Genomic DNA, 56,885 nt, shown 5'->3' with positions numbered 1-56,885 from the left:
AGTGCGTTGATCCCGGCCTTGGTGACGGCGTACGCGGGTCGTCGGGGCTCCCCGGTGAATGATGCGATCGACGAGGTGTAGACGATTGAGCCACCGCCGCGCGCCAGTAGGACTGGAATGCTGTGGCGGGTGACCAGCATGTGCCCGCGGAGGTTGACGGCGATGGTGCGGTCCCAGATCGCAAGATCGATGTCGACCACGTTGGTGTCCTTTCGCAGCGAGCCCATGTCTCCCGCGTTGACGTGGACCGCATCCATTCCGCCGTAGGTGTCGACGGTGACAGCGATCAGCGCACGGACCGAAGTGTCGTCTGAGATGTCGAATTGTGCGCCCACGGCTCGGCCCCCGGCGGCGACGATGGCAGCGGCGGTGCGCTGCGCACCTTCCCCGTCCAGATCGCCGACCACGACTGCGGCTCCCTCGCGCGCAAGCCTGTGTGCGGAGTTGGCACCGAGGCCGGTTGCACCTCCTGCGATCAGAACCACTTTGTCCGCTAAACCGTCCATCTCGGTGTCCTCGTTCTCAGGTGGTTGATGGGTTGCCGGCGCAACCTCAGAATGTCGATCTCAAGTGTCAGAATAGCATTCTGGCCGGGGATCGATGGAGACCCTGTAGAGACGACGTGGCTCGTACTGCTGGGTCGTCAGTCGGGGTGAGAATCGAACTGCGCAAGTGCAGAGTTGGGCGCGTAGTTGGCCCACCCGTGGTCGGGCCAGTTGAACCAGCCAGAGGAGGCCAGCGTGCCGCCATCCGGGTGCAGGGTGGTCCCGGTGATGTAGGTCGACAGTCCGGACGCGAGAAACACCACCGCGTTCGACACGTCGGAAACGTGCCCGACCCGCCCCATGGGAATGGCGATGCGCGCACCGGCCGGTGTCGCCATCGCAGGGGTGTCCCCGGCCCCGAACTTGGTGAGGTTGGGCGTCGGTACGAAATCGGGTGCGACATTGTTGATCCGGATGCCGTCGGGGGCGATCTCTACGGCCAGTGTCCGGGAGAACTGCTCGACGGCTGCTTTTGCGGCGCTGTACACGGCGAAACCCGGTGCCGCACGGTGGGCCTCGATGGTGGTGATGTTGATGATGCTGCCGCCTCGGTCACCGGCCCGCATTCGCGGTATCGCCAGTGCACAGGTCTGTAGGACATGGCTGAAGTTGGTGCGCAGAAGTGCGTCCCAGCCCTTGGGTGTGGTGTCGACGAAGTCGGAGCGGAAGGTGCCGCCGACGATGTTGACGAGGATGTCCAGTCGTCCCCAACGATCGTCAGCCGCGGTGAAGAGCTCCTGCAACACGTCGGGGTCGCGCGCGTCGCCATGGTGGACGATCGCATCATGCCCACGTTCGGTGAGCGTCCGGCGCAGTGTCTCCACAGCCTCGACATCGGCGTCGACCACTGCGGACCGGACGCCGTTGGCGGCCAGGTCCAAGACGATTGCTTCGCCGAGTCCGCCTGCGCCACCGGTGATCACTGCGACGGCCTCGCCCAGGCCACTACGTTCTTCGAACCATCCCACTGATCAGCCTCTGTTGTGTTGTCATACCAGGTAGGTCGAACCGAAGGCGTCGATGAAATCGGTCGTTGCCGAGTACTCGTTTGTTCCGCTGGACACCACAACCCAGGTGACGCCGGCCTTTTCGAGGTGGTCGAACGCCTCACGATGCCTGTCGGCGTCGGCGGCGGGAGTCGAAAGTCCATCTGCCTGGTACGAGTACAGCACGTCGATCGGTTCGGTTCGTCCGGCGGACGTGGCCGCTTCGCGCAGCCTGGCGATTTTGTCGCCCAGCTCTGAACTCGAACCGAGCGCGGGCGTACGCGCGGTGGAACTCAGTTGGGCTCCACCGGACATCGGCATCCAACCCTGCGCTCGCCGAGCCACGCGTCGACGGGTGAGCTTCGAATTGCCGCCGATCCAGATCGGGATCGGCGTTTGTGGCGGGCGTGGTCGCGCCATCACGTCCCGGGCGCTGAAGTGTTTGCCCTGGTAGCTGAAGGCCTCGCCGCTCCAGTGCAGCGGTAGGACATCGAGGGCTTCGTCGAACAAGACGTTGCGTTCCTCGATGTCGATACCGAGAGCGAAGAACTCGCTTTTCTGGTAGCCGGTTCCCAGTCCCAGGATCAAGCGGCCGCCGGAAAGTGTGTCGAGGGTGGAGGCGGCCTTGGCGAGGAGCAGGGGGTTTCGGTAGGGCGCAACAGCCAGGTAGGTCAACAGCTTGAGTCGCTCGGTGGCAGCTGCCACGAAACTCAGTGCCACAAAGGGATCCATCGTCTGATGTCCACCGGTGGCAAGCCACTTCGATCCTGGGGCCGGGTGTTCACTGAGGGAGAACGCGTCGAAACCCGCACGCTCGACACTGATCGCCACGTCCTTGAGGGGTCCCGCGGCAAACAGGTCGCCGTCGGGTCCGGTGGTCTCCGGGTAGTGATAGATGTAGCGCATGGTCACCTCATTCTCGGGACTGTATGCTGACGCCCGCTCGCGGCCCGATCATGTCGTCGATGAGACCGAGTTCCCCGCCGAGTTCGGTTGCGACGGCGCGTACGACAGCCACGTCTTTGTCGACGAACTCTCCGACCGCGGCGCTGAACTCTGTCACCGATCCGCGGGCCGCAACACCGGTGAGGACCCGGCTGTTGGAGCTGGCATAGGGCAGGGCGCCGAGCAGGGTGGTCTCGTCGATGCCGAGTTCGGCGCCGAGACGTACTCCTTCGCGCAGCAGACCGATCTGGGCGGCGAACAGGGCGTTGTTGACGAGTTTCACCCGCTGCCCGTTGCCGAGCGCTCCGACAGGCAGGATGCGGTCGCCATAGCACTGCAGCGCGGGTCGGACCTGCTCGATGGCCGCGGGATCACCACCGGCGAACAGCGTGAGCTCGCCCACCGCGATGTTGTGTGGGCCGCCGCTGACCGGCGCATCGACAACCCGAACTCCGAATGGCTTTGCGCGGCAAGCGATCTGTCCAGCTGTGGCCGGACTTCCGGTGGTATGGATGACAAGTGCTGCACCAGGGCGCATTGCGGCTATGAGCGGACCCTTGAGGCAGACCTCGAGTACCTGTTCGTCGGTGAAGACGCAGACGATGACGACGTCGGAATCCAGACCGACCTCGCTGATGTCGGTGACGGCTTCGGCGCCTTCCGAGGTGAGTCGGTCCCGACTCTCGGCGGAGCGCGCCAGTGCTCGAACCCGGTGCCCCCCGGAGATCAACCGGCGCACCATCGGTAGGCCCATCCGACCGGTGCCGACGAATCCGACCTGCATCATGATTCCAGTTCTTGTGCGGTGCGAAGTGCGTTCATCGCGCGTGGTCCATCATGGCCAACGTCGCGTCAGCCGCGTCGAGGACGATGCCGGCCTCAGTGCCGACTGCTTCGGCCAGGTCGGCCACCAGGCCGACGTCTTTGCGTAACAGTCCGCCGGCATGGGCGGCAATGCGATCCAGTGTGCCGCCCGCAGACACCACTCGGCCGAGCGCGAAGCTGTTCGAGGTCCCATGTGTGATGACCTCGCCGAGCCTGGCCGGATCGACGCCGAGTGATTCACCGAGTCGTAAGGTACTCGCCGCGGTCGCCAAGTTCGCGGTGAACAGCAGATTGTTCAGCAACTTTGCCACCTCTCCCGAACCGAGCCCACCAAGGTGGACAACGGGATCGGCATAGGTGGCGAAAACGGGTCGGCAGCGCTCGACCACCTTCGCGTCACCACCCACCATCACGAGAAGGGTGCCGGCGGCCGCGCCGGGGCCACCGCCGCTGACGGGTGCGTCGACGATCGAGACCCCGCGGCGTGCGGCTTCGGTGGAGAGATCGCGACAGGTGTCCGGGTGCACGGTGCTGTGGATCGCGATCACACCGCCTTCACGCATACCCTGCAGCACGCCGTCTTCGCCCGTGATCACTTCGCGGACACCTGCGTCGTCGACCACGCATATGCACACCAGGTCGCTGGCTGCACCCAGCTCGGCGAGTGTTCCGACGACCTTTGCCGGCGTCTTCACGTAGGGCAACAGTGAACTGTGTCTGCGCGCCCACAGTGTCGTCTCGTATCCGGCATCGATGATCCGGCGTGCCATGGGCCCGCCCTGACTACCGAGACCGATGAATCCGATTCGCATCAGCGTGCTCCCAACTGGGTTTGTCATATGAAATCTCCGGGACTGCGCGCATCGATGCATTCCTCGATGAACGACAACACATTGAGGTGGTACGCCATCGCGGTGTTTCCGAGGCTGAGATTGTGCCCGCTGTCGAACTGCTCCTCCACGACGACGCGTGGCGACGTGGTGAACAGCGCCCCGAGGTCGAATCTGGCGTCGGGGTCGTTGCGCCACACCCGTTCGAACTCGCCAAGGGTGAAATGGACAGGCACTGCGACCTGCACGGCCAGATCCGGGAAATTCTTCAAAGGCCAGTCTCGGACCACGTTGTACTCGTAGCCGGGTCCTCGAGCTGCGATGTCCCGGCCGCCGTGGATGTCCGGCGGATAGAGCCGGCTGGGATTCCACAAGAGCTCGCGAACTGTGGCGCCATCGGGCCTGGCACCAGGATCGTCGACGGGAAACGCCTTCGAGGCATCGGGATGATGGTCAGTTCCTGTGCCGGACAGTTCGATTCCGATCAGATTGCGTCCGCGTTCGGTGGCCGCCATGCGAACGGCGAGCTCGCAGCCCACCGAATGCGCGAACAGAAACGTTCCAGCGCCGGCCGAACGCGTCTCGAGCAGCTTGTCGACCGCACCGTAGGCGAGCTCGACCCGATGATCGTCGGAGCGGATCTCATCGGCATGCGGATGTGAGCTCCCGTATCCGGGTCGATCAAGAGCGATGACCGTGTAGCCGAGTGCAGACGCGACCCGGATCAGCGAGTGTCGGGGATGCCCGGGGCAGTCGAAGTAGGCCGAACTGGTCGCGCCGCCGTGCAGGGCCACGATCACCCCGCGGGGGACAGGTGCCGCGGCGAGCAGAGCCGACATCGGAATGCCGTCGACATCAACCACCCGCCGGACCGGTTCCCCTCCGAACGGCACCCCGGATGCCTTGCGGATGGTGCGCGTAGGCGACTTGGTGGCTGTCATGACTCCGACCTGAGAAGTAGTACGCCGCTGGGTGTCAGGCCACCGCTGCTCACTACGGACACCCGGGCGCCCGGTACCTGTCGCGGCCCGGCCTCTCCTCGTAGCTGGGTGATCGCCTCGTGCAGTAGACCCATCCCGTGAGTGCGACCGTGCGAGAGCTGACCGCCGTGGGTGTTGAGTGGGAGTACTCCGTCCCGCGCGATGTTCTTGCCCCCGTCGAGAAAGTCCTTCGACTCCCCGATGCCACAGAAGCCCAGTGCCTCGATCCACGACAGGCAATTGAAGGTGAACCCGTCGTACAACTCGGCGACGTCAACGTCGCTGGGACGCAGTGATGTCCGAGACCACATGTGCGCCGCTTGGCCGAGAACCTGAGGCTCATGCGTGAGGGTGCTCTGATCCCATTCCATGCGCTCGATGATCTGCGTACCCACCGCGTCGACGAGTACGGGCGGCTTGGCCAGGTCGACTGCCGCGTCTCTCGCCGACACGATCACGGCCACCGCACCGTCGCAGGGCACGTCGCAGTCGTAGAGTCCGAAGGGCGTCGTGATGGTCCGGGCCGACAGGTAGTCGTCCATCGTCATCGGGTCGCGGTAGATGGCGGTGGGGTTGAGTGCGGCGTTGGCGCGCTGGTTCAACGCTATCGACCCGAGCGTCTCGCGTGTGGTGCCATACCTGTTGAAGTGTCGCTGGGCATTCTGCGCGAGTGTGTGCGCGGCTGAGACGCCACCGAATGGCATCATCCAACTGGTGGTTCGACCGCCACCTCCAGGCGGAGCGAGCTTGCCCTGCTTCATCAATTCGCCATGCGTCGATTCCCACAGGGTGCGGAAGCAGAGGACGTGCCTGGCGAGTCCGCCGGCGACCGCAAGCATCGCGGCAATCACCGAACCGCCGGGCCCGAACGTTTCGATCCCGCCGTTGTACCAGGTCGGACGGATTCCGAGCGCTGACTCCAGCGCTGTGACGCCGCCCTCGCCGAAACCTCCCACGTTGCCTGCGCCGGGGTAGCTGGACAGCCCGTCGATGTCGTCGAAGCTCAATCCGGCGTCTGCTACTGCGCGTTCGCAGGCCGAGACGGTCAGTGCCAGAGGGGACACCATCAGTCGCCGACCGATGTCCGACATCCCGGTACCGGTCAGGGCGACCCTGTCCTCGAACTTGTCCGTAGTGGTCATCGGTCGTACGTGGTGTGCGAAGGCATCCGGGTCGATCTCGTCCGACGGGGCCGCTGCCGGCTGCGTGCTCGTATCGGGCGCCGGGTGAAAGAGTGGAAACCAGACGTCGTCTTGGTGCTCGAAGACGACCTCCATCCGCATCCCCAGTTCGAGTTCGGAGAACTCTGCCTCGATCACGTTGGTGGTCAGCCGAATTCGTGAGTCCTCTTCGAGCGCCACCTGTGCTACCACGTAGGGTGCCGGCATCCCGGGCAAGCTGAAGCGCTCGTTCCGGGTGAAGCCGATGAGGGTGGCGAACCCGGTCACGGCGCGGTTGCCCATCTCGTGCCCGCGACAGTATCTGCACACCGGTTGCGGCGGATGGATCAGCGCCTGGCAAGCCTGACATTCCTGGATCCGGAGGAGCCCATCTGCCCCGGATGTCCAGAAGAACTCATTGTCGCCCGTGAGCAACGGCAGAGGTCGAGACGTCTTCTCGATCACGGGAATTCTCCTGTTCATGCATCGACCGCCGCCACGGTCCTTCGCGGCGGCGGTCGAGACGAGCGGTCCGTTAGTTGCCGGCCGCGTTGCGCTTGGCGATGACGAGTGGTTCGGCGAGACGTTCCTCGTCGACCATCCTCTGCAACTTCACCAGGGTCTCGTCGAGTCCGGCGTGCGTGCGCGGTCCGGGGGTGAAGGTCGCAGGTAGATGACGCATGCCCTGGATGACGCCGATGGTGTCGTAGTGCACGGTGGTCTCGGGATCGCATCGGTAGTCCGGCATCCGATCGAGCACGGCCAGGAGCATTCGCTTGAAGACGGTCCGAGCGACATTCGAGCCGACGCAGCGATGCACCCCGAGTCCGAAGCTGTAGTGACGGTTGCCCGTTCGATCGAGAATGATCTCGTTGGGGTCGTCGAACACCTCCGGGTCGCGGTTGGCCATCGCCCAGGACAGCCAGAGTCGCTCGCCCTCTCTGAACTGGACACCCTCCACTTCGACGTCTTCGTTGATGGTGCGGCCGTCGCCCGGTGCCGGGGTGAAATAGCGCAAGAACTCTTCTGTGGCCGCGTCGAGCATCTCGTCGCGGTTCTCACTGAGGTGTCGGCGCTGCTCCGGATTCTCCGAGAGCCACTCGAGGGAGTGCGCGGTCAGTGCGGTCGTGGTGTCGAAGCCGCCTCCGATGAGAAGACCGAGGTTGCCGAAGATCTCCATGTCGGGGAGGGGCTCGCCGTCGATCCTGGCCTGGAGCAATTCGTTGATCAAACCTGGTCGCGGATTCTCCCTGATCTCCATGAGGGACGTGAAGAGGTCGAGTCCCATCTTTTTGTGGAGTTCGCCGACGCGTTCGATGTCGGGAGAATCCGGGGGCGTGTAGACGGCGGCGTGGACCGGTTCGTTGTAGATCGTCCACTTCTCCAACGGGATCCCGAGCATACCCAGGGTCAGCACCGCGGGGACGATGTTGGCGAGCTCGTCGACGAAGTCGATACGACCGGATTCGATCTTCTCGTCGAGGCAGGCGCCCACGACTTCGTCGATGAAGGGGATCCAGCGCTTGACCGCCGCCGGCGACAAGTAGGGGTTCAGGAATGAGCGATAGTTCTTGTGGTCCGGTTCGTCCATCTCCAGGATGCCGCCCCGGATACCATTGGCGCGCTTGGCCGTCGGAATCGATATTCCCTTGTAGCCACTGCCTTCTCCGGTCACGTCGTGGTCGTTCGAGACGTGAGGGCACCGGGCCAGTTCGAATACTTCTTTGTTACCGGCTGCCACCCAGTGACCGTCGTAGGTGTCGCTCCACGCGATCGGGCACTCGGACTGCATCTTCTGCGTCACCGCCTCGAATTGGTCGCGGTAATGCGGCGCATGGCGTTCGAATTGGAAGCGATGCTTCTTTCGGTCGTCTTTGGTGACGTCGTCAACGCTCACAGCGTTGTCCTCTCTTGGTGTGTGACTGGTCGCCACCCGAGGGCGCGGGCAACTACTCGGTGATGGAGATGGCTTTTTCAGGGCACGACGCAACGGCTTCCCGGACGCTCTTGTGTAAGTCGGCGGGGACCTCGCCCGTGATGGCCGTGGCGTGGCCGTCGATGTCGCTGAGCTCGAATATGTCGGGCGCGATCATCGCGCAGAGCGTGTGCCCCTGGCACCGATCCTGATCGACCTGCACTTTCACGATGTTCTCCTGATTCTGAAGGGAATTGAGGGATGAAGGCGGGGCAGAGGGCGATCAGAACTTGACGTCGTACCACTTCAGGTAGCCGCCGCCATCGACACGCATCTGCATCCCGGTGACATAGCGGGCTTCCTCCGAGGCGAGGAACAACACCATGTTGCTGATGTCCGAGGGTTCGATGAAGGGGATCTTCATGGCTTGCTGAACGCCGAATGCGGGTTCGGCATCCGCGCGGGTGGGGTGCTCCAGGTCCGGCCGGAAGGAGCGATACATCGGCTCGCTCTGCAGCATGGGGGTGTTGCAGTTGGTTGGATGGATCACGTTGGCACGAATGCCTTCCGGGGCGATGTGCAGCGCGAGGTGGTGGATGTACTCGGTGAGCGCGCGCTTGGAGTAGACATAGCCGACGCCGCCCGGATCCTTTCCGGGAACGTCGACCTTGCTGACATCCATCAGGGCTGCCGTCGATCCGGTGGCGATGATGGACGCACCTTCGGTGAGGTGGGGCAGCGCGACAGATACTGCGTTGATGACACCGACCAGGTTGACGTTCACCACGTCGGTGAACGACTGCCAGCGCGGTTCGCCCTTCATCCCGGCGATGCCGGCCTGTGCCACCACGATGTCGACCTTGCCCAACTCCGCCAGACCGGTGTCCAGAGCGGCCTTCATCTGTTCTGCATTCCGCACGTCTGCCTGAACCGTGACGACGCGGCGGTCGAATTTCTCGACGAGTTTGGCTGTCTCGGCGAGATCTTCCGGCGTCGACATCGGATACCCGATGGTCTCGAAGTCGGTACAGAAGTCGACTGCGATGATGTCGGCGCCCTCTTCGGCGAGACGGACCGCATGGCTGCGTCCCTGCCCGCGCGCGGCACCCGTGATGAACGCGACTTTGCCCTCTACACGACCCATGGTGAATACCCTTCAGTTCTGCTCAGCTGGTTGCGAAAATGAAAACACCGACGACGGGCATCGGTGGGCGTTTACGTATTACGGCCACCGTTGACCCCGAGGATCTGACCGGTGATGTAACTGGCGTCCTCTGAGATCAGGAACGAACAGGCCGCTGCGATGTCCTCGGGACGACCGACTCGTCTCACCGGCGTCTTGAGGATGTGCTCTTCGACGGTGCCACCGAGGCGTTTGAGTCCCTCGGCATTACGTAGGAGCGGAGTGTCGACGAAGCCCGGCGGGACGGCGTTGACGGTGATTCCGACAGGGCCCAGTTCGAGCGCGAGTGACTTGGTCAGGCCGTTCACAGCAGACTTGGCGGAGACATACGCCGACATGTACGGCTGGCCCGAATGCGCGCTCGAGGAAGAGATGTTGACGATCCGGCCCCACTTACCGGCGAGCATGTCCGGCAGGGCGGCCTGAATGCAGTGGTAGGTGCCGTGGAGGTTGACGTTGATGATCTTCTGCCACTCGTCGAAATCGAGATCGACGAAACGGCCGAAGCTGTCGATGCCTGCGGCATTGACCAGAACGGTGACCGGACCAAAGGTTTCACGAACCTCGGTCAGGGCGGCGTCGATCTGCTCGCGGCTGGTGACGTCGACGGTGTAGCTGTTCTTCTCTTCGCTCGGAGTGCGGTCGAAGCTGGCGACGTTGTAGCCATCGGCGATCAGCCGTTCGACCACTGCGTGGCCGATACCGGACCCACCACCGGTGACGACCGCTGTTCTCGCGCTCATGCCCACGGCTCATTTCCGGCCATCGTCGTCCGGTGCATGGTCCGCTCGGACTTCGGATCGTACGGCAGCGCGCGATGCAGCATGCCGGTGTTGTCCCAGATGACCACGTCGTTGACTTCCCAGTCATGGGTGTAGCAGAACCGCTCCTGGGTCGACCAGGCAAGCAACTCGTCGAGCAATTCGCGGCTCTCCTCGGGGCGCATTCCGACGATGTGGTCGGCTGTCGCGCCAATTGCCAGAGAACGCCTACCGTCTTTGCGGTCCCAGACCAGTGAGGTCTCGTGGGTGGGGTTACGGCGCCATATTTCGACGAGCTCATCACTGGGCTCGGGATGGACGAGCCTCTGTGCGGCTTCGAAGCTGTGGACGACGCGCAGACCCTCGTACCGCTTCTTCTCTTGATCGGGCAGATTCTCGTATGCGGCGTAGGTGCTGGCGAACTCGGTGCCACCGCCCACCATCGCCACGTGGCGGGCTGTCAGCATCGTCGCCTTGGCCGGCACGTCGTTGGTGGTGTCATCGATGTGCCAGAACAGCGTTCCGCGCAGGTAGGGAGCCGACTTGTTCTTTTCCGGGTCCAGAGAGACCACGAAGACCTCTTTCCCGCCGGGAGCCAGGACGTCGCCGAGTTTGCGGCTGAATGCCACCTGCTGGTCGTCATCGAGGTTCAGGCCCCGAATCAGAAGAACACCGCGCCACTTCAGCGCTTCCAGGCACTGTGCGGCCACCGCATCGTCGAGAAGATCCTCGACGCCGGAGACCTGAACACCCAGGGCCGGGGTGATGGCTGTTGTCTCAATCACAAGAACATCCCTTTCGTTTTGCGAGAACGCTACTCTCCGAACGTAGCAGTCGGCAAGTGTTCGGTTCGCCTGTTCTGCACCTTTTCCGACGACGCGGGGGATGCATGCCCGCCTGAAAGACAGGTAGGCGAACGTGGGTTTTGTTGCTACAGTGCGAAGAAAGCGGATGTGGCGTTGGTCATATTTGAGAATGTAGTTTTCACAGATTCGAGGAGGCGCTATGTCAGCCCAGGAAACGTTGGCGACCGATGGATATATCGACGCGGCAAGCGGCGGCGTTCGGAAGCGTCTGCTCATCGACGGCCAATTGCTCGCCCTGGACAAGACTTTTCCTTCGCTGAACCCGGCGACCGGTGAGATCTACGGATATGCGCCGGACGCCGGCGTCGCCGAGGCAAGGGCCGCCGTCGAAGCGGCCCGGAGGGCCTTCGACACCACGGACTGGTCCACCAACGTCGAATTCCGCATCAAGTGCCTCGATCAGCTGCACCAGGCGATGCTGGACAACCTCGAGGAACTCCGGGAACTGACAATTGCCGAGGTGGGTGCAACCCGCATCCTCACGCACGGCAACCAACTCGAAGCGCCGATCGGCATCATCAAGTACTACGCGGACCTGCTGCGTACGTACCCTCTGACCGAAGACCTGGGAGAGGTCGAACTCAGTGGCAAGCTCCACCGTCGCTGGGTGGAGAAGGAAGCTGCCGGGGTGGTGTCGGCCATCGCCGCGTACAACTACCCGACCCAGCTCGCACTCGCGAAACTCGCTCCGTCGCTCGCGGCCGGCTGCACCGTCATCCTCAAAGGCGCGCCGGATACTCCGCTGCTGACCCTGGCGCTGGGCGAGCTGATCGCCGAGCACACCGACATCCCCGCCGGCGTCGTGAACGTCCTCTCGTCGACCGAGATCGCGGTCGGCGAGGTGATGACGACCCATCCCGACGTGGACGTGGTCTCGTTCACCGGATCCACGCCCGTGGGAAAGAAGATCATGGCTGCCGCGGCGGAGACGCTCAAGCGGGTGTTCCTGGAACTCGGTGGCAAGTCCGCTCTGCTGGTGCTCGACGACGCAGATTTCAAGACCACTGCGCAGTTCGCGGCGTTCAGCATCTGTTCTCACGCGGGTCAGGGCTGCGCGTTGACGACGCGCCTGCTGGTGCCGCGCGACAAGCACGACGAGATCGTCGCGATGGTCGGGGCCATGATGGAGCACGTCCCGTACGGCGACCCGACGAACCCCAAGATGTACATGGGACCGCTGATCAGCGAACGTCAGCGGGACAAGGTCGACGGAATGGTCCAACGAGCGGTCGAGGCCGGCGCCACCCTGGTGACCGGCGGCGAGCGGGTCAGCCCGGGGTACTTCTACAAGCCCACCCTGCTGGCGAATGTGGACCCCTCGAGCGAGATCGCCCAGGATGAGGTCTTCGGGCCCGTACTCGCCGTGATCCCGTATGACGGCGATGAGGACGCGGTCCGAATCGCCAACGACTCCCAGTTCGGACTGTCCGGTGGCGTCCTGAGCGCAGACGAAGATCGTGCAATCGCGATCGGGCGCCGCATTCGTACCGGTACCTTCAGCATCAACGGCGGAAACTACTTCACCCCGGATGTGCCTTTCGGCGGCTACAAGCAGTCGGGCCTGGGTCGCGAGATGAGCGCCTCCGGCCTCGAAGAGTTCCTCGAGCAGAAGGCTTTCGCTGCACCGGTGGTGGCCGCCTCGTGAAGCCGCTGGAAGGGATTCGCGTCCTCGAGGTCGCGATGTACGGGTTCGTCCCGTCCGCGGGCGGAGTGCTCTCCGACTGGGGTGCTGAAGTGATAAAGATCGAGCACGCCGTCACCGGTGACCCGCAGCGTGGCCTCCGTCAGACGGGTCAGATGAAAGTGGTCGGCGACCCGAACCCGAACGTCGAACACGCCAATCGTGGTAAGCGGAGTTTTGGACTCGACATGTCCAAACCCGAAGGTAAAGAGGTACTTCACGACCTGGTGCGCCGCGCCGACGTGTTCCTCACGAGCTTCCTCCCGCAGCATCGGGCGAAGTTCGGGATCGACCTCGACGAGATCCGCGCGGTGAATCCGAAGATCATCTACGCCAGGGGTAGCGCGCTCGGGCCCCGCGGCGACGAATCCGACCGCGGCGGCTACGACATGACCGCCTTCTGGTGTCGTGCGGGCACTGCGGCAACGGTCACCCCGCCGGGAACCGAAGGCATGATCGCGCCTCCGGGACCGGCCTACGGCGACACCATCTCCGGGACAAACCTCGCGGGAGGGGTGGCAGCGGCATTGCTGAAACGCGAGCGCACCGGTGAACCGTCGGTGGTCGACGTGTCGCTGCTGGGTAGCGGCTTGTGGTCGATGGGACACGGAATCGCGTTGTCGGTACACCTCGATCAGGCGATGGAGGCTCCCGTTCCGGGGGTGCACGGGTCGCCCATCAACCCGTTGACGGGGATCTACGCCACATCGGACGGTCGCTATCTGTCTTTCATCATGATGCAGCCCGCAAAGTTCTGGGCTGACGTGTGCCGGCACATCGAACGACCCGAATTGATCGACGACCCTCGCTTCGCGACCGGTAAGGACATCGCAGAGAACTGCGACAAGGCGGTGGCGATCCTACGAGAGGTCATCGCCACGCGCACCCTGGAGGACTGGACCGAAAGGCTACGGACCTTGGCCGGGCCGTGGGCTCCGGTCCAGGATTCGCTGCAGGTGTCGTCGGATGCCCAGATCCGGGCGAACGACTACTTCGTCCAGGCCGGAGAGATCGAATTGGTCTCCAGCCCAGTCCAATTCGACGTACGCGCCACCGAGACCTCGGCGGCCCCCGAGTTCGCCGCCAACACCGACGAGATCCTGTTGGAACTGGGGCTCGAGTGGGATCGCATCATCGAGCTCAAGACCGCGGGCGCGGTCACCTAGTAACGGAGAGACCCCCATGCCATACATCGCCTCCATCGGCACCTACCTACCACCCTGGGGCACCGCCGAACACAGGCTTGTCGGTGATGACGAGGACGCCATCACCATGGCCGTGGAGGCCGGACGCGCCGCGCTCGCCAAGGGCAACCCGGTGGACTCGGTCGTTCTGGTCACCCGCGACCTGCCCCTGCTGGAAAGCAGCAATGCCGCAGTACTTCTCGCAGGGCTCGATCTGGATCCCGAGCTCGAGGTGACCGAGCGGCTCGGTGGTGCCCCCGCCACCCTCGACGCGCTCAGTTCGGCCCGGCAGCGGACGTTGGTGATCGGGGTCGACCTCGAACCTGCCGGGGCCGCGGCTGCCGTGACGGCCGATTGTGGCCTGCACGTGCGCACCTCGGCGCGGGTGGCCCGCAGCCTGCCGGTTCGTACCCGCAATTCGACCGGGGCAGTACACGACTACGGCGACGCTCGGCTACTGCACGATCGAGGGTTGGTGGCTTCGCTCGCAGCAGCGTGGCTCGAACATCCCGCGGCCGTCGCCGGTGTAGATGCGAAGCACGCCGCCGAGCTCAGTGACGGGACGTCTATGGCACTTCCGACGATCGGGGCGAGTTCGGGCCTGTTCGCGCTTGCCTCGATGGCGGAATCGGAGACCACGGGCCCGCTGGTGGCGGTGGAGCAGGCCAGTCTCTCCGGAATCACTGTCGCCCCGGGGTCGGTGACGATCAACCGTCGGGAATCGGCGCCCCGCGACAAGCCGGGGACGGTCTACGTTCCCGGAAACGAGATTCCGATCTCGCTGGCCGCCTACGAACGGGCCTTCGAGGCGAAGGTTCGTTGGGAGGCAGGCAAACACGTCGGCAGTGAGGTCTTGGAGTTCCCGCCCCGCTATCAGGTCTCTGACGACGGAACGTTGCAGACGAAGTATGAGTTGGTGCCCCTGCCGCGCGTAGGCACCGTGTACACCGCTGTCACGGTGTACGTCCCGGTTCCGGGTTTGAAGACGCCGTACTCGCTGGTCATCGTCGAACTCGAGGGCGTGAACGTTCGCGCGCTGGTCAAGGTCACCGGCGCGGACGCGGGCTCCGTCGACATCGGTGACCGTGGACGACTGGCGTTGCGCAGAGTTGCCATGAGATCGGGAGTTCCTGATTACGGCTATGCATTCGAGCCGGAGGCCGCCGTCGAGTCGGCGCAGGCTCTCGACGCAGAAGGAGTGGCGGTATGAGGAAAGTCGCTGTGGTCGGAGCGGGCATGACGCCGTTCGCCGAGCACTTCGCCCTGGGAATCAAGGACCTCTTGCCGATGGCCTATGCCGACGCCGTGCGCAGCGTCGACAAGGGTATCGACAAGCATGACCTGCAGGCTGCCTGGTTCGGGGCGATGGGGACCACCGACGGATTCCCTTCAGGGATCCTCGCCGACTCGCTGGGGCTGCCCGACATCCCGGTTACGCGCATCGAGAACTCCTGCGCCACAGGCAATGATGCGATACGCAATGCTCTCTACGGAATCGCCTCCGGCGCATTCGACGTCGCGTTGGTCATGGGCGCCGACAAGCTTCGCGAGACGGCGTCGAAGGACATGCTGTGGGAGTGGGAGGCAACATCGCGCGACATGGCGTGGGACTACCCTCTGGGTGTGGTGGCGCCTGCAGGATTCGCGTTGCACGTGAGCCGCTACCTTCATGAGTCGCCCGCCACCCGAGAGCACATGGCCATGGTGGCGGTGAAGAACCACCACCAGGGTGTCAACAATCCCAAGGCCCGCTTGCGATTCGAGATCACGATGGAGCAAGCCCTGGAGGCGCCGACGGTCGTGACCCCGTTCGGGCTCTACGACTGTGCACCTCAGAGCGACGGCGCCGCGGCGCTGATCCTGGCCGCTGAAGACGTCGTCGATCGCTACACCGATCGACCGGTGTGGGTACGCGGAGTGGGGCTGGGCTTGGATTCGGTCATGCACCATCACAAGACGGACATGACCACGTTCCCGGCGACGGTGCGTGCGGCCAAACAAGCGTTCACAATGGCCGGTATGACGCCTGCCGACGTCGACGTAGCCGAGGTCCACGACTTCTTCACCGGTGTCGAACTCATCAGCTACGAGGATCTCGGATTCGCGAACCGGTTCGAAGGATACAAATTGCTCGAGGCCGGGGACACCGCGGTCGGCGGCGCGTTGCCGGTGAATCCCAGCGGTGGCCTGAAATCGAAGGGTCATCCACCGGGCGCAACCGGGGTGGCACAATGCGTCGAGCTGTTCGATCAGCTCCGCGGTACGGCGATCAATCAGGTTGACGGTGCGCGGGTCGGGTTGGCACACAATATCGGTGGTCCCACGGCAGTCGCTGCGGTGACGATCCTCGAAGGCCCCTGACCGGCATCTTCGGCACGGTCGACGACCGATCAGCGGAGTAGGTCCTTGACGACCTTGCCCGAGGCGTTGGTCGGGAGTGCGGTGAGGAACTCGATCTGCCGGGGTGCCTTGAATCCGGCCATCCGCTGACGGCTCCATTCGATCAATTCGGATTCCGACACCTCCGCTTCGGTGACCACGAACGCTTTGCAGACCTCGCCGAGGCGATCATCTGGCACCCCGATCACGGCGACCTGGGCCACGGCCGGGTGTTCGAGCAAAAATCCCTCGATCTCGGCCGGATAGGCATTGAAACCGCCGACGATGAACATGTCTTTCTTGCGGCCGATGATCTTGAGACGACCTCCGTCGTCGAGAGACCCGAGATCGCCGGTGTGCAACCAGCCGTCGGCGTCGATCGCCTCCGCAGTGGCCACCGGGTCGTCGAGGTAGCCCTGCATGACGTTGTAACCCCGGATGAGCACTTCACTGTCGTCTGCGATACGCACTTCGACACCCTCGCAGGGGGTTCCGACCGTGGTGGCGATCTGTTCGAACGTGTCGCCGGGGCGAGACGCGGTCGCGGTGCCGCCTTCGCTGAGACCGTAGCCGGTCATGATCGTTTCGAACGGTAGGTCGTTCTTGATCCGGCGGATCAGCTCGACGGGGATGTCTGCGGAGCCGGTGACTGCGGCCCGCAACGAGGAGAGGTCGCGGTCGCTGGTGTCCGCGGCCAGGAGCGATTGGTAGAGCGTCGGGGGGCCAGGAAGCATCGTGATCTGCTCGCGTTCAACGAGGTCGAGCACCTCGCCGACATCGAGAACTCGCACGGGGTAGATGGCCGCCCCGCGGATCATCGACGCGATCATGCCGGCCTTGTAGCCGAACATGTGGAAGAACGGGTTGACGGCCAGGTAGCGGTCGCCTTCACGGAGATCGGCGAGATCGCACCACTCGGTGAACAATCGCAGCGTCTGTCTGTGATTCATCATGACGCCCTTGGGGCGGCCGGTGGTACCAGACGTGTACATGATGTCTGCGATATCGTCGCCGCTCACCTCGCGTTCGAATGGCTCACCGCCGGAAAGGAAATCCGACTTCAGGTCGACCACGGGAACCACTGTGGAGTCAAAATCCAGTCGCAGAAACCCTTTTTCGACCAGGACCAACTTAGCGCCGCTGCGGCGGATGATGTCGTTCGCCTCGTCTGCCTTGTAGCGGGTGTTGACCGGCACCAAGATTGCGCCGGCGGCCAGCAGGCCGAACGCGGAGATGATCCACTCCGCGGAGTTGGGTGCCCAGATCGCGACCCTGTCGCCCTTGTCGATGCCCGCTGATGCAAAAGCTCCGGCTGCCCTTCGAACCCGCTGTGCGAGTTCAGTGAAGGACAGCCGGAGTTCACCGTCGACGACCGCTTCGGCATCACCGAAGCGGTCGCCTGCGGAGAGGACCATCTGCGGGATGGTCTCCCACGTCATACCTTGAGCAACCTCGCCATGTTTCCACCCATGACCAGCTTCTGGTCTTCCAGCGGCAGGTGCTGGATGTGACTGATGTAGGTGGTCGGCTCCGCGAGTCCTTCGGGGTGCGGGTAGTCCGAACCGAACAGCACGCGCTCGGCACCGATGAGAGCGGTGAGCTTGCTGAAATCTTCTTCCCAGAACGGGCTCACGTGAATGCTCTTCTTGATGGCCGCAACGGGGTCCTGCATGCCGAATCCCTCAGGGGCCTTCTTGAAGACATCGCCCAGGGTCTGCAGCACGTGCGGCAGCCAGCTGGCACCGTTCTCGATGACGGCGATCCGCAACTCAGGGTGGCGGAACAGAGCGCCGTGGCACACCCACGACGCGACGGAGTCCTGAATCGGGCGCCATTCGCTGACCATACGGAATGCGTTGGTGACGAAGGGGAGCATCTCGTCGCCGCTGCCCTCCCAGTCCTGGTTGTAGCGTGCGTAGCCGCTGTCCGAGGAATGCTGGGTGACAAGCACATCCAGTTCGACGACGCGCTTCCAGAACGGATCGAACTCGGGCAGGGCAAACGACCGCGGGCCCTTGAAACCGGGCACCGGCGCCGGCCGGACCAGGATCGCCTTAGCGCCCCGCTCGACCACCCACTCGAGTTCTTCGATCGCCTTGTCCACGATGGGCAGGCTGATCACCGGGACGGTGAAGATCCGGTCTTTGTAGTTGAACGACCACTTCTCGTACAACCACTGGTTGAGCGAGTGGACCACGGCATGGATGAGCTCCGGATTGTCACGCATGCGCTCTTCGATGAGGCTTGCAAGCGTCGGGAACATCAGTGTCCGGTCGATCTGCAGCTCGTCCATCAGCTCCAGCCGGGGGCCGGGCTCGCGGAATGCGGCGGGCGACTTGATCGGCTTGCCGAAGATCTCGCGCTTGCTCTTACCTTCGGGATTGCCGTTCTTGAAGTAATCCTCCATGGCACCTGGGCGCGCGACCACGTCGAACGTTGGGTTGGGGATGTATTCGCTGATCTGGTTACGGATGGCGATCTTCGTGCGGCCCTCGACCTGGACGTATTTGATGGCGCCCTTGTACTTGTCCGGAAGGAACTTGGTCAGCGCCTCCTGGGTCTCGTAGAGGTGGTTGTCCGCGTCGAACAACGGATACGGCAATGCATCTGGCATGAGATCCTCCTTTTCCTTTAGTGAGAACACTATTCTCTTTTGTTGGCTGTGGCAATGTGCTGGCGGACGACGAACTTCTGAACTTTGCCGCTCGCGGTGCGAGGGAAGTCGTCGACCTGGTGGAGCTCTTCGGGCCACTTCTGTTTGGCGATTCCGACCCGGCCGAAGTGCGCACGCAGGTCCTCCATCGACGGCATCGGCCGCCCCGGGAGGAGCCGCAGTACGGCGGCGGCGTGTTCACCGAGCCGTGCATCGGGGGCTGCGACGACGACGGCTTCCGCGACATCGGCCATACCGAGAAGCACCTCTTCGACCTCGAGCGCGCTGATGTTCTCGCCGCCGCGGATGATGATGTCGGACTTGCGGTCGGTGATCGTGAGATAGCCGTCCTCGTCCAGTTCACCGACATCGCCTGTGCGATACCAACCTTCCTCGTCGAAGTGCTTCGCGGTGAGTTCGGCATCGGTGTACCCCAGGCAGAGATCAGGGCCGCGACTGAAGATCTCGCCGTCGTCCGCCAGGCGTATCTCCACTCCGGGCAACACATTTCCGTCGGTGAACAATCGCTTCTCTTCGGGCGCGTCGTACATCGACCCCACGATCGACGGATGCTCGGTACTGCCGTAGGAGCGGAAGACCGTGATCCCGAGCTCGGCCAGGCGGGTGGTGACCACGGCTGGGACCGACGACCCACCCAGTCCGGCATACTTCATGTATCTCAAGTGTTCTCGGGTGAAATCAGGGTGGTCGAGCAGGCTGATCACGAAGTAGGTGGCACCACCACCCACGGTCAGTCCGTCGGTCTGCATGAGCGACAACGCCTGAGCGGGATCCCAGGCGTCGGTGAGGTTGATCGGTGACCCGTCGAGCACAGGGATGAGGAATGCGTTCACCATGCCGATGAAGTGCCCGACCGGAGCGGCGGTGAGCTGGCGGCCGCGGTCCGGGGGATAGAGACCACCCAGCTGGCGGGTTTCGTGTCCTAGTGACCGGTGGCTGTGGATGACACCCTTGGGTGAGCTGGTCGTACCGGAGGTGAACGCGATCAGGGCAGGCAGCGACGACTCGGTGCGGACGATTCCAGACAGCGGTTCGTCGGCGAGGAGGTCGTCGAAATCTCGTCCCACCACGCCGACGATCGGGACGTGTGAGCTGAGCTCGGGATCAAACTGCGTGCGGCCGAAGCTCTCCGCCGTGATGAACACTTTCGGGGTGACCGCGCCGAGGATGTACCCGACCTCTTTGGGGCCGTAGAAGTGCACGATCGGCACGACCGTGGCCCCGAGAAAGGACGATGCCCAGAATGTCGCAGCGGCCTCCATCCAATTCGGCAACTGGAATGCGACGACGTCGCCCGGCACCACCCCGCGCTCGCGGAGTCCGGCCGCGAGCCTGCGAGCGACGAGCTCGACATCGGCGAACGTTCCCGTCCACGGTCGAATTACGGAATGAATCCGGAATTCGACGTCTTGGGCCGCGGCCAGACCGGTTGCGAGCAAGTCGCCGATCGTCTCGTCGGTCCACCACCCCTCGTCCTCGTACCTCTGGACCAGGTGGGCGGGAATGGTTCGCATCTCGAGGGGCTCCAATGCACTTAGGGGACTCGACCGCAACGTGAATCGCCTGCGCCGGGTGTCTCTACAGCGAGAGAATCGAGGCTGCTGCAGTGCCGGGCGCGCCGTACACCTGTGCGTATCCGACCTTGGGCTTACCGGGAACCTGTCGGTCACCGGCCTGACCGCGCAGCTGTAGGACGAGTTCATGGACCTGGCGGATCCCGGACGCACCGATGGGCTCTCCGTTGGCGATCAGGCCGCCGTCGGTGTTGACCGGCATCGAACCGCCGATCTCGGTCGCACCTTCGGCGATGAGCTTCTCCTGGTCTCCGTCGGCACAGAATCCGTTCTCTGCCATGTGGATGACCTCTGCACCGGCGTCGGTGTCTTGGAGCTGCATGACGTTGACGTCTTCGGGACCGATTCCGGCCTGCTCGTAAGCAGCACGGGACGCGTATACGGTTGGGGAGACGTCTTCGTCGATGGCGGCCCACGTGGCGTGGACCTCGTAGGCACCGTAGGTCCGCGTGCGAATCGCAGTCGACCGCAGGTAGACCGGGTTTGAGGTGAAGCGCTTGGCGATGTCGCCACGGCACATGATCACCGCGGCCGCGCCTTCGTCCGGCGCGCAGAACATGTAGTGCGTCAGCGGGTAGTTCAGCATCTGAGCGCCGAGGATCTCTTCTTCGCTGATCGGCTTGCGGCGGAAAGCCTTCTCGTTGAGACCGCCGTTGCGGTAGTTCTTCGCAGCAACTTTCGCGAGAGTCTCCACCGAGATGTTGTGGTCGCGGATGTACCGGCTGATCTTCATGCCGAAGAACTGCGTGGTCACGAACTGACCGTTCTCGGCGTACCAGGCGGGTAGACCCAGCATCGCGGGGTCGGCGGTGAACGCGCCGCGCGGGTGCTTGTCGGTGCCCACGGCGATACCGATGTCGTACTTACCCGAGCGGATTCCGTCGGCGGTCTGCTCGATGGCGCTGGCGGAGGTGGCGCACGCGTTGAACACGTTCGTGAACGGGATTCCGGTGAGGCCGACCAGGCGGGTGACGGCGTCGGTGTTGTCCACCTCGTAGCTGCCGCCGATGCCGAACTGGATGTCTTTCCACTGGGCGCCGGAGTCGGCCAGTGCGAGTTGGATTGCGTCAGCGGCCATTTCGATGGCCGACTTGGCGCCGAACCGCCCGAATGGGTGCAGGCCGACACCGATGATGGCAACGTCGTTCATGTGAGAAGCTCCTCGCTCAGCTCTGTGTAACCGGCGCGAACGCCCAGGTGATGATTTCGGTGCCATCGGCATCGGTGTAGAACGGGATGAAGGTGAGCTCGACATCTTTGATGTCGGCCAGCTTCTCGGGGTCCGCCTCGGTCAGCCGGGCTTCCACCCGCACCACGTCGCCGAGCTGGATCAGGCCCATTCCGAACGTCTCGAACGTCGCAGCGGTCTCACCGCCCGCGTAGGGAAGCTTCGGTACGAAGCCCTGGGTGGTGAATGCGATCAGTTCCCCGCGGCGGGGAAGCAGCAGTTCGGTCATGTCCGGTCCACTGCACCGAGGGCAGCGGTCCTGCTTGGGCCATGTGGTGGCACCGCAGGCATCGCACCTGCTGCCGATGAGCTGCGCGTTCTCCGCAGGCCACGTTGAAACGCCGGGCGCGAGCGCCTTCGCCATGAGTTGTCCTCCGTAGTCGGGTGCCGCTTTTGGCGCATACGTCCACGTCCACATCGGACAGCGGGCACCCACTCACACTAAACGGAAATTGCATTCTCGTCTACGAATATCCCCATACTCTTTTTCCAGAGTGCTAATTTCCGGTCGCGATCATGGTGTGGGATGGATGCTGGCGCGGAAGGCGAAGGACACGAGTTGAGCGCGGTCTCGGGCGCCGACTTTGGTCATCGCCCTGTTGGCATGGGTTTTGACCGTGAACGGCGACAGGAACATCTGCTCCGCGATCGCCTTGTTGTCGAGTCCGCCCGTTATGGCTGCGACCACCTCACGACACGAGAAACGTCGAGGTGTTCAACGCTGCACTCAGGATTCACTTCAACTCGTGCTGTGTGATCGGCCCGACGCAGTCATCAGGACTACTGCAGATGCAGTAGTCCTTCCAGGTCCAATGACGGACGAATCGCTGGACGACGTGATTGCCGAGTTCGACAGCGCTCAGACCGCCAACGCACTATCGGTCGCGCGTGATGCGATCGACGAGTAATTCGATGATCTCTCGTCGCTCGGTGTCGTCGCCGGGATGAGTGAGTAGGCCTTCGACGACAAACGCGATGATGTGGCTCGCCGGCCCCGCATCGTCGGGTGGGAGATCGGCGCGGGTGAGTGTGTCGGCCATTGTGTGGAAAGTGTTGTGCCACTGATCGATCACCGACGAGTTGGCGCGTCGCGAATGGACGGTGTCGACGAGGTTGCGCATCGCCGACAACTCTTCGACCGCGAACATGATCTTGTCCGCCAGGGGACGCTGCGCCATGGGTTCGTACCGCGCCATCGCCTCGGCCAGTAGCTCTTCCAGGACAGCCACCAACACGTGGTCTTTGTCGGGGAAATACCAGTAGACGGTGTTCGCGGTGACGCCGGCATCGGCGGCGATCCTACTCAGCGCGGTGTCGTCGTAGCCGTTGTCGACAAAGAGTCGACGAGCGGCGGCGACGATTTCGTCCCGCTTTTCCGCCCGTGCTCGTGGACGACGATTGGCGGGCATGCGAACACCCTACTTGATCGACGTTCAAGAAGACGGTACCGTCTTGAACACCAATCAAGAAAGTGGGGGACACCGTGTCGAGTGGGAACGAGTACACCCAGGCCGAAGAGTTCTTCTCCAGCCACGGAGTCAGGTGCGCCGCGACTGTGTACCGACCCAGTGCACCTGTGGGCCCGGTGCCCGTGGTCGTCATGGCCCATGGTTTCGCCGCGACGAGGGGGATCCGGTTACCTGCCTACGCGGAACGTTTTGCGACCGCCGGGTACGCCGTGGTCTTGTTCGACTATCGCTACTTCGGAGACAGTGAGGGTGAGCCCCGCCAGTTGCTCGACGTCCGATCGCAACTCGACGACTGGCGCGCAGCGATCACGTTCGCCCGGTCGCTGCAGATTGTCGATGCCGACCGGGTGATTGCCTGGGGCACATCGTTTGCCGGAGGCCATGTGCTGACGTTGGCCGGCCGCGGTGAGCGATTGGCGGCGGTCATCGCCCAGGTTCCCCACGTCAGCGGCCCGGCGGCGGTGCGTGCCACGGGTCTACGGCAAGGATTGCGACTGGCACCGGTGGGTCTGGCCGATCTGATCGGATCCTGCTTTCGGCGACCGCCTCGATACGTCGCGGCGGTCGGGCCCGAAAACGCGGTGGCGGCCCTTGCTGCCCCGGGCGCGATGGCTGCGTTCGAGCGACTGATCGCCGGATCGAGAGTTCGGCGTGGGGATTATCCCGAGACCGTGGCCGCGCGAATCCTGGTGAAGATCGGGCTCTACTCTCCTGCGCGAACTGCCCGGAAGATCAGTTGTCCAGTGTTGATCCAGGTGGCGACGTCCGACAACATCGCGCCGGCTGCCGCTGCTGTGAAAGCCGCCCGGGCCATCCCGAATTCGACGCTGCGACATTACGAATGCGGTCACTTCGACCCCTACGTCGATCCTCTTTTCCCCGGCGTCGTCGCCGACCAACTCGAGTTTCTGAACGAGATGGTTCCGGTCAACTCCGGACGGGGATGAGGTCTGACGGCAGCCCGCAGGATGTCAACTCGCCTGCGTACTCCACGATCGTTGGGATAGCAGTCGCATGCCGTTGAGGGCGACGATGACGGTCGAGGTTTCGTGACCGGCGACGCCCAGGGGTAGTGGAAGAGTTGCGGTGAGGTCCCAGATCACCAGAGTCACGATGAAGGTTGCCGCGATGGCGAGGTTTGCGATGACGATGCGGTGCGCCCGCCGAGACAGCTTCAGGACGCCGACGAGGCCGCGGAGGTCGTCGTGGATGAGCACGGCGTCGGCTGTGTCGAGGGTGAGGTCGGAACCTCGTCGGCCCATGGCTACACCGGTGTGGGCGGTGGCCAGTGCTGGGGCGTCGTTGACGCCGTCGCCCACGACGAGGACTGCGTATCCGTGATCGCGAAGCTCCTGCACGGCGGCGGCTTTGGCGTCGGGGAGAAGGCCGGCGCGGGCGTCTGTGATGCCGACGCCTGCGGCGGTCGCGGTGGCGACCTGCTGGTTGTCGCCGCTCAGCAGAATGGGCCTTTGTCCGGTGAGTTGCGTGATCTGGGCGACCGCCTGTGAGCTTTCGGTGCGGATGGTGTCGCGCAGGCCCAGCAGGCCGACCGCTGTGTTGTCGATGCCAACGAGGACGACGGTGTGCCCGGACTGTTCGAGTTCATCGACGAGAGCGCGCGCTGCGGGTGTGAGGGGACACATGTGGGGACGGCTGAGGTCGATTCTTCGTCCGGCGACGAAGCCGTGGACTCCGATACCTGGGGTGGATGCGAAATCCGTTGCCGTCTCCAGCTTGTCATCGGATCGCCACGCGGCGTCGGTGATGGCGGTGGCGAGGGGGTGTTCACTGTGACGTTCGACGGCGCCGGCCAGTGCCAGGATGTCGGCCGGTTCGATGTCGGCTCCGGGGAGTGCACACACGGTGTGGACGCGGGGCATTCCCTCGGTCAGGGTGCCGGTTTTGTCGAACACCACCAGGTCGATCTCGCGCAATCGCTCCATCACCACTGCCGATTTGACCAGAACACCATTGCGGGCCGCGGTGGCCATAGCGGCGAGCAGTGGCGGCATGGTCGCCAGCACCACCGCGCACGGTGAGGCAACGATCATGAATGTCATCGCTCGCAACAGCGCGGACTCGAGGTGGGCGCCGAACAGCAACGGCAACACAAAGATCGCCACGGTCGACGCCACGACGATACTCGAGTAGTACTGCTCGACACGCTCGATGAACAGCTGGGTCTTTGCCTTGGTGGACGAGGCGTCGTGCACCATGGCGACGATGCGAGCGATGATCGTGTCGGCGGGGTCGCGGATGACCTCGACAGTCAGCATGCCGGTTCCGTTCATGGTGCCCGCGTAGACGGCATCTCCGGCCCGCTTCTGCGCAGATACCGATTCGCCGGTGATGGTCGACTGGTCCACCTCGCTTGCACCGGAGACAACCCTCCCGTCTCCGCCGATGCGTTCGCCGGGGCGAACGATGATGGTGTCTCCGATCGCGAGATCGGACGCGTCGACGGTCGTCTGCACCCCCTCCGCGTCGACGCGCAGTGCCTGCTCGGGGCTGAGGGACAGGAGACCGCGTATAGAGTCGGCTGTTCGTTGAGTCAGTACTGCTTCCAGTGCGCCGGAGGTGGCGAAGATGACGATCAACAACGCGCCGTCGAAGACCTGTCCGATCCCGGCCGCTCCGATGGCGGCAACGATCATCAACAGGTCGACGTCGAGGGTCTTGTGCCGGAGCGCCCGCAGGCCTTCGAGTGCCGGTTCCCAGCCACCCGCGAGATAACAGGCCAGATATGCGGCCCAGTAGGTCCATTCGGGCATCGAGGACACGTGCAGCGCCAGGCCGATTGTGAACAGCAGCAGAGCGACCGAGGCCCAACGCACCTCCGCGATCGAGAAGGTTCGAGTCTTGTGAGAGGGCCGGCCGTCCTCGAGTGGAGGGGAGGGCGGCAACGTAGCCGTGATGGTCATCTCGGGCTTTCCGGTCGAGGGTGACGTCCTGCAGCGACAATACACGCATAAATGAAGAGGTGTACATATGATCATTTGGTTACCATCTACTCATGGGTCACGGAGTCGAGGGCAGAGCTACACCGCCGGCGCACCTTGATGCGGAGTCCGCTGCCACAGTTGCAGCCACGCTGCAGGCGCTGGCGACCCCGAGCCGGCTGAGAATCCTCACCGAGTTACGACACGGCCCGCTGGGCGTCACCGCTCTGGCCGAGGCGGTCGAGATGGAGCAGTCCGCCGTGTCGCATCAGTTGCGACTACTCCGGGCGTTGGGGTTGGTGACCGGTGCCCGGGCGGGTCGCGCGGTGACCTACCGCCTTTATGACAATCATGTGGCGATGCTTCTCGACGAGGCGATTTTCCACATCGAACACCTCGGACTCGCCGCGCAGGATCAGGCGACCGACACCGCTTGAAGGGCCGTGAGCCCCACCCGAGTCGAGCAGTGCGTGGTGGCCTTCATTCCGCTGTGAACATCGGGCGACCGGACACCGGGTCGCGGCTGATCCGCGCACGGACGTCGAACACGGTGTGCAGCAGGTCGGTGGTCACGACCTCGTCGGGGTGACCATCCGCGACGATGGCTCCCTCGCGCATCGCGATGATGCGGTCGCAGTAGCGAGCTGCCTGGTTGATGTCGTGCAGGACCATGACGACGGTTTTGTCGTGTGTGCCAACGAGTTCGACGACCAGTTCCATGAGGTCGATCTGATGGCGGATGTCGAGATAGGTGGTTGGTTCGTCGAGTAGCAGGATGTCGGTGTCTTGAGCCAGTGCCATCGCGATCCATGCCCGTTGTCGCTCGCCTCCCGACAATGTGTCGAGTCGGCGGTCGGCCAGGGGCGCGACTCCTGCCATCGTCATCGCCCGCGCCATCACATCGTCATCGTGTCGGCTGAGCATGGCGAGCGGCCCCAGGCGTGGGTATCGGCCTTGTTCGACAAGTTCACGGACCCTCAAACCGGCCGGTACGACCGATGCCTGCGGAAGGATGGCCAGTTCTCGGGCCACCTCGATCGACTTGCGGGTCGAGAGGGGGATTCCGTTCAGTCGTACCCGGCCGCGGCGGGGGGTGAGCACTCGCGCGAGCGCCATCAACAGGGTCGACTTGCCCGAACCGTTCGGCCCCACCAGTGCGGTGGCGGTGCCCGGGGCGATCTGCACCTCGAGACCGTCGATGACTGGCCGACGCCGACCGGTGTAACCCAGCTCGAGATCGAGTCCTTCCAACAGGGGCGGATTCTCGGTCATCGTCGGTCCTTTCGTACGAGCCAGATCAGATACGGGGCTCCGAGTAACGCAGTCACCGCGCCGACCGGCACACCTGTGACGGAGGGGCCGCTCCCTGGCAGGTCGAGCGTGATGCTGAACGCGAGAAGGTCTGCCGCCGATAATCCGATGGCGCCGAGGAGCATGCTGACGGGTATCAACTCGCGGTAGTCGCCGCCGGCCAGGACGCGCGCGAGATGTGGTGCCATCAAACCGATGAATGCCACCGCGCCTGTCGCGGTGACGGCGGCTGCCGCCGCGAGTACCGCGATCATCAGCAGCACGAACCGTGCGCGGGTGGCCGGAAGCCCCAGGCCAGTTGCGGTGGTCTCGCCGAGCGCAAGGACATTGACGCGCGAGGTTGCGAGCAGCGCAGCGAACCCCAGCATCAGCAACCAGGGCCACAGCGCATTCCAGTCCGACGGGGTGCGTGCGTTGAGTGATCCGACGAGCCAGCGCAGTACCACGCCCATGGGCTGCGAATCGACCACCAGCAGCAACGACGTGACGGCGCCCAGAACGGCGCCCAGCAGGATTCCGGCCACCGCCAGCGAACGCCGGCCGATCAGATAGAGAAGTCCTCCAGCGACGACCGCACCGATGAGTGAGGCCGCCGCGGCGACCTCGCGGCCGGGAAAGGCGATGAGAGACAACACGACTGCCAACGCTGCGCCCGCTCCGACGCCAGTGGTACCGGGCTCGGCGAGCGGGTTGCCGATGACGGCTTGCAGCAGAGCGCCGGAGAGTGCGAGCAGTGCGCCTGCGCCGATGCCGACGAGGACGCGGGGCAACCGGTACTTGAGCACAATGACTTGATGTGCCCGTACGTCGCTGGAGCCGGTCAGGACCCGCAGGGTGTCGGCGGCACCGAGTTCGGACCGGCCGATGAGCAGGTGCGCCACGATCAGCCCGCAGAGAACAGCGACGCCTCCGATCAGCAGGGCGCACGAGCGTCTCACGTCGCCGAGTCCTGACGATGTAGCGAAAGCAACAACGCCGGAACGCCGATCAGCGTGGTGGTGATGCCAACGGGTATCTCGATGGGGTACAGAGCGATTCGAGAGATCAGGTCAGCCCCCGCCAAGAGCGCCGCGCCCGCCACCGGGGTGAGCCAGAAGACCCTGCGCGCGCTGGTGGTGCGCAGCGCCCACCGGCACAGGTGGGGTGCGAGCAGAGCGACATAGGCGACCGGGCCGCACACCGAGGCCACGACCGCCGCAAGGACACCGGCGCACACCAGAGCGCACAGTCGTGTCCAACGGACGCTGACGCCCAGTCCCGCTGCGACATCGTCGCCGAGTGACAGCGCTGCCACCCGATGTCGCAGCAGCAGTGCCACAGGAATCGCGACGGCGAGCCACGGCGCCACGACGCGCACGTGGGGCCATCCGCGCTCGCTGAGACTGCCGAGTAGGTAGCGGAACAACAGCGGCAGATTGCCCTCGGTGCCCAAGCTCACCAACGTGATGACCAGTCCAGAGGCCAGCGCAGTCACAGCCGCGCCGATCAACAGCATGCGGGTGGGATCGTGCGTGGTGCCCACCGCGGTCACGACAATTGCGCCCGCCGTGCCGGCACCGACGAGTGCCACGTACGGGAGTTGGTGCAGCGCAATCGGAACCGCGAGCACGGTAACCGCTGTCAGCACAACGGCCGCACCCGAGGACACGCCCAGCAGTTCGGGCCCGGCTATGCGGTTTTGCATCGCGTCCTGCATCAAAATGCCGGCCAGGGCGAGCGCCGCGCCACACAGTGCACCGAGCACTGCTCGGGGCAGGCGAGAATCGGCGACATTGCGGTGCAGCGGATCGGCGGCGTCAAACAGTGCCGACATCGCCTGCGCGGGTGTCAGTGCGGGGTCACCCGCGCACAGGGCGGTGACGACAACACCGGCCACCATTGCCGAACCGAGAAGCAGGAGGCCCATGAGCCGCCGATCGGGTGGCCTACTCCGCAAGTTAGTGGCAATGGTTATCATTTCGCATAACATCATCTGTAAGGGAGATCGAATGCGCAAGTTCACCCGTCTATCTGGCCTGCCAACGAGGACTCGTCGGCTTGCCGTGACCGCGTCGGCGCTGGCGCTGCTTGCCTCCGCTGTGGCCTGCAGTGGCGAGGACGAGGCGTCGCCCGCCGACGCGATCACCGTCACCGACTCGACGGGCACCACGGTGACGCTCGACGCCCCGGCCGAGCGCATCGCGTGCCTGACGATGATGTGCGTCGACGCACTGAAAGAAGTCGGGATCGTTCCGGTGGCATACCGCGAGGACCTGGCAGTCGACGACCGGTTCTTCGGTCCCGACACGCAGATGCGCCAGATCACGGGCGGTTTTGGCGAAGAGAATGTCGAAGACATCGCCTTGGCGCAACCCGACCTGGTCATCGGGCTCGGTGGTGTCCAGGACGGGTTGCGTGGAGCGGTCACCGAATCCGCGCCGCTGTACCTGGTGAACCCGACCTCGTGGCGGGACTCGGTCGAGTTCTTGCGCACGGTGGGCCAGTTGACAGGTAGGCAGGCCCAAGCCGACGTCGCCGCACAACGGTTCATCGACCGCGTCGAGAACGCACAGCAAAACCGAAGTGACGTGACCACCCTGTCGATGTATGGGGAGCCCGGCAGCCTCGGAGTCGACTCCGTCCAGACTCCGGTCGGGTCATTGCTCGCCGAGGTCAGCAATTACCCATGGCAGGCCGGCACCGACGCTTTCGCGACAGTGTCGGTGGAGCAGATTGCGGCAGTGAACCCCGATGTCATCTTCGCCCAGGCATTTTCATCAGGGGAAGACACCGAACCGCTGTCGGCGCGACTTGCCGCCAACCCGGTCTGGCCCTCCATTTCGGCGGCGCAGAACGATCGTGTCGTGGAGGTCGAGGCCAGTGTGTGGGCAACGGGGCGTGGAACCATCTCCCTGGGCATCGTGCTCGATGCGGTGACCGCCGAACTCAACACGGCATGAGGGCGATAAGGGTGCGCCGCAGGTCCACCTATTGAAAACGATTGTCATTTAGCCTACGGTGGTGATGCCCGCTCAATCGGGCATTCAGTTCGCCTCTCCAGGGCGAATACATCTCGAATAAAAGGAGATTCATGAACGACAATGAGTTCTTCCGTTCGATCCAGGCGCCGGTCGGTTTGGCGACCCACTCCGCGGGCCACAGCAACGCGCTGGTGGAGAACCCGTTCGACGACGCCCAGGACACCGAGGACTGATAGGTCTCCGGATCATTTGAGGCATCACTGACCCGCGTGCCACCCGGGCAACACTTCCGGGTGGCACGCAGGCCCGAACAAGAAGCGAGATCGTGCAGCTTTCCCCCAATACGTCGATCTACCAAGCGCGCCAGGGTTACGTGCTGCGCACCGCCGACGATGAACACTTCGAGCTGACGCTGCCCCCGGCCGACATCGAGCAGCTCTTCGAGGTACTTGCCGGGGGTGCTGTACCCGCATCGCCCACTGCGTCTGCAGCGTTGAGCGCATTGATCGACGCCGGTCATGTCACCGCGGTACCCGCCGTACCTCTCGTCGACGTCCGGGGCCAGGGAAAGGTCGCGGCCGCAACCTCGATGTTGCTGGGACGCAGAAGCGTTAGTGCTGACCGAGGAGAGTTCGTGTGTCATCTCAGTGATGACGAAGCGGTTCCCCGCGACATCGGCGAGGTCGACCTCGCCAGCTACCGAGACGGCATCACGCAGGTGATCACCCCACGCGCCGTCGATGTCGTCGACGTACTGCGGCGACGGCGAGCATGCACCGCACACCGCGACCGCATGCAACCGCGCTTTCGGCCCGTCGACGCAGGACGCCGTATCGACTCGTCGCTGCACCCGGTGTCGGATCGGGCGGCAGAGGCGATCGCTGAGGCGATCGTGGCCGAGATCGCCGATCGAACCAGCTCGCCCCCGCGGCGCTCGCACTATTTGTTGACCGCGGTGGATTTGCGATCCCTGACAGTGTCGCGTCACCCTGTACTTCCGATACCTGTTGCGCCGCAGTGACGCCGCTGATCACAGAGGTCGTTTCCATCTACGGACTGCACACCGTGGTCGTGCTCCCGGATACGGCGCCGCGGGCGGTGCTGATTGTCCGCACGCCCTACGATGTGCACGCCCACATGCCTGAAGCCCTTCAGTGGGCTCGCCGCGGTATGGCTGTGGTGACCCAAGATGTCCGCGGTCGCTACCAATCCTCAGGCGCATTTCGTCCCTACGAGAACGAGGGCGCCGACGGTCTGGCGACGCTGGAATGGGTTGCGCATCAATCCTGGTGCAGTGCGCCGGTGATCATGTACGGCACATCCTATGGCGCTCACTGCGCCGTGGAGTCGACGATCGCTGCGTCCGACGCCGGTATGGACGCCGTCGGCGGTGTGTCGGTCGCCGTCCCGGCTTTGGGTCTTGGCGAGACCGCACGCAATGTCGATGGCGCCTTTTACCTCGAGTCTCGTGTGGGGTGGTGGCTCGAACACGGGGACCGAACCCGATCGCCGGGTGGCGCCATCCCCGATGGTGCACTCAGTACCCTGCCGGTAGCCCGGATAGGACACAGAGTTCATCCACCTATCGCGTACTGGGACCACGTCATCAGGGCAGTACGCACCGATACAGAACGCGCCGACAATGTTTCGGCATTGTCGTGCCCGCTGCTGGCCATCGGCGGCACCTACGACTGGTTCGCACAGGACACCATCGACCTCTGGACCTCGTGGGGTGGACCTGCCGCTCTCGTCATGGGCCCGTGGGACCACCGCCTGTACCGATCGGCCCGCGCCCAGCACATGACGCAATGGATTGACGGAGTGCTCGCAGGCAGGCCCGGGACAGGTGGGCAGATGTACGGTCAGCGAGGTGATCTGGTGGAACTGAATCGGTGGCCCAGTGCAACCCAGCGAGTCGACCTGCCCGGCGGCCGTTTTGTCAGCGACCCCGCCGACCCCTTCCCCTCGATTCCACCGGGCGACGACCTGCGAGCGGTCGCGGCGAGGCCCGACCTCCTTGTCCTGGACTTCGCGGCTCCGGCCACCTCGATGATCGGGACGCCCACGGTGCACATCAATTCCGCAGTCGAGGACGCTGATTGGGCCGCGCTGCTGGCTATCCGACGCCGCGATGGTCGGCTCGAACAGGTTGCGCACGGGCTGTCCCCACATCGAGCGGTTCGCTTGACCCCACTATCGGTCCACCTCGACCCAGGAGAATCCATGGCAGTGATCATCTCGGCGCACTCGTTTCCACGTCACGCACGCGACTTGCAGAGCGGTGAAGACCAACTCACCGGAACGGCCATGCAGATCGCCGAGCGCGACATCACCGGCGTGCGTGTGGAACTCCCCGCATGAACGCGTCCGGCTTGCTGTCCGCAGACGATCTCGTCGATCCGTATGCCGGCATCATCCGCGCCGTGCATCCGGTGCAAAGGCTCGATGCTCTGCCGGAGCGGTACATCGGATTGACGGCGGAGATCGCCGACACCAGAACGCACGGTAACTGGCCCAGCGACCTGGTCTCGCTGGGAACAACATTCGGCGATGGCGCCGGTGCCCGGATCGCGGCGATCGGGGAGGCTGTCGAACGCTACTGTGGCAACTACGTGCCCGGACACCTTCTACGCGCGACACCCCGGACGTTGGGCGCCGAAGGCATCCGGCACGTCGGACCGCAGGAGTTGAACTTCTTTGCGTCCTGGCAGTACGACACGCCCGGATTCCCGTTCGAACAATTCACTCACGACACCTCGATCGCCTGGTGCGAGGGGATCGGCGATGACGGACGACCGACGCTGGTTCCGGCGTCGTTGGTCTACCTCAACTGGCGGACCGGCCGCCGCAGGCGTGAACCGTGGTTGCACCACCTCAACTACGCCGGCATCGCGACCGGCGCCGGTCTCGTCGATGCGGCGTCGCGCGGGTTGCTGGAGCTGATCGAACGCGACGCGCTCTCGCTGTGGTGGCACCTGAACCTGCCCGCTCGCGGCATCGACCTCCGTAGTGTTCCGGGTTTGCTCGACGATCTCGGTGACACCCGGTTGCAGTGTCACTTGTTGGAACTGCCCTCCTACTTCGGGGTGCCGGTGGTGGCTGCGGTGGTCCATGACCCCGAATTGGGCATCGTGGCAGGAGGATTCTCCGCCAAACTCGATCCGGCCCAGACTGCTCGCAAGGCGGTCCTTGAAGCGATCCACAGCTGGGTCTTCACCCGTGGCCTGCTCGAGCCCCACGGCTGGGTGTTCGGTTCCATGGACGCCGGGGTGCTCTCGCGCGGCCTCTACCTCGATCACCGAGCAGACCGCAGTTACCTCGACGCCGCCGGCGCACGGAGCGAACACATCCGGGACCTCGGCGCGCAAGCCCAGGTATGGCTCGACCCCCGCACGCACGAAGCGTTACTCCCGCGGTTCACCGAGCCCGCGCAGACCGTGGACATCGGCGAGTTGCCGACCGGGGACATGGCCACAGTGAAGACGCGACTGAGAGCCGGTGGCCACGACATCGTCGTCTGCGACATCACCACCCCGGACATCGCCTTGACACCACTTCGTGTCGCGCGGGTGTGTGCCGGCGGCCTGATCCCCAACGCGCCGGCGGCATTTCCCTACTTCGGGCTCGCCCGCTGGAGGGATGTGGCACAGACGGCGGGGACCGGCGCGGACCCGGATCATCCGGATTCGCTACTCCTGGTGCCGCCGCCGAGCCTGTGAACCCGTTCCGAACACTTGTCCTCGCGCGGGCCATCTGCTGGGCGGGTAACGCGGTCACAGTGGTGGCACTTCCACTTCTGGTCTATCAACGCAGTGAGTCAGCGCTGCTGTCCGGAGTCACCTTCGCCGTGGAGTCACTCCCGTACTTGCTGTTCGGACTATTGGCGGGGGCGGTTGCCGACCGCATCGACCGCAAGACGATCCTGCTGGCCGCGCAAACACTCAGCGCCGCCGCGCTGGCCAGCATTCCCCTCGCCAGCGCGGTGGGGACCGTCTCGATCCCACACGCGGTTGCGGTGGCCTTTGTGGTGTCCACCCTGTTCGTCTTCTACGATGCCGCCTCGTTCGGCGTCGTGCCCGCATTGGTGGGCCGAGAGAAGATCGCCGACGCCACCGGAACACTGGTGTCAGTGGGCACCGTCATCGGTATCGCCGGACCGGTGCTCGGCGGTGTGGCCGCCACCGCGCTCACCCCTGCCGGCGCCATCGCCATCGACGCCGCCTGCTACCTGACCGCGGCTGCCGTCACCGCAACCATCCCGATCCCCGCGAACGCCGGGGGAGTGGTCGACGGGCAGCGACTGCTTCGACAGATCAACGAAGGGCTGCACTACATCTGGACCCAGCCGGCGGTCCGCGCGCTCACGCTCGTGGGTATCGGTGTGAGCCTGGCCAACGGAGTGGTGGTCGGGCTGATGGTGGTGGTCGGTGTCGAGAGGTTGGGGCTCCAGGACGACGACGCACGGCTCGGTGCCCTGTACGCGGCGACAGCCCTGGGCGCGTTTCTGATCAGCCTCGTCAGCGCGAAAATCCAACGAACGGTCGTCACCGGCAAGATCACCCTCGTCGGTATCGCTGTGGCTGCGGGTGCGATGGCTCTCTGGGCGCAGACAACCTGGTTGGTGATCTCTCTGCTTGTCCTCGTGGTGTACCAGGCCGCGAACACGATGGTCATCATCAATGGGATCGTTGTGCGGCAATCGATCACACCCGACGAGCTGCAGTCGAGGGTGAACACCACGGCGCGGATGATCGCCATGGGGGGTACCCCGTTCGGGGCAGCGTTGGGGGGCGCCCTCGCGCAGGTCGCCGGAGTGGGGGTGGCTGTATCGGCAGGTTCGTTGGTGCTGGTGACCGCGGCCGCGGCTGGGTGGTACTCGGGGGTGGGGCGTCTACCGCTGCTCGCGGACCTGACGGCGAGCACCCACGGCAAAGGCGACTAGCGGTATCTGGCTTTCGCTCAGGGACAAAGTCTCGGCGAGCTGGTCGTCGTAGAACCCGGAAATCGCGCAACACGCGAGGTCGAGAGCCGTGGCCACGAGATACAGGTTGGCCACGGCGAGTCCGGCATCGACATGCAGCGTGCGGTAGTGCCGTTCGGAGTACTTCACCAGCGTCGCCTCCAGCTCGCCGACTATGACGATGATGACCGGTGTGCGCTCGGCGAACTCGGGCTGCACGAGACATCGGGTGAGCGCGCCCCGCACATCACCCTCTCGGCGTCGTAGCAACTGGTGAGCGTCACGGTCGAACTGATACACCCCCTCGGCGATCCCGTCGATGTGGCGCAACACAATGGGGAACGCGGTCGTGGACGCTAGCCCTCCGGCACTGGGATGCATGCTCATTCGATGGCCGCCGCCGGCGGTGGGCAGTGTGCGCTGTGGACCCAGTGCCCACCGCAGTAGCGCCGACAGATCTTCGTGGTCGAGTGGGGCATAGTCGTACCGTGATCGGCGGTCGTCGAGCGCTGCATGAAGTGGCATTGCCGGTTCGCGGGTAGGCGGCCGAAGAGTCAGCGTCTCGGCGGCATCGCTCAGGTGAACGGAGCGCAACGGCTCGGGACCGGTATCGGTCAGCGCGTGATGGATGGCCCGGACTCGATCGAATCGATCGGCCACCGTATGCGTCATAGGTGTAGTCTAACGACAATCATTTTCGATATCGGAGAGGTGGTCCACGGTGTTCGGAGCAATACTCGGAAAAGCAGCGTCGACCGTGCTGACGGGCGTGGTAGGGGTCGCCGCCTACAACGGGGCCAAGGAACTGGTGAAACGCGCACCGCTGCGTGAGGCCGCGGTCACCGCAACGGCGTGGTCGCTGCGCGGTGCGCGCAAGGCCGAAGAGCAGGCTGAAACAGCACGTCTGGCCGCGGCCGACGTGATCGCCGAAGCCAAGGAGAGGATGGGCGAGCAGGTGACCCCGCCGGTGGCCACTCCGGTACACGATCACGACCACTGATGACTGCGCCCTCGCACGTCGCGGAACCCGAGCTGCACCCATCAAGCGCCTGCGACTGTCATGTCAGGTGATCTCGGAAGTCGGCTGATCGTTCGATCTGATGCTGCCGGACGGATGCGCCTGACCGCGGTGTGGCTGATCGCCAGCGCGGCGCGGGCGGTAGCGGTCGAAGATGCCGTCGGCGTTGTCGCGGGCGTTCGCGCCGTGCACGCCTATCCACGGACCGGCAGCGTTGTGATCTGGTACTCCCCAGAGCGGCTCGACAGGACCGCGCTTGATGCCGCGGTGCAGTCAGGCGCCGAGGTGCCGGCGACAGCCGTGGCCGAGAGAACACCACACTCTGCCGAGGTGAGCAGCGGCGACATTCTTCGGATGGCCGTCGGCGGTACCGCACTGGTTCTACTCGGTGTGCGCCGATACGGGTTTCGGCGACCGCCCATGTTGGGCCCGACCAGTCGCATGGTGGCCGGCGGAGTCACGATTTTTACCGGCTACCCCTTCCTGAAGGGTGCGCTGCGATCGCTCAGTGGTCGCAAAGCCGCCGGCACCGATGCGCTGGTCTCTGCCGCAACCGTCGCGAGCCTCCTGCTGCGGGAGAACGTTGTCGCGTTGACCGTCTTGTGGCTGTTGAATATCGGCGAGTATCTGCAAGACCTCACCCTGCGGCGCACCCGCCGGGCCATCTCGGCTCTGCTGGCCGGCAGCCAGGACACCGCCTGGGTGAGAGGCCCGGACGGCACCGAGGTGTCTGTCGACATCGCCACGCTGCAGATCGCCGACGAAGTCGTCGTGCACGAACAGGTTGCCATTCCCGTGGACGGCGTCGTGTGCGAAGGCGAAGCGGTGGTGGACCAATCGGCGATCACCGGTGAGAATCTTCCGGTCACCCTCGATGTCGGCGATCGCGTGTACGCCGGTTCGGTGGTCATGCGCGGGCGGCTCGTCGTGCGCGCCGGTGCTGTCGGCCGCGAAACAGCGTTGGGGCGCATCATCGCCAGAGTTGAACAGGCGCAGGATGATCGTGGTCAGATCCAGACCGTCGGTGAGAACTTCTCGCGCCGCTTTGTGCCGGCCTCGTTTGCACTGGCGGCACTGACCCTGGTGGTGACCCGCGACGTGCGTCGCGCGATGACAATGCTGCTCGTGGCTTGTCCGTGCGCTGTTGGCTTGTCGACGCCGACCGCCATCAGTGCTGCGATCGGCAACGGAGCCCGTCGAGGCATGCTCATCAAAGGCGGATCACACCTCGAACAAGCCGGCCGCGTGGACGCGATCGTGTTCGACAAGACGGGCACGTTGACGGTGGGCCGGCCCGTGGTGACCAATGTTGTTTCGTTTCACGATGATTGGAATCCGGAGCAAGTTCTCGCCTTCTCAGCCAGCTCGGAGATCCATTCGCGGCATCCACTCGCCGAGGCGCTCATCCGCAGTACCGAGGAACGGCACATCGAGATCCCTGCGCACGAGCAGTGTGAGGTGGTCGTGGGAATGGGCATGCGGTCCGTAGCGGGCGACCGCACACTACTGCTGGGCAATCAGCCGTTACTCGAGTCCGAGGACGTCGAATTGACTGCCGATGCCCTGGCTTGGGTGGATCGACTTCAGCACCGCGCCGAGACCCCGCTGCTGCTGGCCGTCGACGGTGAACTCGTCGGCTTGGTGAGCCTGCGCGATGAGGTCCGTCCTGAGTCTGTGAAAGTGATTGCAGAGCTGCGGCGTTCGGGTGTCCGCCGGATCGTGATGCTCACGGGTGATCACCCGAAAACCGCGGGTGCTGTCGCCGCCGAACTCGGAATCGCTGACTGGCGGGCCGAGGTGCTGCCGGAAGACAAGCTGACCATGGTGCGGGAACTGCAAGATCAGGGGTACACCGTGGCGATGGTCGGCGACGGCACCAATGATGCACCCGCGCTGGCCGCCGCCGACATCGGTATCGCAATGGGTATCGCAGGCACCGACGTGGCGGTAGAGACCGCCGACGTTGCGCTGTCGGGCGACGAGTTGGGACGGCTTCTCGATCTACGGGAACTCGGTGGGCACGCCCTGGACGTCATCAGGCAGAACTATGCGATGTCGATTGCCGTGAACGCGATCGGTCTGATCGTGGGTGCCGGGGGCGCGCTGTCACCGGTGCTCGCCGCAGTGCTGCACAACGCATCATCGGTCGCAGTGGTGGGCAACAGTTCACGACTGATTCGCTACCGCCTGGACTAGCGCCTACTTCTCGGCCGGTCGGTGGAACGCGGCCAGTTGCGCGCCGGCGGCCGCCAGGCCCACGCAGGCGGCCAGCGCGGCTGCTCGATTCCCGGTCAACTTGTTGTCGAGGCCGAGCGCCCGGTCCACACTCCAGCGGCCCGGGCCCATGCTCGCCAGTGCGACGGCGGCGATCGCGAGATTGCTGACGTACTCCCAGCCCTCGGAGGTGATGAAGAATCCGTTCGGCAGGTGCACTGAGCGCGCGGCAACCGCCATCGTCCCGACCACGGCGGCAGCAGCGACCGGTGTACCAGCGCCCGCGACGATCGCTGCTCCCGCTCCGACCTCCACCACAGCCGAGGCTTTGGCCTGCAGTGTGGGTTGTCTGAAGCCGATGGAGCCGAACCAGCCTGCGGTGCCGTCGATACTACGTCCATGCTTGACGCCGTGGGCGATCATGGTTCCGCCGACGGCGGCACGAAGCAACAGTTGCACCGCGGTGTTGTCGGTCCGCGAGGTGCGGAGGATCGGCATAGTCAGAGACCCTTCGTCGAGATCGGTTGAGCAGGTGAATTTTCGGATGACGACCGGTTGTGCGGTGAATACCATTCCATACTTGCCGCGCTCCGATCGATGGTCGGCGACATGTCGAACCGGCCACCCTTGAACGCCGCCATCAGGGCGGCGTGCGCGGTGGTCACGTCGGTGTCGGAGATCTCGTAGACGGCGAGGTACTTGGGGACCGGCGGTTGTCCGTCGACCGCGGGGTCTTCGAACCGGTACCGGGTGACGGTGACCTCGGTACCGACGGCGGCCTTGACCTGCGGGGCGTGGACGTCCTCGTACCACCTGTTGAACTCGGCGTCGACCTCGGGCGAGGTGGGGCTGGACCAGGCGAACAGCAACGCTGTGGACATGACTCTCCTTGTCGATCGGTGGTTTTTGCTCAGACCTGGACGAGTACGGCGCCGCCCTGCCCGCCACCCGCGCACATCGCGGCAATGCCGATTCCGCCTCCGCGACGGCGCAATTCATGCGAGAGCGTGGTCAGCATGCGCGCGCCGCTGGCGGCGATCGGGTGTCCGAGGCTGCACCCGCTGCCGTAGATGTTGACGAGGTCCTCGTCGAGTCCGAGTTCCTGACAAACCGAGACAGGTACCGACGCGAACGCCTCGTTGATCTCCCACAGGGTGATGTCAGATGCCTTGAGCCCGGCCCGTTTGAGGAGTTTGTGGATGACGACGAGGCTGCCGTCGCCGGTGAACTTGGGGTCGACTCCGACTGACGCCCATGCCTTGACAGTTCCGAGCGAGGACAATCCATGCGCGGAGGCGTTCTCGGCCGTGGTGAGGGTGAGCGCCGCGGCAGCGTCGTTGGCCCCGCTGGCGTTGGCAGCGGTGATCGAAAAGCCCTCGATCTCCGGGTGGATCGGCTTTACTTGCGCGGCCTTCTCCAAAGTCGTTGTCCGTCGCGGATGTTCGTCTACTGCGAACTCGACGACGGTGCCGTCGCCCTGGGTCACCTTGATCGGCGCGATCTCGTCGTCGAAGACACCGGAATCGATGGCGGCCACGGCACGCTCGTGGGATCGCACCGCCCAGGCATCCATCTGCTCCCGGGACAGGTTGTACTTCTGCGCGATGTTCCAACCCACGGAAAGGCTGGTGTCGTCGGCGGCGTCTTCACGGTAGGGGAACGTCGGCGGTAACCGGGTTTCGGTGTCCTCGGTACCGATGACACGCCAGACCGGCCGTGGGCTCGTGGAGTTGGTGTTGACACCGCCGGCGATGATCACGGTGTCCATACCCGAGGTGATCGAGCCCGCGGCATTCGCGACGGAGGTCAAGCTGCCCGCGCAGTAGCGGTTGACCGCCTGGCCGGGGATGTGTTCGAGACCGTTGGCGACCGCCGCGTAGCGCGCCAGATCACCGCCACCGTAGTGGGATTCGGCAAAGATGACGTCATCGATGGATTCGGATGGCAGGCCCGATCTGCGCACGGCCTCCGCCAGTATGTGTGTGGCGAGCACCTCGGCGGAAGTGTCCCGCAGGGTGCCTTTGCGGGCGGTGGCGATCGGGGTGCGAACTGCGTCGACGATTACTGTCTCGGTCATCGGTTTTCTCTTTCACTGGTGGTGGTTGTGGATGCTGCCGTTGGGGGTTCAGTCGGGGGAGGTCCCGCCGGGGATCACGCGAGTGGTCCACCGGAACACGGCGCCGTGGGTGGTCTCGGGCAGGCTGAGGATCGTCTGATCGTCACGGGCCGAGGTCTTGATTCCTTTCGAGGCCAGGTACTCCTCGGCGCGGTCGAGATCGGCCACCCGAAAGCACGCGGCGTGGTGGATCTCGCCGGAGGCTGCGAGGTCATCGGCGGCGATGCCACGGTCGGAAGTCGGCTTCGACAGCTGTACAACGGCTTCGCCGAGTCTGACGTAGACGTCGTCGGTTCCGGTCAGCTCCGAGATGGACCGTTCGAGTACGTCTCCGCCGAGGATGTCCGCGAAAATGTGCTCACCGCGGGCGAGGTCGCGAGTGAGCACCGTCGTGTACGACAGGCCGTGCAGTCCCAGCGGATGCTCGGTGAGCCACCACTGTGGGTCGTACTCCGGGTGCAGGCGTGGGTCGCGGCTCCGACTCTCTCTGGGTGGATCGAACTGGATCTGGGTAATCGTGTCCTTGGGGTGGGTGAAGACCGGACTACCGGGGGCCGGCGGTTCATCGGATTGGCCACCCGCGGGACCGAAGACACGAATACCGTTTTCGCGCATCAGTTGCCAGTATGGTTGCGCATCTTCGCAGTACCAGGCGATGGAGTGCCAGTGGTTACCGAAGCGGTTGTAGAACCTGCCAAGGGGGTAGCGGTCCCACCCGTCGACCCGGAACGCGGGGGCCAGTGGCTCGATGACGACGTCGGCGAGCGTGACCAGGGAGGCGTCCCGTTGTTCCGACTCGGCGTACTGGTGGTCCATCCACCCTCTGCGCACGCTGAACACGTCGTCGTACCAGGACTCCAACGCGGGCAGATCGTCGGTGATGTGCACGAGGTGGAAGATCTTGCCGAGCGTCATGATGCCGTCCCGCCGATCGTGCGGTCGCCGGTCAGTTCGACCGTGGCGCTGCCGGGAGTGAGAACGTTGCCGTGTTGGTCTTCGATCGACAGGACGATGTCGACGTGGTTTCCGCGTACGGCGGTGATCGTGCCGTGGCCAGTCAGGGTCAACCCCTTGGTGTTCGGTGCCCGGAATTGGCAATCGATCTCGACGATCCGCCCGTGCTCGCCAAGCCAGTCGCGAACGAGATTGTGCAGGTACGACCACAGCAGTGTCCCCATCCCGAACGCGGACTCGTAGCCGGCGTCGCGGCCTGCGTCATCGTCCATGTGGATGTCGATGAACTCGTCGTTGACCGCGGCGAACCGGTTCCAGTTGGCCAGCCCGGTCGTGCGGATGAATGGGGGCAGCGTGTCACCGACCGCCACCGCAAAAGTGTTGTCACTCATCATTTTCTCGCTCAGTATCGGATGATCGTCATCCGCTGACGGCGGACCTCGGCGCGGTCCTGGTTTGTCAGGACCGTCTCGACGGTGGTGAACAGCATGAGACCGAGTCGGCCGGTGCGTTCGGTGAGTTCGGCGATACACGACGACGACGTGATCACGTCGCCCTCGCGCATCGGGACCCCGTAGGTTGCGCGGACCCCGCCGTTAACCTGGAACTTCAGGCCCGGACCTGTGACACCAAGAGTTCTGAAATGCCGATCGGGGTCGTGGTCACCGGCAGGCGCAGGCCCTTCACTCGACATCCAGGCGAAGGGGTTGAACTCTTGTGGCGCCACCAGGGGTCCCGGCTGCGTGGACCGGTCCCAATACCGGGCCGGAGGCGACTGTGGGTAGTAGACGGCGATGGCCCAGCGGCGTATGTCAGAAGCCGCGATAGGAAAACTCACCGCGCGTGCGAACTCTTTGCCGAGCACCGTTCGCATGTCTGCGGTGATGTTCGTGTCGGTCACCTCGCCACCTCGGATTTCCTCGGATTGGGCAGGGAGCGTCCATCGGTCCCACTCCAGTCCTACCACGTGCGGTAATGGCATTTCCAAAAATGATAATCACATTGCGAATTCGACGCCCATCGCGGTATCGTCCGCGGGAGCGAGGGAGTGATCACGCATGGCCTTACCACTGTTCGACGACGCAGAAGCGACCCGAGAGTCGCTGTACATCAACGGAAAGTGGGGGCCGGGCGCGTCCGGGGAGACGTTCGAGGTCACCGATCCCGCATCCGGGGCCGTGCTGTCATCGGTGGCGGCAGCGGGGCCCGGCGACGTGCGGGCAGCGATCGACGCGGCCGATGCGGCGTTCGAGCAATGGTCGGGCGCGACGGCGTACGCGCGTTCGGCATATCTCTACGAGGCGCACCGGCTGATGCTCGAGCGCGCCGACGACCTCGCCACCTTGATGACGATGGAACAGGGAAAGCCCCTGAAGGCGGCTCGTACCGAGGTCGGCTATGCGGCCGACTTCCTCATCTGGTTCGCCGAGGAGGCGAAACGCGTCTACGGTTCGACGATTCCGTCTGCACGCGCCGATCAGCGATTCATGGTTCTGCGGCAACCGGTCGGCGTAGTGGCCGCGGTGACGCCCTGGAACTACCCGGTCTCGATGATCACCCGCAAGGTCGCACCCGCGTTCGCGGCCGGGTGCCCGGTGGTTCTCAAGCCCGCCGAGCACACACCATTGACCGCCATGGCGGTGTTCAGAATCTTCGACGATGTGGGGCTGCCGCCCGGTGTCGCGAACCTGGTCACCACCGCGGATCCGGCAATCTTCTCCGGTGAGGTGTTCGCCAGCAACGCAGTACGCAAGATCGCCTTCACCGGTTCGACCGCGGTCGGCAAAATGCTTGCGCGCGAAGCCGCCTCCACCGTCAAGCGCGTGTCGCTGGAGCTGGGTGGGCACGCTCCGTTCATCGTGTTCGAGGACACGGATCCGGTGCATGCGGCGAAAGGGGCGAGCTTGGTCAAGTTCCTCAACACCGGGCAGGCATGCATCAGCCCGAATCGGATCTTCGTCCATCGCTCCCTGTATGAGGTCTTTCTCGAGACCCTCGTGACACGGGCGCGCACACTCACAGCGGGCAACGGCTTGGTTGCGACCAGTGGTGTCGGACCACTCATAGACGAGAAGGCGGTGCTCCGCATGCAACGTCAGGTCGATGACGCCCGCGCGCACGGTGCTCGCGTCCTGACCGGCGGACACCGGCTCACCGGAACGGGTTTCGACGGCGGCTTCTTCTATTCGCCGACTGTGCTCGCCGACGTCACCGCGGACATGGACATCTATCGCGAAGAGACCTTCGGCCCGATCGCAGCGGTGACCGTGTTCGACGACGAAGCCGAGGTCGTCGCGATGGCGAATGACACGGACTACGGGCTGGCCTCGTACGTCTACACCCGGGATCTGTCTCGCGCCCTTCGGGTCTCGGAGAAGTTGCGATTCGGGATGGTCGGCATCAATGACATCAACCCGACGTCGGCGGCGGCGCCGTTCGGTGGCATCAAAGAGAGCGGGCTCGGCAGGGAAGGCGCGGCCGAGGGCATCAGCGAGTACCTCGACACCAAATTGATCGGCATCAGTATTTGACCATGCGCACCGCAGTCGACAACGGGAGATCGGGTCGTGCCGCAGCGACGCGCGAACTCATCCTTGTTGCCGCAGAGAGGTTGTTCGCCGAGCACGGTCTGTTCGCCGTGTCGAACCGACAGGTGAGTGAAGCAGCGGGACAGGGGAACAACGCGCCGAGATGCTCCGTGACATCGACGGCTCGACGGAGGTTCGAGACTGGGTCGCCTGCCTGGTACGCCCGTCGACGGTTCACCTGGACGAGCTCGGAACCCCGAGTTGGTACGCGCGGTTCAACGTTCAGGTCCTGACCGATCCGAACCTGCGCCAACTGGCGTACTCAGAAGCCGCCCAGGCATCTCCCACCATCGAGAAACTGCGCCGGTGACGCGCTCGTAGGTGCCCCTTGCAGATCGATCAGGAGGTGGCCCGGGTCGATGCATTGTCGAACGTCCAGCGCGCGATCTCGGTCTGGTCGGCTCCGGGACCGAGGTCGCGGTCGGCGCTCGCCCAGACTTCGACAGCGCGATCCCCGAGGGGCGCGGGAACACCCAGCGCGGCGGCGAGGCCAGTGGCGATGCGCATGTCCTTGAGCATCAACGCCAGGGCGAAGCCCGAGTCGTAGGTCTCGGGCAGGACGAACCGGGGAAACTTCTGGTCGGTGGCAGCATTCTGTCCACTCGAGCTGTTGATCATCGACACCATCAGCGCTGGGTCGATACCGAACCGCCGCCCGATCGCAACGCCTTCGGAGGTGACGAGCAACCCGACCGCGGCCATCAGATTGTTGACCGACTTGAGGGCGTGACCGGCGCCGGTGTCTCCGACGTGCGTGAGGGTTCCCAGTGGTGCCAACAGGTTTCGGACACGTGCCACCACGTCATCTCCGCCGCCGGCCATGATCGTCAGCGTCCCCGCCTTGGCCCCGGCCACCCCTCCGGAGACCGGGGCATCGATCAGCACGGCGCCGGTCTTGCTCACCGTGCGCGCCAGGTCGACGGTCGACACGGGCTCCGAGGACGACATGTCGATCACCGTCGTCCGTGGACCGAGTTCGCCGACCACATCTGGGTCGCCGAGGACGAGCTCGACAACCCGCGAGCTCGGCAGCATCAGGATGGCGAACTCCGAGCCGCGGATCGCATGGGCTGCCGTCGTGGCCTCGGTGCCGCCGGCCGCCACGAACGACCTGCGGGCCGTGTCGCTGGGGTCGTAACCCACCACGTCATAGCCGGCGTCGAGTAGTCGGACGGACATCTGAGCACCCATGTTGCCCAGTCCGACGAAGGCCACCCGCACGTTCGGGCGTTCAGACATCGGTGTTCTCGGTGATGACTTCATTTGCCACGCGGAAGGATTCGAGTGCGGCGGGTACGCCGACGTACACGGCGGTCTGTAGAAGGACCTCCTGGATCTCGTCGACGGTGACCCCGTTGGTCAGTGCGCCGCGCACGTGGGCGGCAAGTTCGGTGGGTTTTCCCAGGGCGGTGAGCATGGCGAGATTGATCATGGATCGCTCCCGGCGCCCGAGGCCGGGCCGGGTCCAGACCGCGCCCCAGCAGTACTCGGTGACGAGTTCCTGCACCGGCCGGGTGAAGTCGTTCGTTGCTGCGACCGCCCGCGCGACGTACTGCGCGCCCACGACTTCTTCGCGGACTTTCATGCCGGCGTCGAACGTCTCGCGCCGGGTTGCATCGATGGGCATGAAAAACACTTTCTGGTCGATGAACGCGAGATCTCGAGGCCCGTTGCAGACCACTGACGGTACAACTTCGATGATATTGCGATTCTCGCTATAAGCAAATCATGTTTTCAGAAACGTCGTGACCTGCGGCCCGTCGCCAGCCCGGCGAAGCGAGACGTGATGGTCAGCACTCTCGACGGGCTGAACTTCGCGAATGCTGAGCACTCGCCTAACGTGAGGTGAATTGTTGAGCGTGTTCATCGGTGATCCGCGGCGGATCGACCGGGCGAAGTAGGACGGAGGTGACGGGCATGGCATCGCCACGCAGGCTCGGCGCACCGGATGCGAAGAATCGAACCGTGCTCCTGGACGCCACCGAACGACTGATGGTCGAGCAGGGGTACGCCGCGGTCAGTTCACGACGAGTCGCCGAGGCGGCGGGCCTCAAGCCTCAACTCGTCCACTACTACTTCCGCACCATGGATGAACTCTTCTCCGCCGTTTTTCAGCGCCGTGCCGAACAGGGAATCGAAGTCCACGCGCTCGCGCTGCGGGCCTCTCAGCCGCTGTGGGCATTGTGGCGATTCAGCATCGATCCCGCCGCGACCGCGCTGACCATGGAGTTCATCGCACTCGCGAACCACCGCAAGGAACTGCGGGCGGAGATCGGGCGCTACGCCGAGCGATTCCGGGTCGACGCCGCGCGGGTGATCGAAGAGACGTTGGCGCGCTACGGAGTTGATCCCGACGAGATGTCCGCAGTCGTGGCCATCACGCTGATGACAAGTGTCTCGAGGGTGCTGATCATGGAGGAGTCGCTCGGCATGAGCACGGGGCAGAAGGAGACCTTCGCGTTCGTCGAGTCGTACCTCCGCAAGTTGGAGGGCGAGCCGCGTATCGACGAGCTCGAAGCGTTGACGGGCATGCCCTTCCCGAATCACCCAGCGTAGAGCCGGTTTCGGCGGCCCTCCGGGTAGGACGTCCGGAAATCTGTTTCAGATTCTTCGAAAAGACACCTTGACCCCATTTCTGCTGACATGCTAAGCATATGCACAGCACGCTGAGCGTGTGCACAGCAGCGGCAAGGCCCAGCCCCATCATCATCCGGTCTTGCGCACGATATGGAGGGCTTGTCTTGAGCGACTTCGATTCAGTTGACTTCTTCACCGATCAGTCACTGATCCCCGATCCGAACCCCTACTTCGACCACTTGCGGGCCAAGTGCCCGGTGGTCCGCGAACCCCATCACGGCGTCATGGCGGTGACCGGACACGACGAAGCGATGACGGTGTTCCGGGACACCGAGAACTTCTCCTCGTGCATCTCGGTGGGCGGGCCGTTCCCGGATCTGCCCTTCACCCCGGTAGGCGACGACATCAGCGCGCTCATCGCAGAGCACCGCGAGAAGATGCCGCTGCACGAACACATGGTGACGATGGATCCGCCTCAGCATCAGCGCGCCCGCGGCCTGCTGAACAAGCTGCTCACTCCTCGCCGGCTCAAGGAGAACGAGGAGTTCATGTGGAAGCTGGCCGACACCCAGCTCGACGAATTCCTCGAGCGCGGAAGCACCGAGTTCCTCACGGACTACGCGAAACCCTTTTCGCTGCTTGTCATTGCAGATCTGCTGGGTGTTCCGGAAGAGGATCACGAGGAGTTCCGGATCCAGTTGGGTGTGCCCCGCCCGGGTGCTCGGCCCGGCGCCACGGACGGCGACACCCTGTCGGCGAATCCGCTCGAATGGCTCGACGACAAGTTCAGCGCCTACATCGAGGAGCGTCGACGAGATCCTCGCGATGACGTGCTGACAAAACTTGCACAGGCCAAGTACGCGGATGGCACCACGCCCGAGGTGATCGATGTCGTGCGTTCTGCGACATTCGTCTTCGCCGCCGGACAGGAGACCACGGTCAAGCTGCTCAGTGCCGGTCTGCGGTTCATCGCCGAAGATCCTCAGTTGCAACAACGTCTGCGCGATGATCGCAGTCTGCTCAACAACTTCATCGAGGAGACGCTCCGGCTCGAAGGTCCGGTCAAGGCCGGCTTCCGGTTGGCGGTCAAGGACACGAAGCTGGGTGAGGTCGACATTCCTGCCGGAACTACGGTCATGATCGCGGCCGGCGCGGTGAATCGTGACCCCACACATTTCGAGAATCCACACGAGTTCGACCTCGAACGCAGTAATCTGCGGGAGCACATGGCATTCGGGCGCGGTATCCACTCCTGCCCGGGTGGACCGCTGGCCCGTATCGAGGGGGTTGTCTCCTTCGAGCGAATCCTCGACCGGATGGCCGACATCAAGATCTCCGAATCGGCGCACGGCCCGGCCGGCGACCGGAAGTTCAGCTTCGAGCCCACCTACATCTTGCGTGGCCTCACCGAACTCCATCTCGAGTTCACCCCGATCACCGAGAACGTAGAAAAGGATGCCTCATGACCGACGGCGACAAGAACGGCGCGACCGACCGCGTAGCGGTGATCACCGGTGGCGCGTCCGGCATCGGGCTGGCCACGGCTGAGCATCTCGCCGAAACAGGACACCGGGTCGCGCTTCTGGATCAGCAGGGTGATCTGGCGGAGAAGTCTGCAAAGGAACTGCGTAACAACGGATATACCGCGATCGGAGGGGCGGTTGACGTCACCGATCGTGATGCGGTGGATGCGGCCTTCGCGAAGGTCCGCTCGGAGTTCGGTCCGATCGATGTGATCGTCACGAGCGCAGGCATCGACGGAGATGTTCCTTTCGTCGACCTCACGCTCGAGGCGTGGAATCGACTCATCGAGGTGAATCTCACGGGTACCTTCAATTCCATCCAGGCGGCGGTGCCGGACATGATCGAGCAGGGCTGGGGTCGCATCATCACGATCTCCTCGTCCAGCGCGCAGTCCGGTGCGCCGAATCGAGCGCACTACGTGGCATCCAAGGGCGGTGTCATCGCCTTGACCAAAGCGCTTGCATTCGAACTCTCACCGCTGGGCATCACCGCGAACACGATCCCGCCGTCGATCATCGACACCCCGATGGCTCAGAACGGCGTCAAGACGGGGATCGTCCCCGATCTGGATGCGCTCGCGACCATGACGCCGGTACGGCGAACCGGCACGCCGGACGATGTCGCCGCTGCCGCAGCATTTCTCGCCTCGGACAAGGCCGGTTTCATCACCGGGCAGATCATCGGCGTCAACGGAGGGTGGTACCTGTGACGCCGCCGCGTCGCAGAACGTAGACGCGCTACGCGCTGAACGGTGTGGTCGCCGGCTGAGGGGGCGGCGACCACACGGGGTTGAGACCAGGTACCCCGACGCCAGACATACCGCCTCAGATCAAGGTTTTGACGGCCCAACAGCCCTGGTGCCGTCAACGAGCTGAGCCGGGTCCACCACCGTGGTCGACTGCTGCCGAGCCGACCCGATGACAGACAGGGCAGAGCTGGAGGACCAATGGCGATCCTCGACCGCGGTGCGCCGGCCCGGCCGCAACCGGTACGCCATCGGCAACGGGTACCGATTCCGAAAGCCGATGTCGTGCCCAAGGTTCGAAGAGAATCTGCGGTAGGCGAGATAAAGAAGTGGTCGCGCGGATACGTCCGGCGCCACCCGGTTGCCGCACTCGAGACTGTCGGTGGGCAGGCAGTCCTGGGTCTCCGAGCGATCCAGTACCTCATCGTCGACATCTTCACCTTGAAGTTCCCCTTCGTCGAGTTCATCCGGCAGTCAGCGTTCATGGCGTCGGCGTCGGCGATGCCGACGGTCTTCGTCGCCGTCCCCATCGGCATGACGCTGTCAATTCAGTTCGCGCTGTTGGCCGGTCAGGTCGGCGCCACCTCCATGGCCGGTGCGGCCAGCGGTCTGGCGGTGATCAGACAGGGGGCACCGATGGTGGCGGCCCTGCTGATGGCGTCGGCCGCAGGCTCGGCGGTCTGCGCCGACCTCGGATCGCGGAAGATCCGCGACGAGATCGATGCCATGGAGGTCATGGGCCTGTCGGTCATCCGCCGGCTGGTGGTGCCACGCCTGGCGGCGGCGGTCCTCGTCGGGGTGTCGTTGACCGGAGTCGTCTGCTTCGTCGGCTTCTTCTCCGGTTATCTCTTCAACACATTCGTACAGAACGGCACCCCGGGGACGTTCGTGTCCACCTTCGCATCCTTTGCGACAGTCGGTGACTTTTACCTGACGATGATCAAGGCCATCGTCTTCGGAGCCATCGTGGCGATCGTGGCCTGCCACAAGGGTCTGAACACCCGCGGCGGACCGGCGGGCGTGGCCAACTCGGTCAACGCCACCGTCGTGGCCTCGATCATCCTTTTGATGGTCGTCAACGTCGGCTTCACGCAGCTCTACGTCCTGTTGTTCCCGCGGACGGGGTTCTAGATGGCCTCCAGGTATTACCCACCCGGGGTGCGTCCGATCGCGGCGGCCGCCGCATCCCAGGGTGCAGTGGTGATGCGACTCGGTCACATGGTCGCGTTTCTGGTGAAGGCGTTGGTGTCGATCCCGCTGACCCTGCGGCATTATCGAAAAGAGTTCCTACGCATCCTGTCTGATGTCACCTGGGGTAACGGGTCGATAGTCGTCGGCGGTGGGACGGCAGGTGTGATCATCGTGCTCGGGGCCGCGGCAGGTGCCCTGGTGGGTATCGAGGGGTACCAGGCCCTGCATCTACTCGGCCTCGAGCCGGCCACCGGTATGGTCGCGTCGACGGCGGCGACCCGGGAACTCGCCCCGATCATGGCCTCTCTCGCGTTCGCCGCCCAAGCCGGCTGCCGGTTCACCGCGCAGCTCGGCGCCATGCGCATCTCCGAAGAGATCGACGCGATGGAAGCGCTCGCGATCCGGCCCATCCCGTACCTCGTGACGACGCGCATCCTGGCGTCCATCGTGGCCATCATCCCGCTGTACCTCATCTGTCTCACGCTGAACTACGTGACGGTGCAGGGTGTTGTCAGCTTGTCGAGCGGCATGTCCGCAGGAACCTACGAACACTACTTCCGACTCGTGCTCAACGGCACGGACGTCCTGTATTCGATGCTCAAAGCCGTTGTGTTCGTAATAATCACCTCCACCATCCAGTGCTATTACGGCTTCTACGCATCCGGCGGACCGCAGGGCGTCGGTACGGCGGCCGGACGTGCGATGCGCGCGAGCATCTCTGCCATGATCGTCGTCAATCTGCTGCTGACGATGGCGCTCTGGGGCGTCGGTTCCGGCGCGCGGCTCGGTGGTTGAGCGATGCCCGTGATCTTCGATACCGATCCGCGCGGGAACTCGAACACCCGTTTGTTCATCTTCGGTCTGACGGCCCTGGCCGTGGTGGCGCTGCTGCTCGTCGCGCTCTACGCGAAGATGAACGGAACGTTCGACAAGACGGTGACGGCGACCGCGGTGCTCGCCAACGTCGGGGACGGGCTCCCCTCCAACTCGGATGTGAAGTATCGGGGTGTCCTGGTCGGGACGGTGAAGGGCGTGGATCCGGGGACCAATGGCGGACTCAACTACGTCGATCTCGCCTTGGATCCGAGTTACACCCGTACCATCCCGCGAACGGTGACGGCACGTGTCGTGCCCAGCAACGTCTTCGCAGTGTCGTCGATCCAGCTGGTGGACAACGGATCAGCGCCGGGGTTGACCCAGGGCGCCATCATCGCCCAAGACGAGAGTCTGTCGACGGTGCAGTTGCAGACGGCCATGACGAAGGTACGGGAGATCATCGCCGCGTCGGCCCGGGTGGGAACGGACGAGACCGTCGGGATGCTCGCGGTGGTGGCCGAGGCCACCGATCGCCACGGCGACGACATCGCCACCGCAGGCGCGCAGCTCGACAAGATCACCCGCGAACTCGACGCGGTGATCGCGCCGCGGGGGCAACCGTCAACGCTCAGCGCGCTCAGTGAAGCCGTTCAGGGATTGCGGAAGTCGGCGCCGGACCTGCTGGACGTGATGAACAGCGCGGTGGTCCCCATGCGGACCCTGGCGGAGAAGAACAAGGGCCTGAATCAGCTGCTGGCCGCGGGAACCAACACCCTCTCGACGGTTGACACAGCGCTGAACAACAACACGGACAAGATTATCGGGATCACGACTGCGCTCGGGCCCGTGATCGAGGTGATGGCCGACGGCGGTGGCTCCTTCACCCAGATCACCACCAGCTTGAACAACGTCTCCAAGCAGTGGTTCGCGGAGTTCTGGCCCGTGGGTCAGCAGAACGGCACGGGAAAGTTCCAGTTCCAGTTCACCCCGCACCAGATGTACACGCGGGCCGACTGTCCCCGATACGGGAACCTCGAAGGGCCCAGCTGCCAGACCGCACCTGTCACCAACGCGCCCGCGGTGATGCCCGACCTCAATACGCCGCAGAACTTCATGTCGGCACCCATGGGCGGCAATGTGGGTCCGGTCGGCAGCCGTGAAGAGCAGCGGCTTCTCGGCGAGATCCTCGGAGAGGACGCCAATTCGGCGTCGACGCTCCTTCTCGGCCCACTTGCCCGCGGAGCGGTGGTCAGTGCTTCGGCGGAACCCGAGCAGGGGCAGTCGTGAGTTACCGCAAGCCGCTCATCGGTCTGATCATCTTCCTCGTCATCTCGCTGACGCTGACGTGGACAGTCTTCAACACGTTGCAACGCAGCGTGAACGGCGCGACCACGTCGTACTCTGCGGTGTTCACCGACGTATCGGGACTCGGGGTCGGCGACGACGTCCGGATGGCGGGCGTCCGCGTGGGCCGCGTCGATTCGATCACGCTCGAAGGGACGCTCGCCCGGGTGGGCTTCCGGGTCGAGGCCGACCAGAAGGTCTACGGGAACACCAAGGCTTCGATCACCTACGAGAACATCATCGGCCAGCGGTACCTCGGATTGTCACTCGCCGACTACGGGCAGCCCCAGGTCCTCGACGGCGGTGAGATCCCGCTGGCACACACCGAGCCCTCCTTCAACATATCCGTGCTGCTCAACGGGTTCGAACCATTGTTCAGTGTTCTCGACCCGGAACAGATCGACAACATCACCACCTCGATCATCCGGGCGCTGCAGGGGGACAACGGTTCGATCACCACGCTGGTGACCGAGACTTCCGATCTTGCCGAGTCGTTCGCCGGTCCGGACCAGATCTTGGGCGACATCATCGGGAACCTCGACGGAATCGTGCGGACCCTGGCGGAGCAGCGCGGTGAGGTCGACACCGTGATCACGCAGGCGCAGTCGATGTTCGAAAGACTCTCCCAACGCAGGCAGGAACTGGTGACCTCGCTGGACTCGATATCGGCGGTCGTCGGCAGGGTGGCGACCCTGGCAGACCAGGCGGCACCGGAGCTGAATCAGATGCTGGTCAGGGAACCAGGTTTCGCCGCCCACTACATGGACAACAAGACCGCATTCGCCTACCTGGGGTTCAACGTTCCCATCCTGTTGAAAGGCCTCGCCCGTAATACCCAGAGCGGCGCGTTCATCGAGACGTATCTCTGCAGCCTCAACGTGACCTATGTGCCGGCCCTGAGCAACGTCATACCGTCTATCGTCGCTGCCGCCACCCCCGGCGGTAAGCCCAAGTACTCACCGGCCTGCCAATGAAACGCCCAGACGTTCGCCGGATGACCGCCACTGCCGGCCAGGTGGCGCGTAGACCCATCGAACAGCACAGCACCCTGACGCTCGGGATCATCACCGTCGCGGTGATCGCCCTCCTGCTCGTCGCGCTGTTGCAGTTCGCCGGGGCCGGAATCGGGAAGACCTCCTATCAGGCCGAGTTCGCGCAGGCCGCCGGCGTCAGTTCGGGCGACTCGGTGACCATCGCCGGGGTGTCGGTGGGCACGGTGAAAGCGACGCGGCTCGCGGGCGACCACGTGGTCGTGACGCTCGAGATCAACGACGATGTCCGTCTCGGCGCCGATACCAGGGCATCCATCCAATTGACCACACTGCTCGGTTCACGCTATGTAGACCTCAAGCCGGCGGGTGGCGCTGCGCTGCCGGACAACAGGATCGGCCTGTCGCACACCAGCGTCCCGTACGACCTGCAGCAGTTGATCGACAACGCCACCACGACGTTCGAACAGGTCGACTTCAAGGACATCGGCGAGACGATGACGACACTCTCCGAGCAGCTCGAGGGCACGCCGGAAGTGATGCCCCAGGTGCTGAACAACGTCCAGAGCCTGGCAACGATCATGGCCGATCGGCGCTCTCAGATCGGCACGTTGCTGACCAGCACCAAACAACTGACGGACGTGGTGCGGGCGCAGCAGGCAAACCTGGGGTCACTGATCACCCAGGGCGCGCAGGTCTTACAAGAGATCAACTCGCGCCGGGCGGTGATCAACCAGTTGTTCCAGGCAACCACGAACCTGGTCGATCAGCTCCAGACGATCGTCGTCGACAACCGCGCTCAGATTGACGCGCTGCTGACGAATCTGAACGGGATGCTTGCGAGTCTGGCGCGCAACGACGACCTGCTGCGGAACACTCTGCAGATCCTGCCGGTTCCCGTCCGCAACTTCGCCAACGCGAGCGGCACCGGCAACGAGGTCGACTTCTCCGCTCAGTCCGGGCCGTTCCTCGACTCCTGGATGTGTGCTGTGAGCGGGAGAGCCAATCAGCTGAATCTTCCCGAGTACCTGAAGGACTGCAAATGAGGGCGAGCAAGACAGTTGCGAAGGTGGTGGTCCTCGTCGTGCTGATCGCTGCCGTCTGTTTCGGCAGTGTCCGTGCCGCAACCGCGTCGGAGGGGTCGATACGGGTGACCGCGCAGTTCGACAACGGCGTAGGACTGTACGAGGGGAACTCGGTGTCAGTGCTCGGGATGCCGGTGGGGAAGGTCGAGACGATCTCGCCTAAGGGCACCTACGTCGAGGTCGTGATGAGCATCGAGGGCGGTGTGACGATTCCGGCGGGCGTCGACGCGGTCACCGTCTCGACCTCGATCCTCACCGACCGGCACATCGAGTTGTCGCCGGCGTACACCGGTGGACCGGTGCTGAAGAACAACGACTTCATCGGACTGGACCGGACGAAGACCCCGGTCGAGTTCGATCGGCTCCTGGCCATGGCCGATGACCTCGCGATCGAACTCGAGGGCGACGGGGAAGGCGCAGGGCCGGTGGCGGAACTCCTCGACGTCGGATCGGCCATCACCGACGGCAACGGGCAGGACATGCGAGCCGCCCTTGGTGAGCTCGCGAAAGCACTGCGTCTAGGAGCCGATGGCGGCGCCGAGACCAGGGACGCGATCACGACGATCGTCGACAACCTGTCCGTGTTGACCGAGGCCGCCGCACGCAACGACGGGCAGATCCGCGACTTCGGTTCGGCGGTCAGCCAATTGAGTGGGATTCTCGCCGACCAAGATCTCGGCTCCGGAGATACCGGTGCACAGATCAACGAGATCCTGCTCCAGGCCGAAGACCTGTTGCGGACCAACCAGGGCAACCTCAACTCCACGGTCACCGACTCGAACGTCCTCGTGAAGACCCTGGCGGATTACCGGCGCGAGCTCGCCGAGTTCCTCGACGTGACGCCGCTACTCCTCGACAATGCCTACGCCGCAGTGGATCAGGAGAACCGGGTGGCACGGGTGCATGCGCAACTGGACAAGGTGTTCTTCGACGGCCAGCTCCTCAAAGAAGTGTGCAACGTGCTGGGACTGCGGCAACTCGGTTGTGCGACCGGGACATTGTCAGACTTCGGCCCGGACTTCGGTATCACGGACATGCTCGAGGGCATGGCGGGGTTGGCGAAATGACCCGCAGGACATCGGCTGCAGCAGTCGGGGCGATGCTGACCCTGACCCTCACGATGACCGCGTGTTCAGTGGAACTGGAGTCGGTCCCACTCCCCAAGCGCAACGTTGGAAGCGACTCCTACACCGTGTACGCGACCTTCGAGAACGCACTGAACCTACCGAAACAGGCCAAGGTCAAACTCGCCGGGGCCGACGTCGGTTCGGTCGAGGGCATGACCGTCCGTGACTACTCGGCGATCGTCACCCTGAAGGTCTCCGAAGGAGTCGCCCTGCCCGTCGGCACCAGGGCCGAACTGCGCTCTGCGACTCCTCTCGGCGACATCTTCGTCGCCATGCAACCCCCGCTCGACGCCGAGCCGGACGGTCCGGTGTTGCAGAACGGCGACAACATCGAACTTGACCAGACCTCGGCCGCCGCGACGATCGAAGAGGTCCTGACCACGTCGTCGCTGCTGGTCAACGGCGGCGTGATCCGCAACATCACCAAGGTCATCAACGGACTCGGTGACGCCGTCGGCGACAAGGGCGGGGAACTGGCCGGGCTGATCGAACAGTCGACGAGTCTGGTCAGCAAGCTCTCCGCCCGCACGGGCGAGATCCGGAGCACCCTGAACGAGACCAACCGACTGGTCTCGACCCTGTCGGCCGGCCAGGGCACCATCAAGGATGCCATCGCCGCTGCCGGGCCGGCCATGAGTGTGCTGTCGGCCAACACCGATCAGATCCTCGGAATCGTCAACCAATTGGCCTCGGTGAGTTCCCAACTCGCGAAGTTTCCGTCGATCGCGGGCACCGCCGCCGGGGGACTGGTCGCCGACATCAACACGATCGCGGCCGAACTGAATGCGGCCGCCATGAATCCGAATGCCGACCTCGATGCGGTCAACCGGCTGTTGGCGCCGGTCATCAAGATCACCAACTCGTCCGGGTCGCACGTCGACGCGGATCTGGAAGACCTGGCGATCGGTGCCATCGCCGATCCGACGCACACAGCCGACCCGGGGAGTCGTATCCCTGACCTGGGCACCGACGGTGCAAACTTCGTGGGGACCCTGACCAGCACACTCGAGCGACTCGGGGCCAAAGTGGCGGGACCACGCCGATGACCCAGATGTCGCACTACGCAACCGGACCGTTGGAGTCGCCCGCCCGTGGCTTGGTGAACACGGTGCGGAGACTGATCGACCACCGACTGTTGCTCTCGGTCGCGGCGCTGGCCCTCACCTTCATCCTCGGCCTCACCTACCTCGTGTTCGGAGTGTTCCAGGTGAACCCGACGCAGCAGGCCATGACCGTCCGGGT

Annotated in this window: 58 protein-coding genes and 1 pseudogene (2 of these 59 only partly in view); 27 read left to right on the top strand and 32 right to left on the bottom strand. The window is 64.3% G+C overall.

Annotated elements, in window-relative coordinates; genetic code table 11:
• From J3S28_RS25840 to J3S28_RS25785, 12 genes are all read right to left on the bottom strand, one after another.
• Window positions 1-506, bottom strand: partial view of an SDR family NAD(P)-dependent oxidoreductase gene (locus tag J3S28_RS25840; RefSeq protein WP_207843825.1) — the 5' portion only. The gene continues 256 nt to the left of window position 1, outside the view; the window shows 506 of its 762 coding nt (coding positions 1-506); it begins with the start codon at window positions 504-506; its stop codon lies off the left edge, out of view.
• 137 nt (window positions 507-643) lie between these two features.
• Window positions 644-1,513, bottom strand: a complete 870-nt coding sequence (locus tag J3S28_RS25835) for an SDR family NAD(P)-dependent oxidoreductase (protein ID WP_207843824.1) — start codon at window positions 1,511-1,513, stop codon at window positions 644-646.
• Window positions 1,514-1,534: 21 nt separating this feature from the next.
• The gene (locus J3S28_RS25830; protein ID WP_207843823.1) at window positions 1,535-2,437 is read right to left on the bottom strand and encodes an LLM class F420-dependent oxidoreductase; all 903 of its coding nucleotides are present in this window, start codon (window positions 2,435-2,437) and stop codon (window positions 1,535-1,537) included.
• 7 nt (window positions 2,438-2,444) lie between these two features.
• Window positions 2,445-3,260: an NAD(P)-dependent oxidoreductase gene (locus J3S28_RS25825; RefSeq protein WP_207843866.1), complete on the bottom strand. Its 816-nt coding sequence runs from the start codon at window positions 3,258-3,260 to the stop codon at window positions 2,445-2,447.
• A 34-nt stretch (window positions 3,261-3,294) separates the two neighbouring features.
• Window positions 3,295-4,113 (bottom strand): NAD(P)-dependent oxidoreductase, encoded by an 819-nt coding sequence (locus J3S28_RS25820; RefSeq protein ID WP_207843865.1) that lies wholly within the window; start codon window positions 4,111-4,113, stop codon window positions 3,295-3,297.
• 23 nt (window positions 4,114-4,136) lie between these two features.
• Complete coding sequence (locus J3S28_RS25815; protein ID WP_207843822.1) at window positions 4,137-5,072, bottom strand: alpha/beta hydrolase; 936 nt, start codon at window positions 5,070-5,072, stop codon at window positions 4,137-4,139.
• The gene (locus J3S28_RS25810; RefSeq protein WP_207843821.1) at window positions 5,069-6,754 is read right to left on the bottom strand and encodes a thiolase C-terminal domain-containing protein; all 1,686 of its coding nucleotides are present in this window, start codon (window positions 6,752-6,754) and stop codon (window positions 5,069-5,071) included. The genes J3S28_RS25815 and J3S28_RS25810 overlap by 4 nt, the downstream gene beginning before the upstream one ends.
• A 52-nt stretch (window positions 6,755-6,806) precedes the next feature.
• The gene (locus tag J3S28_RS25805) at window positions 6,807-8,168 is read right to left on the bottom strand and encodes a cytochrome P450 (protein ID WP_207843820.1); all 1,362 of its coding nucleotides are present in this window, start codon (window positions 8,166-8,168) and stop codon (window positions 6,807-6,809) included.
• Window positions 8,169-8,220: 52 nt separating this feature from the next.
• Window positions 8,221-8,415, bottom strand: coding sequence for a ferredoxin (locus tag J3S28_RS25800; RefSeq protein ID WP_207843819.1), 195 nt, complete (start codon window positions 8,413-8,415; stop codon window positions 8,221-8,223).
• A gap of 54 nt (window positions 8,416-8,469) precedes the next feature.
• Window positions 8,470-9,330, bottom strand: a complete 861-nt coding sequence (locus J3S28_RS25795) for a mycofactocin-coupled SDR family oxidoreductase (RefSeq protein WP_207843818.1) — start codon at window positions 9,328-9,330, stop codon at window positions 8,470-8,472.
• Between the two features lie 71 nt (window positions 9,331-9,401).
• Window positions 9,402-10,112 carry an SDR family NAD(P)-dependent oxidoreductase gene (locus tag J3S28_RS25790; RefSeq protein ID WP_207843817.1) on the bottom strand — a complete coding sequence of 237 codons (711 nt, stop codon included), beginning with the start codon at window positions 10,110-10,112 and terminating at the stop codon, window positions 9,402-9,404.
• Window positions 10,109-10,915: a TauD/TfdA dioxygenase family protein gene (locus tag J3S28_RS25785; protein ID WP_207843816.1), complete on the bottom strand. Its 807-nt coding sequence runs from the start codon at window positions 10,913-10,915 to the stop codon at window positions 10,109-10,111. The genes J3S28_RS25790 and J3S28_RS25785 overlap by 4 nt, the downstream gene beginning before the upstream one ends.
• A 220-nt stretch (window positions 10,916-11,135) precedes the next feature.
• On the opposite strand from J3S28_RS25785, the gene J3S28_RS25780 reads away from it, so the two are divergent.
• From J3S28_RS25780 to J3S28_RS25765, 4 genes are read left to right on the top strand one after another with little or no spacing between them, the layout of a single operon-like run.
• Entirely contained in the window at window positions 11,136-12,641 is a 1,506-nt protein-coding gene (locus J3S28_RS25780; RefSeq protein ID WP_207843815.1) for an aldehyde dehydrogenase family protein, read from the top strand.
• The gene (locus J3S28_RS25775) at window positions 12,638-13,843 is read left to right on the top strand and encodes a CaiB/BaiF CoA transferase family protein (RefSeq protein ID WP_207843814.1); all 1,206 of its coding nucleotides are present in this window, start codon (window positions 12,638-12,640) and stop codon (window positions 13,841-13,843) included. Before J3S28_RS25780 ends, J3S28_RS25775 begins: the two co-directional genes overlap by 4 nt.
• Window positions 13,844-13,859: 16 nt before the next feature.
• Window positions 13,860-15,071: an OB-fold domain-containing protein gene (locus J3S28_RS25770; protein ID WP_207843813.1), complete on the top strand. Its 1,212-nt coding sequence runs from the start codon at window positions 13,860-13,862 to the stop codon at window positions 15,069-15,071.
• Window positions 15,068-16,222, top strand: coding sequence for a thiolase C-terminal domain-containing protein (locus tag J3S28_RS25765; protein WP_207843812.1), 1,155 nt, complete (start codon window positions 15,068-15,070; stop codon window positions 16,220-16,222). Before J3S28_RS25770 ends, J3S28_RS25765 begins: the two co-directional genes overlap by 4 nt.
• A gap of 29 nt (window positions 16,223-16,251) precedes the next feature.
• Here the strand turns inward: J3S28_RS25765 and J3S28_RS25760 are convergent, their stop codons facing one another.
• The 7 genes from J3S28_RS25760 to J3S28_RS25730 form a co-directional block, all read right to left on the bottom strand.
• A complete protein-coding gene (locus J3S28_RS25760; RefSeq protein ID WP_207843811.1) occupies window positions 16,252-17,679 on the bottom strand; it encodes a FadD3 family acyl-CoA ligase in 1,428 nt (475 codons plus the stop codon).
• Window positions 17,676-18,884, bottom strand: a complete 1,209-nt coding sequence (locus tag J3S28_RS25755) for an amidohydrolase family protein (protein WP_372436076.1) — start codon at window positions 18,882-18,884, stop codon at window positions 17,676-17,678. Before J3S28_RS25755 ends, J3S28_RS25760 begins: the two co-directional genes overlap by 4 nt.
• On the bottom strand, window positions 18,884-20,428 hold the full coding sequence (locus J3S28_RS25750; protein WP_207843809.1) for an AMP-binding protein: 1,545 nt from the start codon (window positions 20,426-20,428) through the stop codon (window positions 18,884-18,886). Before J3S28_RS25750 ends, J3S28_RS25755 begins: the two co-directional genes overlap by 1 nt.
• A gap of 64 nt (window positions 20,429-20,492) precedes the next feature.
• Window positions 20,493-21,638: a thiolase family protein gene (locus J3S28_RS25745; protein ID WP_207843808.1), complete on the bottom strand. Its 1,146-nt coding sequence runs from the start codon at window positions 21,636-21,638 to the stop codon at window positions 20,493-20,495.
• A 16-nt stretch (window positions 21,639-21,654) separates the two neighbouring features.
• Window positions 21,655-22,080, bottom strand: a complete 426-nt coding sequence (locus J3S28_RS25740; protein WP_207843807.1) for a Zn-ribbon domain-containing OB-fold protein — start codon at window positions 22,078-22,080, stop codon at window positions 21,655-21,657.
• Window positions 22,081-22,230: 150 nt separating this feature from the next.
• Window positions 22,231-22,404, bottom strand: a complete 174-nt coding sequence (locus J3S28_RS25735) for a response regulator transcription factor (RefSeq protein WP_207843806.1) — start codon at window positions 22,402-22,404, stop codon at window positions 22,231-22,233.
• 187 nt (window positions 22,405-22,591) lie between these two features.
• Window positions 22,592-23,125, bottom strand: a complete 534-nt coding sequence (locus J3S28_RS25730) for a TetR/AcrR family transcriptional regulator (protein ID WP_207843805.1) — start codon at window positions 23,123-23,125, stop codon at window positions 22,592-22,594.
• 74 nt (window positions 23,126-23,199) lie between these two features.
• On the opposite strand from J3S28_RS25730, the gene J3S28_RS25725 reads away from it, so the two are divergent.
• Complete coding sequence (locus J3S28_RS25725) at window positions 23,200-24,132, top strand: alpha/beta hydrolase (RefSeq protein ID WP_207843804.1); 933 nt, start codon at window positions 23,200-23,202, stop codon at window positions 24,130-24,132.
• A gap of 24 nt (window positions 24,133-24,156) precedes the next feature.
• Here the strand turns inward: J3S28_RS25725 and J3S28_RS25720 are convergent, their stop codons facing one another.
• Complete coding sequence (locus J3S28_RS25720; protein ID WP_207843803.1) at window positions 24,157-26,106, bottom strand: heavy metal translocating P-type ATPase; 1,950 nt, start codon at window positions 26,104-26,106, stop codon at window positions 24,157-24,159.
• A gap of 92 nt (window positions 26,107-26,198) precedes the next feature.
• Between J3S28_RS25720 and J3S28_RS25715 the strand changes: the two genes are divergently transcribed.
• Complete coding sequence (locus J3S28_RS25715) at window positions 26,199-26,561, top strand: ArsR/SmtB family transcription factor (RefSeq protein ID WP_207843802.1); 363 nt, start codon at window positions 26,199-26,201, stop codon at window positions 26,559-26,561.
• Window positions 26,562-26,604: 43 nt separating this feature from the next.
• Here the strand turns inward: J3S28_RS25715 and J3S28_RS25710 are convergent, their stop codons facing one another.
• From J3S28_RS25710 to J3S28_RS25700, 3 genes are read right to left on the bottom strand one after another with little or no spacing between them, the layout of a single operon-like run.
• Complete coding sequence (locus J3S28_RS25710) at window positions 26,605-27,396, bottom strand: ABC transporter ATP-binding protein (protein ID WP_207843801.1); 792 nt, start codon at window positions 27,394-27,396, stop codon at window positions 26,605-26,607.
• Window positions 27,393-28,373 (bottom strand): FecCD family ABC transporter permease, encoded by a 981-nt coding sequence (locus J3S28_RS25705; protein WP_207843800.1) that lies wholly within the window; start codon window positions 28,371-28,373, stop codon window positions 27,393-27,395. Before J3S28_RS25705 ends, J3S28_RS25710 begins: the two co-directional genes overlap by 4 nt.
• The gene (locus J3S28_RS25700; protein WP_207843799.1) at window positions 28,370-29,341 is read right to left on the bottom strand and encodes a FecCD family ABC transporter permease; all 972 of its coding nucleotides are present in this window, start codon (window positions 29,339-29,341) and stop codon (window positions 28,370-28,372) included. The genes J3S28_RS25705 and J3S28_RS25700 overlap by 4 nt, the downstream gene beginning before the upstream one ends.
• A gap of 136 nt (window positions 29,342-29,477) precedes the next feature.
• On the opposite strand from J3S28_RS25700, the gene J3S28_RS25695 reads away from it, so the two are divergent.
• The 6 genes from J3S28_RS25695 (at window position 29,478) to J3S28_RS25675 (ending at window position 35,337) form a co-directional block, all read left to right on the top strand.
• Window positions 29,478-30,374: an ABC transporter substrate-binding protein gene (locus tag J3S28_RS25695; protein WP_207843798.1), complete on the top strand. Its 897-nt coding sequence runs from the start codon at window positions 29,478-29,480 to the stop codon at window positions 30,372-30,374.
• A 131-nt stretch (window positions 30,375-30,505) separates the two neighbouring features.
• Entirely contained in the window at window positions 30,506-30,628 is a 123-nt protein-coding gene (gene amiA / locus J3S28_RS28650; RefSeq protein WP_272874244.1) for a streptamidine family RiPP, read from the top strand.
• A 92-nt stretch (window positions 30,629-30,720) separates the two neighbouring features.
• The gene (locus tag J3S28_RS25690) at window positions 30,721-31,416 is read left to right on the top strand and encodes a hypothetical protein (RefSeq protein WP_207843797.1); all 696 of its coding nucleotides are present in this window, start codon (window positions 30,721-30,723) and stop codon (window positions 31,414-31,416) included.
• On the top strand, window positions 31,413-32,756 hold the full coding sequence (locus J3S28_RS25685; RefSeq protein WP_207843796.1) for a CocE/NonD family hydrolase: 1,344 nt from the start codon (window positions 31,413-31,415) through the stop codon (window positions 32,754-32,756). Before J3S28_RS25690 ends, J3S28_RS25685 begins: the two co-directional genes overlap by 4 nt.
• Window positions 32,753-34,114 carry a YcaO-like family protein gene (locus tag J3S28_RS25680; protein ID WP_207843795.1) on the top strand — a complete coding sequence of 454 codons (1,362 nt, stop codon included), beginning with the start codon at window positions 32,753-32,755 and terminating at the stop codon, window positions 34,112-34,114. Before J3S28_RS25685 ends, J3S28_RS25680 begins: the two co-directional genes overlap by 4 nt.
• A complete protein-coding gene (locus J3S28_RS25675; protein WP_207843794.1) occupies window positions 34,111-35,337 on the top strand; it encodes an MFS transporter in 1,227 nt (408 codons plus the stop codon). The genes J3S28_RS25680 and J3S28_RS25675 overlap by 4 nt, the downstream gene beginning before the upstream one ends.
• Here J3S28_RS25675 and J3S28_RS25670 read toward each other — a convergent pair.
• Window positions 35,287-36,027 (bottom strand): SagB family peptide dehydrogenase, encoded by a 741-nt coding sequence (locus J3S28_RS25670; RefSeq protein ID WP_207843793.1) that lies wholly within the window; start codon window positions 36,025-36,027, stop codon window positions 35,287-35,289. The genes J3S28_RS25675 and J3S28_RS25670 overlap by 51 nt on opposite strands.
• Before the next feature lie 49 nt (window positions 36,028-36,076).
• Between J3S28_RS25670 and J3S28_RS25665 the strand changes: the two genes are divergently transcribed.
• Both J3S28_RS25665 and J3S28_RS25660 read left to right on the top strand, forming a co-directional pair.
• A complete protein-coding gene (locus J3S28_RS25665) occupies window positions 36,077-36,355 on the top strand; it encodes a DUF1490 family protein (RefSeq protein WP_207843792.1) in 279 nt (92 codons plus the stop codon).
• 60 nt (window positions 36,356-36,415) lie between these two features.
• The gene (locus J3S28_RS25660; protein WP_207843791.1) at window positions 36,416-38,569 is read left to right on the top strand and encodes a heavy metal translocating P-type ATPase; all 2,154 of its coding nucleotides are present in this window, start codon (window positions 36,416-36,418) and stop codon (window positions 38,567-38,569) included.
• Window positions 38,570-38,572: 3 nt separating this feature from the next.
• Here the strand turns inward: J3S28_RS25660 and J3S28_RS25655 are convergent, their stop codons facing one another.
• From J3S28_RS25655 to J3S28_RS25630, 6 genes are read right to left on the bottom strand one after another with little or no spacing between them, the layout of a single operon-like run.
• Window positions 38,573-39,085, bottom strand: coding sequence for a DoxX family protein (locus J3S28_RS25655; RefSeq protein WP_207843790.1), 513 nt, complete (start codon window positions 39,083-39,085; stop codon window positions 38,573-38,575).
• A gap of 2 nt (window positions 39,086-39,087) precedes the next feature.
• Window positions 39,088-39,468, bottom strand: coding sequence for a hypothetical protein (locus J3S28_RS25650; RefSeq protein WP_207843789.1), 381 nt, complete (start codon window positions 39,466-39,468; stop codon window positions 39,088-39,090).
• A gap of 29 nt (window positions 39,469-39,497) precedes the next feature.
• Window positions 39,498-40,664: a thiolase family protein gene (locus J3S28_RS25645; protein WP_207843788.1), complete on the bottom strand. Its 1,167-nt coding sequence runs from the start codon at window positions 40,662-40,664 to the stop codon at window positions 39,498-39,500.
• A 48-nt stretch (window positions 40,665-40,712) separates the two neighbouring features.
• Entirely contained in the window at window positions 40,713-41,618 is a 906-nt protein-coding gene (locus tag J3S28_RS25640; RefSeq protein ID WP_207843787.1) for a VOC family protein, read from the bottom strand.
• A complete protein-coding gene (locus J3S28_RS25635; RefSeq protein WP_207843786.1) occupies window positions 41,615-42,049 on the bottom strand; it encodes a hotdog family protein in 435 nt (144 codons plus the stop codon). The genes J3S28_RS25640 and J3S28_RS25635 overlap by 4 nt, the downstream gene beginning before the upstream one ends.
• Window positions 42,050-42,060: 11 nt before the next feature.
• Complete coding sequence (locus tag J3S28_RS25630; protein ID WP_307797431.1) at window positions 42,061-42,558, bottom strand: FAS1-like dehydratase domain-containing protein; 498 nt, start codon at window positions 42,556-42,558, stop codon at window positions 42,061-42,063.
• 157 nt (window positions 42,559-42,715) lie between these two features.
• Between J3S28_RS25630 and J3S28_RS25625 the strand changes: the two genes are divergently transcribed.
• Complete coding sequence (locus tag J3S28_RS25625; protein WP_207843785.1) at window positions 42,716-44,188, top strand: NAD-dependent succinate-semialdehyde dehydrogenase; 1,473 nt, start codon at window positions 42,716-42,718, stop codon at window positions 44,186-44,188.
• 2 nt (window positions 44,189-44,190) lie between these two features.
• Window positions 44,191-44,537: pseudogene (locus J3S28_RS25620) on the top strand (TetR/AcrR family transcriptional regulator); the annotation flags it as partial.
• A 47-nt stretch (window positions 44,538-44,584) separates the two neighbouring features.
• On the opposite strand, the gene J3S28_RS25615 reads toward J3S28_RS25620, so the two are convergent.
• A complete protein-coding gene (locus J3S28_RS25615) occupies window positions 44,585-45,484 on the bottom strand; it encodes an NAD(P)-dependent oxidoreductase (protein WP_207843784.1) in 900 nt (299 codons plus the stop codon).
• The gene (gene pcaC / locus J3S28_RS25610; RefSeq protein ID WP_207843783.1) at window positions 45,477-45,872 is read right to left on the bottom strand and encodes a 4-carboxymuconolactone decarboxylase; all 396 of its coding nucleotides are present in this window, start codon (window positions 45,870-45,872) and stop codon (window positions 45,477-45,479) included. Before pcaC ends, J3S28_RS25615 begins: the two co-directional genes overlap by 8 nt.
• Before the next feature lie 290 nt (window positions 45,873-46,162).
• Between pcaC and J3S28_RS25605 the strand changes: the two genes are divergently transcribed.
• The 11 genes from J3S28_RS25605 to J3S28_RS25555 all read left to right on the top strand — a co-directional run.
• Window positions 46,163-46,801 (top strand): TetR/AcrR family transcriptional regulator, encoded by a 639-nt coding sequence (locus tag J3S28_RS25605; protein ID WP_207843782.1) that lies wholly within the window; start codon window positions 46,163-46,165, stop codon window positions 46,799-46,801.
• A gap of 185 nt (window positions 46,802-46,986) precedes the next feature.
• Window positions 46,987-48,288, top strand: a complete 1,302-nt coding sequence (locus J3S28_RS25600) for a cytochrome P450 (RefSeq protein WP_207843781.1) — start codon at window positions 46,987-46,989, stop codon at window positions 48,286-48,288.
• Complete coding sequence (locus J3S28_RS25595; protein ID WP_207843780.1) at window positions 48,285-49,055, top strand: SDR family NAD(P)-dependent oxidoreductase; 771 nt, start codon at window positions 48,285-48,287, stop codon at window positions 49,053-49,055. The genes J3S28_RS25600 and J3S28_RS25595 overlap by 4 nt, the downstream gene beginning before the upstream one ends.
• A gap of 237 nt (window positions 49,056-49,292) precedes the next feature.
• The gene (locus J3S28_RS25590) at window positions 49,293-50,222 is read left to right on the top strand and encodes an MlaE family ABC transporter permease (protein ID WP_237342119.1); all 930 of its coding nucleotides are present in this window, start codon (window positions 49,293-49,295) and stop codon (window positions 50,220-50,222) included.
• Window positions 50,223-51,077, top strand: coding sequence for an ABC transporter permease (locus J3S28_RS25585; RefSeq protein ID WP_207843779.1), 855 nt, complete (start codon window positions 50,223-50,225; stop codon window positions 51,075-51,077). It begins immediately after the preceding gene.
• A 3-nt stretch (window positions 51,078-51,080) separates the two neighbouring features.
• Window positions 51,081-52,385: an MlaD family protein gene (locus J3S28_RS25580; RefSeq protein ID WP_207843778.1), complete on the top strand. Its 1,305-nt coding sequence runs from the start codon at window positions 51,081-51,083 to the stop codon at window positions 52,383-52,385.
• Window positions 52,382-53,416, top strand: a complete 1,035-nt coding sequence (locus J3S28_RS25575; protein WP_207843777.1) for an MlaD family protein — start codon at window positions 52,382-52,384, stop codon at window positions 53,414-53,416. Before J3S28_RS25580 ends, J3S28_RS25575 begins: the two co-directional genes overlap by 4 nt.
• 20 nt (window positions 53,417-53,436) lie before the next feature.
• Entirely contained in the window at window positions 53,437-54,477 is a 1,041-nt protein-coding gene (locus J3S28_RS25570; protein ID WP_207843776.1) for an MCE family protein, read from the top strand.
• Entirely contained in the window at window positions 54,474-55,583 is a 1,110-nt protein-coding gene (locus J3S28_RS25565) for an MCE family protein (RefSeq protein WP_207843775.1), read from the top strand. Before J3S28_RS25570 ends, J3S28_RS25565 begins: the two co-directional genes overlap by 4 nt.
• The gene (locus J3S28_RS25560) at window positions 55,580-56,689 is read left to right on the top strand and encodes an MCE family protein (protein ID WP_207843774.1); all 1,110 of its coding nucleotides are present in this window, start codon (window positions 55,580-55,582) and stop codon (window positions 56,687-56,689) included. The genes J3S28_RS25565 and J3S28_RS25560 overlap by 4 nt, the downstream gene beginning before the upstream one ends.
• Window positions 56,686-56,885, top strand: partial view of an MlaD family protein gene (locus J3S28_RS25555; protein WP_207843773.1) — the 5' end (the start) only. It continues 1,081 nt past the right edge of the window; the window shows 200 of its 1,281 coding nt (coding positions 1-200); the start codon lies at window positions 56,686-56,688; its stop codon lies beyond the right edge, outside the window. Before J3S28_RS25560 ends, J3S28_RS25555 begins: the two co-directional genes overlap by 4 nt.

Source organism: Williamsia soli, from assembly GCF_017377795.1.
In the GTDB taxonomy this organism is placed as follows: domain Bacteria; phylum Actinomycetota; class Actinomycetes; order Mycobacteriales; family Mycobacteriaceae; genus Williamsia; species Williamsia soli.
Note: the sequence above shows the minus strand (reverse complement) of the source record. Positions and strands in the feature narration are given on the sequence as shown.

Coding starts and splice junctions, on each gene's coding strand:
- J3S28_RS25830 (WP_207843823.1), bottom strand. CDS start 2,437: ATGCGCTACATCTATCACTACCCGGAGACCACCGGACCCGACGGCGAC.
- J3S28_RS25825 (WP_207843866.1), bottom strand. CDS start 3,260: ATGCAGGTCGGATTCGTCGGCACCGGTCGGATGGGCCTACCGATGGTG.
- J3S28_RS25820 (WP_207843865.1), bottom strand. CDS start 4,113: ATGCGAATCGGATTCATCGGTCTCGGTAGTCAGGGCGGGCCCATGGCA.
- J3S28_RS25815 (WP_207843822.1), bottom strand. CDS start 5,072: ATGACAGCCACCAAGTCGCCTACGCGCACCATCCGCAAGGCATCCGGG.
- J3S28_RS25810 (WP_207843821.1), bottom strand. CDS start 6,754: ATGAACAGGAGAATTCCCGTGATCGAGAAGACGTCTCGACCTCTGCCG.
- J3S28_RS25795 (WP_207843818.1), bottom strand. CDS start 9,330: ATGGGTCGTGTAGAGGGCAAAGTCGCGTTCATCACGGGTGCCGCGCGC.
- J3S28_RS25790 (WP_207843817.1), bottom strand. CDS start 10,112: ATGAGCGCGAGAACAGCGGTCGTCACCGGTGGTGGGTCCGGTATCGGC.
- J3S28_RS25780 (WP_207843815.1), top strand. CDS start 11,136: ATGTCAGCCCAGGAAACGTTGGCGACCGATGGATATATCGACGCGGCA.
- J3S28_RS25770 (WP_207843813.1), top strand. CDS start 13,860: ATGCCATACATCGCCTCCATCGGCACCTACCTACCACCCTGGGGCACC.
- J3S28_RS25765 (WP_207843812.1), top strand. CDS start 15,068: ATGAGGAAAGTCGCTGTGGTCGGAGCGGGCATGACGCCGTTCGCCGAG.
- J3S28_RS25760 (WP_207843811.1), bottom strand. CDS start 17,679: ATGACGTGGGAGACCATCCCGCAGATGGTCCTCTCCGCAGGCGACCGC.
- J3S28_RS25750 (WP_207843809.1), bottom strand. CDS start 20,428: ATGCGAACCATTCCCGCCCACCTGGTCCAGAGGTACGAGGACGAGGGG.
- J3S28_RS25745 (WP_207843808.1), bottom strand. CDS start 21,638: ATGAACGACGTTGCCATCATCGGTGTCGGCCTGCACCCATTCGGGCGG.
- J3S28_RS25740 (WP_207843807.1), bottom strand. CDS start 22,080: ATGGCGAAGGCGCTCGCGCCCGGCGTTTCAACGTGGCCTGCGGAGAAC.
- J3S28_RS25730 (WP_207843805.1), bottom strand. CDS start 23,125: ATGCCCGCCAATCGTCGTCCACGAGCACGGGCGGAAAAGCGGGACGAA.
- J3S28_RS25720 (WP_207843803.1), bottom strand. CDS start 26,106: ATGACCATCACGGCTACGTTGCCGCCCTCCCCTCCACTCGAGGACGGC.
- J3S28_RS25715 (WP_207843802.1), top strand. CDS start 26,199: ATGGGTCACGGAGTCGAGGGCAGAGCTACACCGCCGGCGCACCTTGAT.
- J3S28_RS25710 (WP_207843801.1), bottom strand. CDS start 27,396: ATGACCGAGAATCCGCCCCTGTTGGAAGGACTCGATCTCGAGCTGGGT.
- J3S28_RS25700 (WP_207843799.1), bottom strand. CDS start 29,341: ATGGGCCTCCTGCTTCTCGGTTCGGCAATGGTGGCCGGTGTTGTCGTC.
- amiA (WP_272874244.1), top strand. CDS start 30,506: ATGAACGACAATGAGTTCTTCCGTTCGATCCAGGCGCCGGTCGGTTTG.
- J3S28_RS25680 (WP_207843795.1), top strand. CDS start 32,753: ATGAACGCGTCCGGCTTGCTGTCCGCAGACGATCTCGTCGATCCGTAT.
- J3S28_RS25670 (WP_207843793.1), bottom strand. CDS start 36,027: ATGACGCATACGGTGGCCGATCGATTCGATCGAGTCCGGGCCATCCAT.
- J3S28_RS25660 (WP_207843791.1), top strand. CDS start 36,416: ATGTCAGGTGATCTCGGAAGTCGGCTGATCGTTCGATCTGATGCTGCC.
- J3S28_RS25655 (WP_207843790.1), bottom strand. CDS start 39,085: ATGCCGATCCTCCGCACCTCGCGGACCGACAACACCGCGGTGCAACTG.
- J3S28_RS25650 (WP_207843789.1), bottom strand. CDS start 39,468: ATGTCCACAGCGTTGCTGTTCGCCTGGTCCAGCCCCACCTCGCCCGAG.
- J3S28_RS25645 (WP_207843788.1), bottom strand. CDS start 40,664: ATGACCGAGACAGTAATCGTCGACGCAGTTCGCACCCCGATCGCCACC.
- J3S28_RS25640 (WP_207843787.1), bottom strand. CDS start 41,618: ATGACGCTCGGCAAGATCTTCCACCTCGTGCACATCACCGACGATCTG.
- J3S28_RS25635 (WP_207843786.1), bottom strand. CDS start 42,049: ATGAGTGACAACACTTTTGCGGTGGCGGTCGGTGACACGCTGCCCCCA.
- J3S28_RS25625 (WP_207843785.1), top strand. CDS start 42,716: ATGGCCTTACCACTGTTCGACGACGCAGAAGCGACCCGAGAGTCGCTG.
- J3S28_RS25615 (WP_207843784.1), bottom strand. CDS start 45,484: ATGTCTGAACGCCCGAACGTGCGGGTGGCCTTCGTCGGACTGGGCAAC.
- pcaC (WP_207843783.1), bottom strand. CDS start 45,872: ATGCCCATCGATGCAACCCGGCGCGAGACGTTCGACGCCGGCATGAAA.
- J3S28_RS25605 (WP_207843782.1), top strand. CDS start 46,163: ATGGCATCGCCACGCAGGCTCGGCGCACCGGATGCGAAGAATCGAACC.
- J3S28_RS25595 (WP_207843780.1), top strand. CDS start 48,285: ATGACCGACGGCGACAAGAACGGCGCGACCGACCGCGTAGCGGTGATC.
- J3S28_RS25590 (WP_237342119.1), top strand. CDS start 49,293: ATGGCGATCCTCGACCGCGGTGCGCCGGCCCGGCCGCAACCGGTACGC.
- J3S28_RS25585 (WP_207843779.1), top strand. CDS start 50,223: ATGGCCTCCAGGTATTACCCACCCGGGGTGCGTCCGATCGCGGCGGCC.
- J3S28_RS25580 (WP_207843778.1), top strand. CDS start 51,081: ATGCCCGTGATCTTCGATACCGATCCGCGCGGGAACTCGAACACCCGT.
- J3S28_RS25570 (WP_207843776.1), top strand. CDS start 53,437: ATGACCGCCACTGCCGGCCAGGTGGCGCGTAGACCCATCGAACAGCAC.
- J3S28_RS25565 (WP_207843775.1), top strand. CDS start 54,474: ATGAGGGCGAGCAAGACAGTTGCGAAGGTGGTGGTCCTCGTCGTGCTG.
- J3S28_RS25560 (WP_207843774.1), top strand. CDS start 55,580: ATGACCCGCAGGACATCGGCTGCAGCAGTCGGGGCGATGCTGACCCTG.